The sequence below is a fragment of the Paenibacillus sp. EB106-06-01-XG199 genome, assembly GCF_058791575.1.
Genome location: NZ_JBYTDQ010000003.1, coordinates 403,453 through 461,123 on the forward strand (window position 1 = coordinate 403,453; position 57,671 = coordinate 461,123).

The following is a 57,671-nucleotide window of genomic DNA, read 5'->3' on the forward strand; positions in this document are numbered from 1 at the left end:
ATGGTCAACCTCTTTTCTGGTTATAGGCGAGAGAGGGCTATTCCTTCACGGCCCCGATCATAACCCCTTGATTAAAGTACTTCTGCACAAACGGATACACACACATAATTGGAACCGTGGCCACGATGATCACGGAATAGCGCATCATATTAGCCAAACGCAGTGCGATTTGGGCAGCTTCGCCAGTTCCCATGCCCGACTGCATCTGATTGGTGATCAGAATGTTGCGGAGAATCAGCTGCAGCGGATGCAGGTTCGGATTTTTCAAATAAATCAGCGCATTAAAATATGAATTCCAGTAGCCGACAGCAATCCATAATCCCAGTACCGCAATGATAGCTTTGGAGAGCGGCAGAACCACTTGGGCAAAATAACGCAGGTTCCCGCAGCCGTCGATCTGCGCTGCTTCCCACAAATCTCCGGGAATGCTGGTCTGGAAAAAGGTACGGGCAACAATAATGTTATAAACGCCCACTGAAAAAGGCAGCACCATGACCAGGAAGGTATCGTACATATGAAAATCGCGGATTGTCAGGAAGGTCGGAATCAGACCGCCGTTAAAAAACATCGTAAAGATGAAGAAGAGCGACAGAAACTTTCGTCCGGCAAGATCCTTCCGGGACAGTGCATAGGCTGCCGAGATATTGACCAACAGCCCAATGACTGTTCCCACCACCGTGTAGAGGATTGTATTCCGGTACCCGATCCAAATGTTTTCATGCCGCAGCAGCTCTTTGTAGCCGTCAAAGGTGAACCCTTTGGGGAACAGCCACACCTGTCCGCCCGCCACTGCAGAAGGATCACTGAACGAAGCGATAATGATAAAATACAGCGGGTACATCAGGATGATCAGAAAGACCGCCGCAATGGCATACATTACATATTCCATAACCGTGTCCGAGGAACGGTTGTTTTTTATTTTCCCCATGTTCTCCTTCACTACAGGTTCCAAGACTCCCATGTCTAAGTTCCTCCTTTCTACCACAAGCTGTTTTCGCTGAGTTTTTTGGAAATCTGATTGACGATAATGAGCAAGATAAAGTTAATGACCGTGTTGAACAGGTTGACCGCCGAGGAAAAGCTGTATTGGCTGCTGAGCAGACCAATTTTGTAGACATACGTTGAAAGAATTTCGCTTGAAGTGGCATTCAGATCGTTCTGCATGAGATAGACCTTTTCAAAGCCAACCCCCAACAGCCCTCCGACGCGCAGAATCAGCAGTGTAACCGCTGTTGGCATCAGCATCGGAATATCAATATAACGGACTTTATGCCAGCGGCTTGCTCCGTCCACGGTAGCCGCCTCGTACAGGCTGGGATCCACAGCAGACAGAGCAGCGATAAAGATAATACTGTCCCAGCCCACATGCTGCCACACATCTGACCAGACATAAACACTGCTGAACAGGCTGGAGGAGCCCATCAGATCTGGGGCTTCTTTGCCAAACAAACTATACAGATTACCGACAAGTCCGGTGCTTGGGGACAGCAAAATCATCATCAGCCCAACCATAACCACAGTTGAAATAAAATGCGGCATATAGGACACAGTCTGGAAAAAACGTCTAAACCGGTTTGGCCGCATCTGATTGACCATCAGTGCCAGCAGAATCGGGATTGGAAACGTAAGCAGGCTGTATAAGCTGATGATCACTGTATTCTTAATCGTCGATGAAAATTGATAGGAATTAAAAAACTTCTCGAAATACTTGAATCCCGCCCATGGACTGTCACTTATACCCATCGCCGGACTATAATCCTTAAAAGCAATGAGCACCCCATACATCGGTTTGTAGGCGAATAATAATGTAAGCACCACAGCGGGAAGCAGTAACAGGTACAGTCCCCAATTTCGTTTCATTTGTCCGAATGCCCGTGCCGGACTGGCTTGACCGGATTTCATGAAATCCCCCCTAAAATTTTGGGCTCGCTTCTGCCGGTGAATATCCTCCAGCGCTTGTTTGCTGAGCCATGAATACAATGCGCCCCGCGCTAGTGAGCTGCGCAGGGCGGATTCGTGGAGTCAGAAGAGTTATTTTACGCTCATATAACGTTCGTAAGCTTCAGTACGGATCTTGATCAGCTTCTCAAGTCCCATGTCGTTCAGCTTCTTCACATATGCATCCCAGCCATCATCAATTCCGCCCTTGCTAATAAATTGGGCCCGCATGGTGTTCACGTAGGTATCGATATCAGTGGTCAAGGTAGGCAGCTCCTGGAATTCTTCCGCAGTGTACATTACGTTAGGGAAAGGCGTTGTTACATATTCGCTGCCCAGCTTATCAAGCTGCAGCTTCAAGCCGTCGCCGCTTTCGGAGCTCAGCACGATATCCTTTTCAAAAGACGGGCTTACATATTTCGGCCCGAAATCACGCAGCGACTGATCCCAGTACCAGGCATCCGCGCTGGTTCCGGCTGGCGGGTCCATGAGTGTATAGGTGCCATCATCGTTCTTCTGGATCACAGTGCCGATAGCTCCCCAGAAATTCTGAATGCTTGCTTCATTGGTGTAGAACTGGTCTGCCCAACGGGCAGCGATTTCCGGTGTTTTGCAGGAAGTGGTGATCAGCAGCTCATTGCGGGCCAAATTCATCCCGATTGGATTACCAATTGTGTAGCGTTTGCCCTCCGGTCCGGCAATCGGCGGAATGGTTTCATACTGATCTCCCCATTTGCCAAATACGGCATCGGGAGTCCATTGGTACGAGAAGCCTACAACCGGAGCATCCGGGTTCTGGAATTTGGCCGATCTCATGGTGTCGTCTTGTGTAAACAGCTCTTTATCCAGCAAGCCTTCGTTATAGAGTTTATTTTCCCACTTGAGGCCTTCCTTGTACTCTTCTGAAATAGGATAGTATTCTGCCTTACCGTCCTTGACCAGCATGTTGTTGTTATTCAAATCGGCGATTCCGAAAGGACTGATGAGATCATTGCTCACTTCAATATAAGGAATTTCATCCGCCTTGCCATTTCCATTCGGATCCTGCTCCTTGAACGCTTTCATCACATTGTACAAATCATCAAGGGTATCCGGCACTTCGAGGCCCAGTTTGTCGAGCCAGGTTTTGTTGATTATAGGCTGGCGCGAGCTTTTTGGACGCGAGGGCAGTCTTGTGGCCAGAGAGTAGATTTTCCCGTCTGGGAAGGTGCTGATTTTCTTCATCTCCGGCGTTTCTTCCATTGCCGCTTTCAGGTTAGGCATATACTGATCAATATAATCATCCAGCGGACGGAAGTAGCTTAAGTTGTTGACGATGTCGGAATCGGAGAAGGTCTGATCCCCCAGTACCACATCCGGAAGTGTGCCGCTTGCCAGCATAATGGACTTTTGCTCGGCCCAGTCGTTGGATGACATCACCTGCCAGTCAATCTTTACATTGGTGTTCTTCTCCAAATCCTTAAGCCACTGGTTCTGGGTAAAAGTGTCGCCCATGCTGCCCCAGCGGACGGTCAGAACCTTCAGGGTCACCGGCTCGCTTACAATCGGCAGACCCTCTTTATTGAACCCGCCCGTCTCGGTTGCCGCGCTATTGTTCTCCTTGTTGTTACCGCCGCAGCCGGCAAGTCCCATGACCATTACAGCTGCCAGAAGACCGGTTATCCATTTTTTTGCCGATGATTTCTTGCTCTGTTCACCCATTTCATAACCCCCCATTTCGATATATACATCCTCTTTGCAGTTCTAATCATATCTGCTTGCTGCTCGGCATTCCGGACATTTTGAACCTCTTATTCGGACTTCTGCATCCGCTTACAAAATATTGAAGCTGCAAACTCATCTGCGCCCCTTTTTAATAACAGTTTCCAGACTTTTATTTGCGCTTTCCGGACTTTGCGCCGAAACGGCAGCATGTTCTTATGTTTTTTTCAACTAAAGGTTTTATAATGATTTTGTTACTCATAAAAACGCATTCATAGAAATGGCTGCGCAGGAAAGGATACTGGATTTGGGAACTATGGCCAATACAACTTCAGGTAAGGCAGCAACCAGACTGTACCCTGTTCGTCATTATGTGAAAGTTATGCTTCTGATTTCATTCTCCGTGCTTGTTCTGGATTTGGCAATCAGCATCGCTTCCATTTTTATCGTCAAACAGCAGTCCACAAGGTATTTGCAGGATACTGCTGACCTCTATATCAACCGGATCAATCATGATTTTGACTACATTAATCACTATATGGGCTGGACACTGGCCAATGATGAAACCCTCAATACGATGAACGCTTACCGAATCAACAGCATCGAGTTCTTAAAAGCAAATGAAAACCTGCATAAAAGATTCACCGAGCTGCAGAAAAACTACGGACAGGAGTATAACTTCTTCTACTATTTAAAGAATCAGTCCTACTTTCTGAATTGCGCTCCGATCAGTGTGACCTATACCGACTACCGGGAGCTCAAGAAACAGATCATTTCCTTTATAGATGATAAAGAGTTGTATGAGAAGTTTTATTCCAAATGGACGCCTGTCCTCGTAAACGGCAAATATTATGTGATCAACATTGTCCCTTATTATAACCGCTATCTCATCGGTCTCATCTCGGCGGATCATCTGATCCGTCCGCTGCGCCAGATCAATCTGGGAGCCAACGGTTATGCATCCCTGGTAGATGAGCGCGGCATCAGCCTTACCAGCCCGGTCTCCAACAGCGGCAAAGTGCTTCAGAACAATAATGGCGTTTTCAATCGGCTTCAGCCCCGTACCACGATCAGCAGTGAGTTCACGAGTGCAACGTTCAGCGCCGAGATGGTCATTAAATTCGGAGCCTTTGAGAAAATCATGATCGCCCAGCTGCTCATTATGCTGCTGTTCTTCATAGTCACCTCAACGATATGTGTCGTTATGCTCTTTTTCAAGCGAAGGGTACTTGGCCCGATCCAAAGCTTCTCCGAGAACCTGGCACGCATTAATGAAGACGGGCAGCCGGCAGATTTGAGGAGCAGCAAGCTTATTGAGCTGGAGCAGGCAAATGACCAGTTCAAAGACCTGGTGGAGCAGATCAAAACATTTAAAATTGCCATGTACGAGCAGGAACTGGAGAAACAGCAAATCCAGCTGGACTATATGAAGCAGCAGATTAAACCGCATTTTTTCCTTAACTGCCTGACCAGCATTTACAGCATGGCGCAGATCCAAATGTATCAGGAGATTGAGGATATGGCGATGTCGACCTCCAAGTATTTCCGCTATTTGTTCCAGAACGGCGAGGATTTTGTTCCGCTGGAGAATGAACTTGAGCATGTGCGGATGTACCTGGAAATTCAGCGTCAGCGTTACCGGGATGCCTTCATCTATCATATTGAACTGGCTGAACAGGCTGGCAGCGTGATGCTTCCTCCGCTCGTGCTGCAAACCTTCATTGAGAACTCCATTAAATATGCGATTTCCAGAGATTCGGAAGTGCAGATTAAACTTACCGTCGGACGTTGCGCGGACGAGGAAGACACTGAGCTGACCATTATTCAAATCTCTGACACCGGTCCGGGCTTTCCGCCGGAGGTTCTGGAGAAACTTCATTCCGGATTGCCGCTGGATCAGACGAAAGGCACACATATCGGTATCATGAACACCCTTAAGCGCCTGGAATACCTTTATGCTAAAAAAGCGGCCGTCAGCTTCTCCAATTTGCCGGAAGGCGGCGCTGTTATCACCTTGACCCTGCCGGATCAGCAAGATCTATCATCAGGAATGGAGCGAAGCTTATGAACATATTACTTGTGGATGATGACTATTACGTAATTGCCGCCTTGCAGAAAAAGATAGATTGGAAGATGCTGAATATTGAAACCGTGTATACGGCCAATAACGTGGCGCAAGCGCGTGAAATTCTGGAGAAGCATGCGGTGCAAATTCTGATATCGGACATCGAAATGCCGCAAGGGAGCGGACTGGAGCTTCTGGCGTGGATTCGTGAACAGAATTACAGTATTCAAGCCATCCTGCTTACCAATTATGCTGATTTCAATTATGCGCAGAAGGCCATCGAATTGCAAAGCTTTGAGTATTTTCTCAAGCCGATCGAATTTGACAAGCTGATGCTAATCATTCAAAAAGCTGTCGTGCGGGCAGCGGAGCAGCAAAGTAACGAGCAGGCGATTCGGGGCGGTTACTTCTGGCAAAAGAATCAAGCGAAAAATCTTGAGCATTTCTGGCGCAAGCTGGTCAGCAGCAGTACCTCCTTCCCGCTTAAGCCGGGGGACATTGCCCATGCAATCGAAGAGCAGAACCTGTCCTATCAAATGAAAGATCTGCTGCAGCCCATATTGTTCAACGTATTTCCCCATAATGGAAGCATGGGCAAAGAAGAGAAAGGCCTGTTTGATTTTGCGCTGCTGAATGTGCTGTACGAACTGCTGAACCATCCGGGCTTCTCCATAGAAAGCATCCTGGAAGTTAAAGACTATAACTGGATCGCCATATTAAAATGGAACGAGACGCCGGAGGACGCCGGGGTGCTTAGGGCGTTCAGTGCCTCTTTTATCCAAAAAGCCAATCCCTACTTAAAATGCGATGTCTGCTGCAATATCGGCCTGCCTGGCACACTGAATAAGGCCGGGACAATTCTCAAACAACTGCTGAATATGGATGAAGAACTGACCAAATGCCGCAATCAGACCTTCTCCGTGGAAGAGCACTGCCGGCAAAATAAACCTGTCTACTTTCCGCCGGATCTGGCACATCTGGAGGAGCTGCTCAATCAGAACAAGCTTGCCGATTTTCTTGGGGAAACCGTCTCGCATCTGAACCATATGCTGAGCAACAAAGCTATCGACACCTCTGTCCTGGGCTTGTTCCGGCTGGATATTGTGCAGCTTGTGTATTCCTTTCTGAAGCTGAAGGGGATACAGGCGCATAAATTGTATACCGGCAAAACCAATGATCAGCTGCTGATGTATTCGCTGAGCTCCATTGAGGATATGGAGGAATATCTGAAGTATTTAGTCAATACCGCTATGGAATACCGTGACTTTGCCGCACAGCCCACTTCCATTGCCGAAGAGATCAAGGAGCATATCCATAAGCATTACGGGGATGATCTGACGCGCAATGACTTGGCGGAAATCGTCTATCTCAATCCGGATTATCTGGCCCGGCTGTTCAAGAGAGAGACTGGTGTCTCCCTCGGCAGCTATGTCATTCAAGTCCGGATCGCAGCCGCCAAGCATCTGCTGGAAACGACCCATATGTCCGTCTATACCATTGCCAATAAAACAGGCTATAACAACTACTCCTATTTCTCCAAGCTGTTCAAACAAGAGGTCGGCCTCTCACCCAACGAGTATAAAAAGGAACAGCAGGCCAGCACTACATAATTACAAAGCATAAAAGGCGAAGAGGGGATGTCTCCAAAAGCCATGAAATGGCTGCTTGGAGCGCCCCCTTTTTTAAAAGATAAGAATTTATATGCTTCACGCTATAATTTATCCTTCTATTTCTCGCTGAAACGGATACCGTCCTTTTGAGGACGGCGAAGCCGTTTCCACTTGTCACTCACAATTATTTGCTGCTAAAGGCAAACATGATCTCCGCCTGACAGACCAGTTCTCCGTCGACGGTGGCGGTTCCGTTGCCTTTGACAATCTGTCCCTTCACCCGGGTAACTTCGAATTCGAGCCGTAATTGGTCTCCCGGCTTTACTTGACGTTTGAAACGGCATTTGTCGATGCCCGTCAACAGTCCAATTCTATTGCTGTCTTCCTCAGAACTGGACATGGCAATGCCACTGGTCTGTGCCAAGGCCTCAACGATGAGCACCCCCGGCATAACCGGGTACTCGGGAAAATGTCCCGCGAAGAACGGCTCATTAACCGTCACATTTTTAATCGCTACCGCTCGTTTCCCCTCTTCAAGCTCGATGACTCTATCGACCAACAGAAATGGATATCGGTGCGGGATTAGCTCCTTGATTTTATTTATATTTAACATAGAACGACTCCTTCCGGTTCAAATCATTACCATTTTACCACATAATAAATGACCGATCCCGCATTAGCCAATATCATCGCCAGTGCAGCTCCCGCAACATGCCAATTCAGAACCATAATAACAGCGGATCAAAGATCAAGCTTAGAGCCGTACTGATGAATACTCCGTGAATCCCGTTTGTTGAAATAAAAAAGAGGAAGCAGCGAGTTAAACTCTCACTGTTTCCCATTTTTATAAAAGTTATAGGCTGAAGCCCAGTTCTACCAGATGAAAATATCTTTATCCAGCAATCTCAACACAGCTTCAATGAAGAAATAGTCTCCGTAAATAATCGGAATTTCTTTGATTTCACTGTGATATGCTCCCGTACCACCGCTGACAATCGAATCCTCCTCAGGATTCCAATTGCAGTATTTACGCTCGGTCGCCTGCAGGATCTTGATAGCGGAGCGGATATACAGCGGTTTCTCATATTCACTGACATGCCCGGCAATCTCAAGCAGACCGCAAGCCGCACATACCCCGGCAGTAGTGTCGTAACATACCGGTTCCGCCGGAGCGCGGAAATCCACGAGCGGGATGTAGCCGGTCTCTGCAACATTTGCGATAAAATAATGGGCTACCTGCTTTGCTGCATCGAGATATTCCGTTTTTCCAGTGTGTTTATAGCTGAGAGCCATCCCGTAGACCGCCCATGCCTGGCCTCTGCTCCACGAAGAACCGCTGTCAAAGCCCTGTCCTCCGGGATTATCAATAAACTCCCCGTTCTCGGGGTCCAACATGACAATATGATTCGAAGAACCGTCGCCACGGATTGTTGTCTTCAGCACAGTGTCCGCATGATGGACGGCAACCGCTTTAAATCTGGGATCATTAACTTCCTTGGAGGCCCAATAGAGCAGCGGAATATTCATCATGCAGTCAATAATAATCCAGCCTGTACACTCATTCCCGGAATGAGAATTCCAGGCACGGATAAATTGTCCCAGCGGATTGTAACGGCCAGCCAGCAGCGACGCGGCGTGCAATCCGCGGATTTTCGACTTTTCATTCCCGGTGATCCGGTAGTTCGCCACGGCGGAATGAAGCCACATGAAACCTACATCATGATGCAATCCCTCGAAGCCTTCCAGCGCCTCGTCCAGCCGGGCCTCTACGCCTTCCGCAGTGGTCCGGTAAAGCTCTTCTCCGGTGGCATGATACATTTGCCATAACATTCCCGGCCAGAAGCCGTTGGTCCACCAGTAAATGTTCTGCTTGCCCATATCTGTATATTTGCCGTTCTCGGCTTCGAATGGAATGTCTGTGCCGATTCTTTCACATTCCACAGCCATTTTCTTGCGGATATTTCCCCATATTTCCTCCAGCCATTGCCGGTCATCGGTTGTCAAATGATATTCCATCTTCTGATCCTCTCCCTATTCCAACTCAAAGCGCAGTGACAGCTTCATGTTCTGCTCCGTGCGGATGACCGCAAAATCAAGGGCATAAAAGGTTAGCAGGCGTCCACGATGAGCTTTATGCTGCAATTCCTGGATTTCCGGGGCCAGCAGCTTATTGTCAAAGACAATCCTTAACGCAGCTTGATCCGAAGAGAGGATGACTGCGTCTTCTTCAATCCGCGGCTTCAGCGGGGTAATAAATCTTTCCGTAACAGATTCCGGCAGAGAGGCAAACTGATAGCTGTCCTCCAGCATAAGTACAGGCTGACTTGTTTTGGTCCATGTGAACCGGCGTTTCAGCTGCAGCAAACTGTTATCAGCATAGACCTGGGCCAGGTCAAGCGAGAAGGTTTCCGTCTGCTCCCCGCTCTCCAGCTGAACATCGGCTGCCCGGTGCAACGCGCCCGGTGACTGAGCCATTCCGTTGATGATAGGAACAGAGTGGCCGAAACTTGCATTACACAGAATATTGTAGCGTTCCGGGCCGAAATATCCGCTGGTATATTGTCCAGACCCCATATCTGCTAACAATGTCGTCCCCTCGGCAAAAAGGATGAAATTGCCGACATCGTTATGATTATGCGGCTCATCGTTGTGCCCGCCCTTGGCGGCAAATACAAACCGCCGTCCCTGCGATTCATGCCGGGAAATTAGCCACTGCGCTTCCGGCAGGTAGTAGGAAGCCGGTCTCCAGGGCTGTCCCTCCGTTTCCCCATGCTGCCAGATCAGATTGCGCAACGACGAAGCCCAGCGGTAGCAATGATCCTCCATGTAAGCGGCCTCATAACTGCGCGAGGGTATATCAACCTCTTCAAACCGGGCGTGCAGATAATGGGACAAGCCCATAAACACGCCTGCTACTGTCCGGGTATCGGAGAAGCTCACGGTATGGCACCCATCTAGAAATGCTTTTTGCTGAAACATGGCAATTTGCCGGATTTTAGGTTCTGCCAGCAAATCGAGTGCTCCACCGGTCCGGGTCTTTAGCAGATCCGCAAAATAAACATAAAATCCGAATCCGTATTGCCAATAACCATACCCCTCCGTGCACGCGCCGTCCTCAGGGTAGCCTGACAGAAAGCTGTCCATCGCGGGAAGTACACGGGCCAGCACGACCGCCGTATCCTCGGCATTGTCCAGCATATACAAGGCTGCGGCTCCGACAGAACCTGCGCAGACGGCCGCCCAATTATGCTTGGATTCTTCCCAAAAGTAGCTGCGCTCGGTGAACGGAATCAGCACACGCTGAAGCACCTCAGAGATGACCCGTTTACGTACTAACTGCGGCAGATTATCCCCGTGCAGATGCAGTAATTCCGCGAGTGCAAAAGCGGTTTCAGCCGAGAATAGGTCTATAGCGGCTGCCGGAACTTCTTTGCCCGCTGCAACCGAACCTTCGGGAAGCACGGGATCACTCTCCGCCTCACTGCCAAGATGTGCCGGAACGCACCAGGTATACTCATCGCAGACTGCCCATAAGGTATCGCACAGCGCATCACGGAGCACAAGGTTATCCGGCTCCAGCCATGCCAGCAGCCCAAAGGTTCTCAGCCGGTTTCTCCTGTTGAAATAGGCCGTCTCATACTCCATCCGGGTGCCTCTTTCGAAATAAATTCGAAATAAAGTATAGGATAGCTCTGGAATCGCTGTCGCCAGCAGCGCTTCCCCCTCCGCCCGGATCTCTGCCAGCATGGGCTGCAATGCCGGCGAGCCGAGCACCTTTTGCCTCAACATCTCCGGATAATCAGCCAGATACAGCTTGGACGATTCCGTACGCAGCAGCATTTGTCTTATTTCCTTGGTTTCGAGCATTATTAACCCTCCTGATCAGTCCATCCCTCATATCACCCAATCGAATACTTCTGTCGTATTGAGTTATTTCCCCTCCTAGTTTACCTTTATAGTAATGCAAGTTCTTTGCGATTAATGTTTGATTTCTTGCGAATATTGCTGTATATGGAGGCCGTTAACATTATGAAACATTCCCAATATTATGAGAAAATTGCCGCGCCCTTGTTGGCGGGAATCGGAAATTCACCCTTATCGCCTACAAAAGATTTTCACATTCATGACCATTATGAAATTTTCCTCTTTCTGAACGGAACAGTGAACGGCTTCGTGGACCAGTATTGCTATCCGCTGCAAAGAGGCTCTGTGCTGGTATTCAATAATCAAGAAATCCATAAAATCATCAATTTGTCACCGGGACCCTATGAGCGGGTAACCATCCATTTCAAAGCAGAGCTGGTGTACCCCTTCTGTACCGCGGAGACGAATCTCCTGGCCTGCTTCCAGAACCATCAACCGGGCAAGCAGAACATTTCCCAGATGGACGAACCCCAATTGAATGAATATATGCGGCTGGCTTCCCGGCTGATTGATGCGTTAAACCACCCGCAGTATGGCAGCGATGTGCTCGCCCTGACCTATCTTGCGCAGTTGCTGGTATTCATCAATGGTCTCTACAACAAGTCACATTCCCCGGTTCCCAGCATTATTTCCGCCTTGATTGAATCGGCAATCCATTATATCGACAACCATCTGCACACCAGCCTTTCGCTGGAGCAGGTTTCCAGTGAGCTGGCCGTTGATAAATACTATTTAAGCCACCTGTTCAAACAACAAACCGGGGGCACCCTTTACCGCTATGTACTGCTAAAAAAAATAGCTTTGGCCAAGCAGCTGCTGGCTGGAGGGAAATCAGTATCCGAGACCTGCTACCTGGCCGGTTTTAACGATTATGCCAATTTCATCCGCACCTTTAAGAATATCGCCGGAGTTTCTCCCGGAAAATATAGCAGAAGCACCTGAGAAATCGGCCTGTCTAGCTGAAGTCTGTTAAAATACAAATCTATTAACATTCCCATATAAACCTTTTGAGGAGGAACTATGATTGAAATGCGGAAAATTATTTTCGTTCCGCAGCATTAGACTAATGACTCTGGCTTGCGTCCTCATCCTCTCCCCTCTCACTCCCTCAGAAGCAGGCAGCAGCGGCAGGCACCTCAGTCAAAGGTTTTTATGTAAGCGGTTCTAAATTGTACAATGCGACCACTAGCCGTTACCCCGCACAAGAACGGCATCCTCATATCCGTGCATTCGGCCTTAAAATGTGACTTTCTATCCCCATTACTGAAGTAATCCTATAGCGGTGGCCCATTCGGCCTTTGCCTGTAAGACGGGCAGGGTCCGAAGGACTGCCGCTTTTCTATTGTAGTTCGACTGTAGGCTTGTAAAGACTTATTATTCCTGCCGAATTTCATCAGCGGCTGATTTCAAATAGGCTATTAGATCAGCCACCTTATTCGCGACAGCTAATTCCGCCTGCGAAAGTCCAATTATATTAATCGTGCATGCTTCTGTTAGAGATTCACATGTATTATCGATCACGGTAAGCACATTTTGCCGCAGCTCGGAGCCTGCCGACTTCACGATCGGCTCTTGAACCAATTGATAGCCGCCCCGAACCGGATTGGCATAATGCCCCCCGCTATTACGCACAAGATCGCGTATTGCCCCTGTATACATGCCAGTAGTAAAATTCGCACTATTGGAAGAATGCCGTTCAACATAACTTCGCATTTCTTCAATGCCATGTATCGCACCATCTTGAAGCAATTGTTTAATATAATATCTGATTTCCTCAGCGTTTGAGCTAAATTGTCCTCCACTCATTCTAATCAACTCCTACTTTTATAAATTGCACAGTCCTATATTCGCTTTAAGTATACAAGTAAAAAAGTATGCATACAATCAAAAACTTCTGAACTTTAGAAGTTTTAATAAAAAAGACTAAACTACGTTCTCTACAAGTGGAAACGGCTTTGCCGTCCTCAAAAGGACGGTATCCGTTTCAGCGAGAAATAGAAGGATAATTTATAGCGTGAAACATATAAATTCTTATCTTTTAAAAAATAAACCTTGATTTCTCAAGGTTTTCACACGTAGGCCGGGGATAAAGTGATTATAATTCTTAAAGCTTGTAGCGTTCGTAGTAGTCTTCTGCTTGAATCTCAAGTGTTGCATAATCGGTAATCCCATTTTTCTTAAAGAAGTTGTCATATGCTAACTCGTCTGTAAATCTGTTTTTTGTTTTGAATTTAAAATAGCTGAAAATTTCCTCACATGATCCAGTAAGTTCTTCCCCATACTTGCGGTTCCTATTGTAGCTTTTGAGGCCTTCTATTATCTGTGTAGCCTCATTCCGGTTAAACGGCTTTCCTGTGAGATACATCTGAATCTTGGACACCGCTGTTGTGCCAGCCTGACTTCCATCGTATTTCATAATGAACAGCACCTCTCCTACCTTCGTATATTTTGCTTTCCTTCTAGCATTCAGAAGCTTCTTATCCTCATACTAACCCACAAAGAACTAACTGTCAAGAAGTTCAGAAGTTCTAACGTTTAAGTCTCAAACATTAATAGAATGATCATCCGAAGTACAAATACCCCAATCTATGGAGCTTTATGTAAATAAATATCCTCATTACACCGAAAAGGGCCACGACGAATGCTGTGGAAATTGATATATTTAAAGTTGGTAACGATGTAACAAGTGGTTAGCCAACAGGCAAGATAAAGCGTCTCACCTATCAGGTTTTTAATTCAAATATAAATGGAGGCCTCTAATATGTACAAAGAACTAGATAACCTTTTATCCGCTGATACATCAGTAGATTCGTGGTACGATGTTGGCTGTGTCATTGCAAGCGAGATGCTTTCGGAGTTTAATTCAAGTGATTGGGTTGAATTATCTAATCAAGTGCAAAATAAACCTATAGAGTGGCAGAGAAAATTAGCGTATTGTTTGGATAATGAATGCAATGTAAATGAATTCAACATTTTATTATCATTACTCAGTAAGAATGATGAGGAATTATTCGAAATATGTATTGACACACTAAGAAGTTTTACAAATCAAGAAATTAAGAAAATGATATTAGATAACCCAAGTATACTCCAACGAATAAATGACTCATTACACACTGCTAGCTTACCAGTAAAGAAAATGCTCCAAGATTTCCTTTCGAAAATCCATTTGTGATTTTGTGGATTAGATGTTAATTACGTAGTAGGCCTTGAGATAGCCACGTCCTAGGGGATTAGAACAAATGCGGTTGGCGAAATAAAACTGTATACCTGTTTTAGATGGTGAGCTGCCTGAAGGTTTTATATCAATCGCTAGTGATCCAGGAGGAAATGAGATTTGTATTGGAATTAGTGAGAACTACTTTGGAAAAATATATTTTTGGATGCATGATATGGAGTCAGATGAAGAAATGGAAAACATGATTTTTTTAAAAAACAGTTTCAACGATTTTTTTGATAACCTATATTAGGGATTGGTTCTAACCAACAAAGCCATAATGCGAGATAGCCGCCCGTACTATGGTGTTTTATCGCTTAGCCCAAGCAGACTTAACTCAAATAATATCAGTATAAGAAATCTTCCATTTTACTTGCAAGCATAATTACACTAGCAACTTCTCCCCCTATCTGAGAACTGCATGGAAATCGAAATGGCCCTTGTCCCTCTCGTAAGCTGAACCTGCCTGATCCCAAAACATATGATCCTGACGCCCATGTCCCCTCTTCCCCGAAACACATTTAACCCATGTAGTAATCAGGGAGAGTACTTGGGCTAGGCTTAAGAGACGAGCAAAAAGACTGGTGTTAGTTGAAAAAACATACATGAGCACATGGGCGGACGGTCCATTGTAAACGGAACAGGAGGAGATTGGTTTGGAAATGCAAAGCAATCAAGAAGTTTTAACAGAAGCTAGACTTCAAGTTTTTGAGCGAATCATTGGAGTGCAACTTCCTAACCATTATCGAGATTTTTTATTGAGATACAATGGGGGCTATCCTAAACCATACTACTTCATCATTTCTGAGGGGCAAGGTAAGGGTATGGTAAATATTTTCTATGGCATTGGAGGAATGTATGATAATTTAGACAAAAAAATAGATATTTTTGACGATATACTTAATGCAGGATTTTTACCAATTGCAGATGATTCTGGTGGAAATCAAATCTGCATAGGTCTTACTGAGAAGTGTTTCGGAAATATTTATTTTTGGACTCATGACGAAGACACTGAAGATATGGGCAACATGTATTTTATTTCTGAGAATTTCAAGGTTTTTTTAGAAAATTTATATGACTGATTTAGCCCGAAAACCTACAAATACCGAGAAATAGAACTGGTATCCTTAAGGAGTGGCAAAATGGAAGAAAACATTATAAATCAGTTTGTACTACATAAAAAGTGGGTTGAGTCCATAGGTAAAGAAGGCGAAGTGTTAAAATTAGATGAAGTGGATTTAAGAGATTTTGACTTAACCGATAAATTTGTTGATCAAGCATATTTAACTGAGTGCATTTTTGATGGTCTAAAATTGGAAAATATCGATTTTCATGCATCGCTGTTATGCTCATCAACTTTTAAAAATGCGTATTTGGATAAATGCGATTTTTATAAATCAGATCTTGGGTATACAGATTTCTCTAATTGCGTCATTAAAAACAGCAGATTTAGTAAAGGGGATTGTTGGGAAGCAATATTTAGAAATGCATATGTAGTGAATTGTAATTTGATTAATGTATTTTTCTACTTAACTGATTTTAGTAATGCAAGACTAGAAAATGTAGATATAAGTGTAGCCTCATTTGAAGAAACATTATTAAACGGAGTGACACTGAAAAATATTAAAGGTATAGAAGAAGCTCATTTTAGAAGCATTAATATTGGTACATTGGAGAACCCTATATTGTTGAAATCAGAACAAGCAAAGGAATGGGTGCTAGAAAAATGCGAAATAAGTGAATAAGTAAGTGCCGCTGTCAATGAACTTGTACGTTAGAAATTATTGATTCGTCTACTGATCTGCCTGATGGATCAAAACCTTAGAGGAGGCTAACATGGAAAAAGAAGGAGCCGTATCTCTGTGGGTAGGCAATGTTCAATCTTCCGAGGAATTGGATAGGCTGCTTACTGTGTCTTATACGGATGAAGGAGACTTTATTCCATCGATCTTTGCTAAACATTTTGGGATTCGTAGATATGATGATGCTGTAAGAGAAGCAGAATATTATGAAGAAGCTAGTAATAATCTGAATCAATTACTTGAAGGATTCTCTTATGATGATGAGATTGTTTTGAGATTTACTGCCTTAGTGCAGGAAGGTTTGACGGATAATTTTAATGCAGTAGTTTTACTATATAATTTTAAGTATACTGAGGAACTTCTTGAAGCAACCATTCAATCGAATTATCTCAGATTCTTGGGTGCGGTAGAGTATCAATAGTGGGGGCTACCCGGTGACGAATGAATTCATCCTCCCCCCGTTCCGCATGATGCCGCTCACCCCCGACGTAGTTCAATCAGCTTATTCACAAACATTGGCCCTCTGCAAATTAATAATGTCATTAATATGGAAATCATCAAACTTCTCCAACAACAGAGTAAAATTATTATTCCTCAGAAAGTTCATTTCCTCCAAAAAAATAGGAAAAGCAACTAGAAACTGAATTTCTTTATCGGGCGTTTTTAGTGTGAAAAAATCAGGGTTCTCGTTTATAGGTGGTAACAGCATAAATCCGACATATGGGTTTTTGTTGCTTAATAACTGTGGAGGATCACCATTTGGAATGCTGTCACCGTAACAAAACCAATTTTGATGATCAAATGTGAACTTCCCAAGTTTCCGTAACCAGCCGAAAGGCCAATACCATTCAAAATCTTGAATGTCAGTTTTTCGTACAGGCCAATCTGAGGGTAAATACATTATTAATTCTGTGTATTGCCACTCTTCATATCCTACCTCAACATTGGAAGAATAGTTGCTCATTCCAGAAGTAACTATGGTGTGATAGTTTCTATTGGTGTTTGCCTCAAATACTATTAAATCAATATTTATGCTTTGCATGAAACCTTCCATGTTTACAAAACTAGGTTCTCCAATATTCTCACGTAAATGATTTATTAGCTCACCCGATGCAAAGTCATCCTTTTTAACCATATGTACCTCCGGAGGTTTGAACCTAATATTAAAAAATTAAAACATTTCCTTCTGGCCACTTTCCTTTCCAGCCACATGGAAGATGACCTGCTTCATATACATCAAACATTTTGAAATAAAAACCAGGAGCAACGAGATCGCTGTAGGCATATTCCATCAACACGCAAAGAAGATCCCATTCCACACTCTCATATACACTATAATTGATGTTATTAGCAGAAACATAAGATTTGAGTTCGTTAAGTACACCTTTTTGGAGTACAGCTTTCGCTTCTAAAGTAATCGTATTCCATTCTCTATATTCATTTCTCCAACGTTCATGTAAGGTACCCGTTAGATTATTTCTTATTTCTAGTTTCAGATTGTCCCATTTCCCGTTTATCCCTTTCTGAGCTTTTGTCCAACTATCAACAATTATGATATTACCTTCAAAATAAGGCTCCCTTATCTCTTCACCACAATTCTCGAACCAGCGAACTTTTGCAACTCTTTCATCATAAAAATCTTTTATTGATTTCACAATTCCGCCTCTTTCTCTTTCCCCAGTTTGTCTCACATTTTTTTTCGTATGTTATAAAACCTTCAGTCGAAAACCTTTTTTCAAGGACCCTGCTAGCCTCGTATTTACTGCAATCCTTTTCCATATAAATTTCATCTTGTAAAAATAATATGAATATAGAACTGGATGCATCATTATTCGCCAAATAGAAACCCAATAATTCGTTGTATTGAGTGCTAAAATATTTTGAGTTTAATTTTTTTCTTACATTCTCGATTGCACTGTTCGATTTGAATTCAGACCATGGGTCGCTCGATAGGCACAATGCAATATAGATTAGGTTTAAAATAGAGTCAATCTTAAATAGAGGCCCACTAAAGTAATAAACAATGTAGGAATCGTCAATATAATTCCGGTCTTAAAATACGTGCCCCAGGAGATTCTCACACCTTTGGCCGAGAGCACATGCAGCCACAGCAGCGTGGCCAGTGATCCGATCGGTGTAATCTTCGGCCCTAGATCTGAACCGATGACATTGGCATATATCAAAGCTTCCTTAATGATTCCGGAGGTATGAGTGGCGTCGATAGCCAGTGCGTCAATCATGACCGTAGGCAGGTTATTCATCACCGATGAAATGACCGCCGCTATAAAGCCCATCCCCATTGTGGCAGCGAATACCCCCTGATCCGCAACAACCTGAATCAAATCCGCTAGTATATCCATTAACCCGGCATTCCGCAATCCATACACAACTACATACATCCCGACAGAAAAGAACACGATCGCCCACGGTGCGCCCTTAACTACTTCCATCGTTGAAATAGCAGAGCTTCTTCTGGCCATGAGCAGGAAAAAGATCGCAATAATCCCGGCCACCACAGAAACCGGAATGTTCAAGAATTCACTGACGAAGTATCCAACGAGCAGAATCGCAAGCACAAGCCAGGACAGTTTGAACATTTTTGGGTCTTTGATCGCCTCTTGCGGATGTTTAAGCTCTGAGCTGTCGAAGTTACGCGGGATGCTTTTACGGAAGAAGAGGTACAGCACCAGGGTACTTGCTGCCAAAGAAAACAGTGTAGGTATCAGCATATGCCCTGCATAGTCCATGAAGCTGATTCCGAAGTAGTCTGCCGATACGATATTGACCAGATTGCTTACCACCAGCGGCAATGAGGTCGTATCCGCAATAAAGCCGCTGGCGATGATGAATGGAAAGACCTTTTTCTCATCAAAATTCAGCGCACGGACCATGGCCAGGACAATAGGCGTCAGAATAAGCGCCGTTCCGTCATTGGCAAAAAACGCGGCGACCACCGCACCCAGAAGAGTGACATAGATGAACATCCGGGTTCCGTTTCCCCGTGCAGCTCTCGCCATATGCAGGGCGGCCCATTCAAAGATCCCAACCTTATCAAGGATTAAGGAAATCAGAATAATCGCAACAAACGCCAGTGTAGCATTCCACACGATTAAAGTGACATCGAGAACATCGTTAAAGCTGACTACACCTGCCAGCAAAGCGAGAATCGCACCGCCGCAAGCCGACCAGCCGATCGACAGGTTCCTGGGCTGCCAAATAACAAAAACCAATGTAAGCAAAAATATAAGAATTGCAAGTATTACCAAGTCTGACCCTCCCGTTTATGTATGATCTCTATTTAGTCACAGCAGACAGCACCAGATACCTTGTTGAGTCCTGCCAGAATTTCTTTGGAATCCGGAGTATACTCAAGAATAGCCTGAATATGCGGCTTGTCATTGATATTCAGGGAATAATGAACCCATTGCCCTCTTTTCTGTTCCTTGACCAGCCCTTTGCTTTTCAGTTTGCGCAAGTGCTGACTGATCGCCGGCTGTGAAATATCAAAGAGTTCAACGAATTCACAGACACACCACTCCCGGTCTTTCAATAACGAAAGCATAGAGAGACGTGTTTTGTCACCCAGCAGCTTCAGATCATCCACTAGTTCATTTAGAACATCCATGCAGGTTTCTCCTTTCTAATATATAAGTCATTACTTATATTCTAAAACGCTATTTAGAATTAAGCAACCTCAGTCCGGACAGGACATCACAAATACTCCTCCGTAGCGCTTGAGGCTGCACAAGCGCTGCTGAGGAGTAAGATCATCTATTTGCAATTTAAGTTGATATACAGGTTATTACGCGACGGCACATGGAAGTTCGAATACAAAGCAGCTTCCCTGTCCACACGAATCCTTAAGCCATACTCTCCCGTTCATCAATTCGGCAACCGCCTACGAATTGAGTCTTTATTCCCAGTTTCTGTTGTCATTGATTTCCTTCTTCCGATTGAAGGCGTCCTCCAGATTAATGTCCAGTTTGTTAGCTAAATCAAAGATGTTCCACACCACATCATACATCTCATAACCAAGATTCTCTTTCTTCTCGGCATCGGGATGAAAGGATACGGACAGTACCTCTTGCGACAACTCACCAACCTCAGTCATCAAGTACAACATCCGCTGCTCAATGGTACTCCTGTCAAAACCTTTCATTTCACTGAATTCTCTCACATACTGTTGGAACTCCGCTGTGTTCATTCCCCTGCTCCTCACCTTTGTTCAAATAATAACCTTCAATTATTCCTCAAATATAATATATACCATTTATCCCGCAGAACAAAAGTTTGCAACAAGCAACAAGGACATGACAATGCTAGCGGCTGATAGGTGATTTTTGGCATTAGACAACCTAAAATAAGCATATTTAGTTACATAAACCCTGAAGAGACGGTGATCAATCCATGACCCATAACCAAGAATTCAAAGTCTATATCATAACCTCCGGCGATATCCTGCGCTTCTTTGTCATCGAAATTATCCTCGGGACTGTAACCTATTCTATAGCGTTGAAGCTTTTCCACAATGTACTCTTGGCAAGTGCCGGAGGATGGGCTGGTACGGAAGGAATCAAGCGGCTGAACACTTTACGGAAGTTCCTGTACCGCTAAGAGCAAGCTGAAACAATATCATGCAAAAAACCTAAAACAGCAGAAAATATCAAAATCAATTATTTCCTTTCTTGTAAAGTAAAACAGGAAAGGTAAGGTGACTATTTTGAAAAAAACCACAGCGTATTATAAAACCTTTGAAGGAGACAGTTATCAAATTGGCGTATGGCTTGGTAAATGGGCGTTGTCCAAACCGGAAATGCTCAAAGCTATGTTGCTCCCTCCAAAAGTGTACCCTCAAAAGAAATTACAGGAAATCACTGAACTACTGGATCAATATTGCAGCGGTATTAATGAAGAAATACAAGGATTCGCAGATACCGTTGGTATTGAACGCGGCCAAGCATTGTTTTATGCGATGACCTATTTAGAACGCGGATGCAGCTTGTTTGCGGCAATGCCTGCCAAAACTCAGGACGGACATACTATCCTTGCGAGAAATTATGAGTTCTCCGATGTGATGGAGGAGCTTTGCTTTGCCTATACTCAACCAGCTGGTAAATACAAGCATCTCGGCTCTATGATTAACCTGTTTGGCCGCGGTGATGGGATGAATGAATGTGGCCTTGCCGTTGCCCAAGCCTCCTGCGGAATGCCTGTAGGTAATTTTGAGGGCGGAAAGAAGGCGGAAGTAAGCGGACTGCAGTTCTGGGCTGTCATTCGCGGAATTTTGGAAAATTGCCAAAACGTTAAGGAAGCAATTAATTATTGCATGGAGGTTCCCATCGGGTATAATATGAATTTGATGCTTGCCGATAAAAGTGGTGAAATCGCCTTGTTTGAATGCATTGATGGACACAAAGCGAATAAGTTGCTGGATGGCCAAACACAGGAAACTTTTTTAAGTGCTACCAATCACGCAGTACTCACTGAGCTAAAGTCCTTTGAGAAAGTGATCCTAGAAAATTCCATGATTAGAAACGACCTTATTGTCGACTTTAGCCACGCAAGGGAAAAATTCACGAAAACAGATATAAAACAATTGCTATCTTCGCCCTATCCAAATGGGTTATGCTGCCACTACTACGGAGACTTTTTCGGCACACTGCGTTCTATGATTTTTGATGTAACAGCAGGACAGGTGGAAATGACCTTTGGTTCCCCACAGCAGAATGATTGGCAGTTGTTTACTTTCGCTTTACAGAAGGATATGGAATTTTCCGTACAGCTTCCTTACGAACAGACACCAAAAAGCTTTTATAATATTTTATAATATGAGAAAGAGAGGCTGCTATGGACTATAGGGTGCAACTGGAAAAAGCATTGATATTTATTGAAAACAATCTAAATAACACTATCTCCGTTACCGACGTTGCTAAAGCAGCCTCCTATTCGTATTATCATTTCCATCGTTTTTTTCAAGCAATGATGGGAGAAACCGTAGGAAGTTATATACGCTCCAGAAGACTGACACAGGCCGCTAAGGAATTGCTGTATACTAATAAAAGAATTTTAGATATTGCGGTTTCTTTGCAGTTTGAATCCCATGAAGCTTTCAGCCGGGCCTTTAAATCCCAGTATCATTTGACACCGAATCAATACCGCAAAAACCGTGTAGAGACCATCCTTGGCAGCCGCAGGGAAATCACTAAACCTGAAATACAGCATCGGTGTAATTCTATTACGCTGCGGCCGCAAATTGTCGATGTTGAACCCAAACAGCTCGTTGGCATACGATTTCAAACTAGTGTTGCAAACAATCAAAGCGTTAGTAAGTGGGAATATTTCCAGTCCCGGGTTCATGAAATCCCTCATGCGCTTCCTGATTCCTGCCGTTATGGCATCTTTGAGTCTGCACAGGGCTGTACATTTACTTCGTTCAGTGAGCAGAGCCAAACAAGCGAATTTATCGGAATAGAAGTAAATGATACAAGCCTTGCTCCAGATAAAATGTGTTATAAAAAATTTCCCGGAGGAAAATACGCTCGATTCACACACACTGGAAAGACACACTCATTATTTCAAAGCTATCAGTATATCTGGGGAACTTGGCTGTCTGCAAGTGATGTAGAACTGGCTGCCAGGGATGATTTCGAATGCTATTCTGAACGGTTTCTAGGCACGGATAACCCCGAATCTCAGATTGATATTTATTTTCCGATTAAATAATGAATCAGTGTCCATCTATCCCGGGGATTCATCATGAATTCTGATGCGATGGCTACGACCAGATCTTTTTCTGGAATACAGCAAATGACATTGCCGCCATCTCCCATAGCTAAGTATGCGGAAACTCCATCCTCTTGGCGTAACCACCAAAGGTAGCCGTACTTATTAGGGTTCATTGCTGTGGATTCGCGGGTCCATGCACCCGAAACAACCTCATGTTCGTCCCAAATGCCACCGTTCAGATATAGGAGACCAAAACGTGCCATATCACGGGGATTTAGCGTAAGTCCCCATCCTCCTGTGGAGTTGCCGTTCGGATCTGTAACCCACCCCTTCACATTTTCCCCGAATAGATCCTCAAAGCCGAACGATTTCATTTCATAATCCGGAATTTCTTTCATCCCGACGGGTTTAAATAAACGTTCATTGGCAAACTCACGGGCACTTTTCCCTGTGCTGCGGGTGAGGATGGCGGAAAGCAGATGCGCTCCTGCGGTGGAATACTTAAAGGTTCCAATACTACCTTGTTGGCCGAGCAGATCCAAAGTGTATTTTACCCAGTCAGACTGCATGCACAGCTTGTCGAGCGGTTCTTGCCAGTCCTCAAATGAATAGGGAGCCGTCATCGTGAGAAGATGGCGTATGCTGACTTCTTGTTTCTGCTTATCAGCACCTTGAGCATATTCAGGGAAAAAATCGAGCACCTTCTGGTCTACATTGCGAATATATCCTGCATCTATGGCAATACCAACGAGGGCAGATATGACACTTTTCGTTACAGAGGCAACATGGTGCGTATCCTCCGGGCCATAGCCATTATAATAGCTTTCATAAGCCATGTATCCGTTTCTCACAACAACAATACCGTTTATATTGCTGTACTCCGATTTAATGATTGGATCAAGCGCTGTAAGCTTCTCAGAATCCTTCCTCAAGGTTGCCGGGTCTGGGGCTTGCAGCCATTCTGAAGTGGGCCAGTAGTTTCTTTGCATGATAGACACCTCTCTACAAGACGTTTTTAAATTTTCTTTACAGGAAAATATATCTCGGTAACGTGATCCTCAGGACCAGTGCCTTGATAAGGGTCGGTTACATAAATTTCATAGGGTGATTTCACCATTACATAGCCCTCATTCTCTATCCATTCCCTCAGCTTGGCATAGACCGAAGTCAATTCTGAATACGCTCCCTTTAAAACAGACTTTGCACAAAGGCCTCCAGGCAGATTACGCGTTCCGTTTACCGTTTCTTTTACCGGGATGGCAAACTCGATATCATTACCGGCCGGATTGTATTCAGCGCTGTGATAAATTGTCATGGGTGTACCCAGCGAGGTAAGTTTTTCAATCGCAAGCTTCTCATATAACCTGCTAAAATACTTTCCGTATCCAAAAGCATAGTCATCCCTGCTCATCATCTGACGCATATAAAGCATATTCATTGGCCGGGTTTCAACAAGCTGCACTTCGATATCGTCCATATAGGACATAATCGGCAGGCCCTTCTCTACATTTAGAAGATCATTGCTAATTTGTTGCAGGGTTTGTTCAAAAGCTTTCAGCTTGTCCTGTATTTCTCGTTTCTTACGATCCAGGGCAGAACGAAGCTTCTCATCGGATTGATCTTCTTCCCAGTCCAGAAGAGCTTTGATTTCTTCCAGAGAAAAATGATAGGATTTCAAACGGTTGATAAAGAGCATCTTTTTAAGCTGCCTGATAGAGTAATACCTATAGCCATTTTCCGGATTAATCCCATCAGGTTTAATTAATCCCATTTCATCATAATATCGGAGCGTTTTTGTAGATACTTCGCATATCTTCGAGAAGTCTCCAATCGACAGCAAGCCGTTCCCTCCATTCCTTGTATTTGTATCCACTATGCACCTTCCCCTAAGGGCAAAGTCAACTACAAAAATAGTAAAGGTGCAGAGACCGGAATTAACGGCTTCTGCACCTTGTCAGTTTGAAATATTGCTTGTACCAGAGGTACATGCCGGGGCTGTCTCCCTGAATCCGCAGGAATTTGCACATCATGTGAAATGCAACCTTTTGGCTACTGGGAAATTGTCTCCCTTCCCAGTCCTACCGTGAGTCCAGCCGCTGAAAGTCCTTCGACAGTAAAATTATTATCCTGTTCAGCTTAATTGAAAATAGCGGTTGGCATTATGGTAGCAAATATCCTGAACGATGCCTCCAAGGAATGCAAGATCCCGCGGGGCCTCCCCGCTGGTCACCCAGCCGCCGATATGGTTGCACAGAATCCGGCGGAAATACTCATGACGTGTATAGGACAGGAAAGACCTCGAGTCTGTCAACATCCCTACAAAGCAGCTGAGCAGCCCCAGATTGGATAAGGAAGTGATTTGCTTGATCATTCCGTCCTTCTGGTCGTTGTACCACCAGCCGGAGCCGAATTGAATCTTCCCTTTGACTCCTTCGCCTTGGAAAGACCCCGCCATCGCAGCCAGCACATCATTCTGCACTGCATTCAAATTGTAGAGAATGGTCCGGGGAAGCTCGCCGGTCCGGTCCAGCCCGTCGAGCAGCTTGTATAAGTTGTCCGCGTAGCTGCCGTCACCGATGATGTCGAAGCCCGTGTCCGGACCAAGCTCCCGGAACATGCGTGTATTCGGATTGCGGATCGCACCGATATGCAGCTGCATCGCCCAGTCGTGGGCGGCATATTTGCGGCCCATGGCTAAGAACAACGCTGTTGCGTACTGATCGCATTCCAGTCTGCTCAAGGTCTCGCCGCTCAGCCGCTTGCTGAAGATCGTCTCCAGTACAGATGGCGGCGCCTCAGCAAAAGGAAGGTTTGAGAAGCCATGGTCAGAGATCATACAGCCCTGCTGGTCAAAGTATTCAATTCGCTCCAGCAGCGCGCATTCCATCAGTTCATAGGAAGTGATGGCATACCCTACGGTCTGCTCCAGGTTTGCTACATAACCCGGAAAGGACTCCGCTTCAATCAGCAGTGCCTTATCCGGTCGGAAGGTCGGCGTCACCCCGGTCTTGAACTCTTTGTCTCCGGCAATCTGCTTATGATACCGCAGATCATCCACCGGATCATCCGTCGTGCAGATCCATTTCACCCTGGAACGGGTAATCAGCCCCCGGGCCGTGAAGCCGTCCTGGGCAATCAAGGTGTTGCAGTGGTCATAGATCTTCCGCCAGTTGTCCTGACTCAGCTGCTCCTCTACGCCAAAGTAAGCCTTCAGCTCCAGCGCCGACCAATGGTACAGCGGGTTGCCGACAGTATAGGGAAGCACCTCGCTCCACTTGGCAAACTTTTCTTCATCAGAGGCATTGCCGGTAATATATCTCTCTTCGATCCCGAATGTTCTCAATGCACGCCATTTATAGTGGTCTCCACCCAGCCAGACCTCGGCAATATTCTTGAAGCGTTTATTGCCGGCAATGGCTTTCGGGTCCAGATGGCAATGATAGTCGATAATAGGCAGAGCTTCCGCATACTCATGATAGAGTATCCGGGCCTCCTCTGACTGCAACAGAAAATCCTCATGAATAAAAGGCTTCATCCTTATGCTCCTTAACCCTTATTTCAGGTATTTCTCCATTGTGCTCCGCACAGCTCCCGGGCCGGCCAGCATTTCAAGGAACATACCCTCAATCTTCTCCCCAAGGCCGATGTCATACAGCCGGACACCAAAGAGCTGCTCGTCTTCAAGAATTGGCCGCACATTTGCCGCTTTGGCTCCGAGTAAAATTCCCTGCAAATGTCCTTGCAGCGTCTCGAGCAGCGGGTCCGGACTCAATGTGAAAGGTTTGCCTTCATCATCTACTCCAAGCAGATAGCGGCACCAGACGGCAATCGCCAGCGGGATGGCTGTCAGCTGCGCCGGATCAAGATCCTCCCGGCGGATATATGATTTAATGGTTTCTCCAAACCGTATGCCTACCTTCTGCGAGGTGTCGGTCGCGATCCGCTGCGGGGTATCAGGGATAAACGGATTGGCGAAACGTTCAGTCAATACTTCGTCCAGGAACTGCTTTGGACTGAGAATCCCCGGATCTACTACGACCGGCAATCCCTCTTTGTAGCCGATGATTTCCACGAATTTACGCAGCGTATCGTCCTTCATCTCATCGGCGATCAGGGTGTAGCCAAGCAGACAGCCGGATACGGCAAGCGCAGTATGCAGCGGGTTGAGGCAGGTTGTTACCTTCATCGTCTCCACGTTGTTGACTGTATCGCGGTCGGTAAAGATAATCCCTGCTTCCTCCAGCGCCGGACGGCCATTCGTGAACTTGTCTTCAATCACCAGATATTCGCTGATCTCCGCGTTTACGAATGGGGCTGTATAGGTATTCTTGGAAGTGACGATGACCTCCATATCGCCGATTCCCTGTTCCAGCAGCGCCGCCTGGACCGTTTCGGACGGGCGCGGCGTAATTTTGTCGATCATGGACAGCGGGAAGGCGATTAACCGCTCGTCCTCCAGATAAGTCACAAATCCTTCTTCGACAAGTCCCTTGCCGGCCCACTCTTTGGCAATGGTCACGACACCGTTCTTCAGCTTATCGCCATTGTGGGAGCAGTTGTCCATGCTGACAAAGGTCATCGGATATTGGCCCTTCAGGTAGCGGCGGTAGGCCAGGGAAGCCACAATGCTCATCGCATGCACCGGCTGGTCCGGCCCGCCTGCGATATCCTTTTCCACGATGCCGAGATACTGTCCGTTCGGGCCTGTCAGTGAGTATCCCTTCTCCGTAATGGTGAAGCTGGCCATCTGCAGGCTGGGATTCTCGAATACCTCAGTCAGACGGCGGTAATCCGCTTCACGGTTCTTGTCGGCTGCGATTCCCTCAACAATGCTGCTGACGATCTTTTTCTGGAAATCACCGTGTGCGTTCATCAGCACGAGCAGTGTCAGATTGTCGTACGGCTTGTAGACCTTATCGATCATCTCAAAATCGAACGTTTCCGCCGCGATGATCCCGGTGTCCGCCTTGCCGCTGTCCAGCAGCTTCTGGTGGGCGTTCGCCACGAATCCGCGGAAGATGTTGCCTGCACCGAAATGAATCCATTCCGGTTTCACCTGTGTATTCTTCGCCACTTGATCAAAGTCAAAGCGCGGAAGCTCTACACCCGCAGCCTTCCAGGCTGCTTCATCAGAGATACTGCTTCGGTTTAAACGCAGCATTTAGTTCGCCCCCTTGGCATTGTCAAGACTGTCCCATACGCCAAGGAGATACATGATGCCCATGGCTCTGTCATATAGGCCGTAACCCGGACGGCAGTTTTTCTCTTCGCCCCATAGATGCCGCCCATGGTCCGGACGCACATAACCGGTATATCCATTCTCGTGATAGGCTTTGACGACTTCAGCCACATCCACACTGCCATCACGCCCGCGGTGCGACACCTCTATAAAGTCACCGTTCTCAAACACCTTCACGTTGCGGATATGGGCAAAATGAATACGGTCATGGAACTCGCGGATCATCGCCGGCAGGTCGTTCGCCGGATTCGTACCCAGTGATCCTGTGCAGAAGGTGAGACCGTTGTATGGACTGTCCACCAAATCCAGGAACCTGCGGATCATTTCCCGGTTGCGGATAATGCGCGGCAGGCCAAAGATCGGCCAGGCCGGATCGTCGGGATGGATCGCCATCTTGATGTCCACTTCCTCGCATACCGGAATAATGCGTTCCAGGAAGTATTTGAGGTTCTCGAACAGTTTATCTTCCGTCACATCTGCATAGGCTGCGAACAGCTCATCAAGTTTTGCCAGCCGCTCCGGCTCCCAGCCCGGCATTGTGAATTGTCCAGCGCCTTTCAGAATCCGGTCCACCATCTCACGCGGATTATCGGTAATGGCAGCCTTTTCATAAAAGAGGGCATTGGAGCCGTCCGGCAATTCCTTGTACAGCTCCGTACGGGTCCAGTCGAATACAGGCATGAAATTATAGCAGATGACTTTTACGCCCACTTTGGACAATTTACGGATCGTGTCGATATAAATATCGATATATTTATCACGGGACGGCAGGCCGATTTTGATATCATCATGAACGTTGACACTCTCCACCACAGCAGTGCTGAAGCCCTTGGCGGTGATTTGATCCGCCACTTCCTGGATCCGTTCCATTTCCCACACTTCACCGGCTACTTTATCGTGCAAAGACCAGACGATACCCATAACCCCCGGAATCTGCCGGATATGGTCAAGCGTAATGTTGTCATTGCCTTCACCATACCATCTCCACGTCATGTTCATTGATAGAACCTCCTATAATTGTCATCGTCGTATGTCAATCTTGTATACAAGATTTTCTTGATCATAGAACAAGAACACCCCGTTGTCAATACAATAAACTGCATAGTTTTCACAAGCGTAAACGCTAAATTCGCCTCTTCATTTTGATAAACATTTTTATTACTGTCAAACATCATGTATACTAGTCATATTCGTCAATACATATGGAAAGCAGGAAGATAAATGTCGATCAAAGTTGAAATTATGAATACACTGAAGCACGAAATCCTCACCTTGGCCTTGAAGCCAGGCACGATTCTGAGCGAAACCGCACTTTCCGAACGCTTTCAGATTTCGCGGACACCGCTGCGTGATGTGCTGAAACAGCTGGCCCTGGAATCCTATACCGATATCTATCCGAAAAAAGGGAATATCGTATCCTATATTGATCTTGAATCTGTTGAACAAATCACGTATCTGCGCAGCACACTGGAAAAAGAGATCCTTAAGGATCTGTCTTCACAGCTTTTGCTGACCGGCGTGCACGAGCTTAAGGGAATCCTGGAGACACAGAAGGAGGCCATCGGGCACAGCGACATCGATTCCTTCCTCAACCTGGATGACGCGTTTCACCGGGCCTTGTACCGGCTTGCGGGGCGTGAGTTTTTGTGGAATCTGATTCAGCAGTCCAATGTGCACTACCTCCGGTACCGTAGGCTGCACATGCTGAAGACCGAAAAGCTGGAGGGAATCTGGAAAGAGCATCAATCTCTGCTGGAGCTTATGGTGCATAAGGAAACCGGAAAGATCGGTCCGCTGATCCACCACCATCTTCGTGAAGACATTCATTCGCTGGATTTTCAGGAGAATTTCTCGGACTATCTCAAAAAATAGGCGGCCAAGCGGAGGGGGGCATATCACTCTCCTCCATCCGTTGAGCGGTTCGCTGTGTGCCTTCCCCCCTCTATCACTGCTTGCTGTGCATAGAATCGTGCTTTGCCGCTGGATAACAAAAAATACAGGGCTACTGGCGAAAGGTTCTTTCCTTTCCAGCAGTAGCCCTGCAAACAATATTCATTCCAAATTAAACATTTTTCGTGAGCTTGGGCATCGGAGCCTCCGCCAGATCAGCCGTCTTCGCGCTTACAGCTGCAGTATTTTACGCGCTCTTTCCTTTACACTAGCCAGCTCGGATTCGGACATTTCGCAATATTTGCTGTTTGCTTCCGTTGTATTGGCATGCTGTACATACGCAAGCTTGGTGTCTTTTTGGACAATCGTATAGAACCAGGTGTCTTTCGAAACATTGTAGACCTTACCTATTTCCATCTCGATCAGATCAATATCGAACTGGTCCTCCTTCCGGTCCGCCACCAGGAGTATGGCTTTTCCGTTCACCAGAATGAACTGTTCGTCCGTCTCGAGGTGGACCTCCAGACGGTGAATGCCGTCGATGTCGTTATCCGGTTTCCAGTTCTTGATGCACACAAGCCATTCATCGTTTTTATAGACACATTGGATACCTGTCCCGTCATAAGCATAAATGTCAGCTTTCATCTTGCATCCCTCTTTCGCAGCTATTGCAGCTGATTATAGTTTCATTTCTTTCGTTCATCCCAAGCGTTTCTCAAACCAAGCCAGCGAATCCCGCATCGCTTTCTCCGGGTCCAGCACATATCTCCGATCCAGCAGCTCAAGACCAAGATATCCCTTGTAGCCGCTTTCGTTTAGCGCCTGCAGCGCTTCTTCCAGCGGCAGATTACCTTCGCCGGGAACCAGATGCCCCCCGGGGCTGCCGTCTACAAAATGCACGTACGTCAGGTTATCCCCAAGTTCTCTGATAAAATCATGAATCGAATCTTTTCCTGTAACCGCCATGACATCCGTGTCCGCCAGCCCTTTTAAATTCGGACTTCCCACCTCATTAATCATTCTGGAGATGTGCTCGGCGCTGTTAAACACATGGGTAGAGTAAGAGGTAAACGCTTCCACGGGTAAGTAAACTCCCTCTTTTTCCGCCGTCCTGCAAATCTCGCCAAAAGATTCCCTGCACCATTTCCACGTTTCCGTCTCATCCACATCCAGATAGGCCAGTCCCGTAGTCACCAGCATCTGGCTACACTCCAGAAAAGAAGCCATTTCAATGTGCCGGCAGAAGAATTCCACGCTTTTCTTGCGGTACTCCGGGTCGGGGTGACTGATACTGATCGGATAGACGCTCTGTTCCGGAGTAAGGCAAATGACCTTTAACCCTCGTTCTTTCATTTTCCGCTTCAGGTTCTGTACATCCTGTGGAGAGTAATAATCCAGGTGAAAGTGGGGGCCCGACGCCCACAGTTCAATGTGTTCGATACCGATCCGGGTAACCGAATCCAGAAAATAATCCAAGGAATATCGTTTGTAATGAAAGTTAGCTGCAGCGACTTGCTTGAGCTGTATCATAGGAACCCGATTCCTCCTTTGTTATACCTGGCAGAATCCATACTTGTACATCTATGATTCTTAACACACCTAGATTAGAGTGTTTCCCAGTAATGTGGCGGTAACTACAGATACGACAATGTTGATCATCCCTGGCAGCATGAAGCTATGATTCAGCACGTATTTGCCGATTTTGGTGGTTCCCGCTGTATCAAACGATATGGCCGCGAGGCATTGGGCGGACACCGGCAAAAAGAAGTTGGCATTCACAGCCATCCACGCACCAACGATGATGTGGGCCGGCAGATCAAGGGCAATGGCAATCGGGATCATGATTAACGTTGTAGCACCCTGACTCGTTGTTAAAGCGGCAACGATAAACATGATCACAGCAAGCATCCATGGTTGACTGTTTACAATCGTAGCCACATGCTCTTGGATAAACGCCGTTTGCCCCCCGATAAAGGTACTGCTCATCCAGGCTAATCCGAAAGCGCAAACCATGGCAAGCGCCCCTGCCCGGAAGATGGTACCGTTAAGAATCGATTCAATCGCCGGACGGCAGATGATAATAATCAGCGAAGCACAGACCAGCATAATAATTTCAATGGTGTGGGCCATCGATAACACAGTCGTCACGCCGTCTACGGTCCATGATGGCCGTAACTCGGTGAACAGCCCCAGAATGACAATGGACAGAACGGCGAGCAGGAAGATCACCACCGAAGCTTTCGCACCCTTCGGTGACACCTTTTTCTCCGTTTGTTCTTCCGGGTCGCTTTCAACCAAACCCTCGGCGAGTCTGCGCAGATACTCCGGATCTTCTGCGAGTTCTTTCCCTTTACGCAACGTGAGCAGCGCACTAGTAATGACCCCCAGCAGGGTAGCTGGAATCGCGATGGACAAAATTGTACCCAGACTTACGCCAAGCGGAGCCATAAGTCCAAGCATAGCTGCGGTCGCCGCCGACACCGGCGAACAGGTAATCGCTTGCTGGGAAGCAATGATGCTGTTTGAAATAGGCCGCTCCGGCCGGATTCCGCTGTCGATGGATAGCTTGTTGATAATAGGCAGCAGACTGTACACAACATGCCCCGTTCCCGACAGGAAGGTGAAGAGCCAGCAAATAACCGGAGCGACAATCGTTACATTCTTCGGAGATTTATGCAGCATTTTTTCCGCGACCTTGACGAGAAAATTCAATCCGCTCGAAGACTGGAGGGCGGAGGCAGCCAGGACAACTGCCAGAATGATTAGCATAACATCAACGGGAGGTGACGCAGGCTGGACGTGAAAAATGAATACGAATATCGCAACGCCGACTCCGCCAAGCAGGCCCATGAATACGTCGCCGACCCTGGCGCCAAAGAAAATGAGTAAAAAGATGATCAAGAGTTCAAACCAAAACATAAAAAGTCCCCTTTTTTGTTTATACTGGCTTCACCGATCCACTGGACCTTCGTTAAGGCTCATCCGACTTTTCTGAATACGCTTACATTATTGATAGTAAAGAGAGGAGGCCCCTCCCCTCATATACTGTTAAACCAATGGGGTGCCGAATCCGAAAGCACCGTTGATCCGGCATATTTGAGCTGCGAACTCCGCTCCCTTACCCATACTGGTCTTGATTTTACGGAGCATTTCACTCTCCTGGTCAAATTCGATCCTGCCCTCTGAACTCCGGATCATCTCCACGAGAAAAGCAGTGATATAAGAATCTCCCGCTCCCATCGTGTCCACCGCTTCCGTTGAATCCGCCGGTTGATAAATCCATTGATCCCCGAAAAGGGTGTACGATCCGTTTTCACCTACTGTCCCAACCACAATTTTCGATCCGAGCCGCTGTGCCTTCCGCATCTCTCTCTCCCGCTCTTCTGCCGTCAAATGGCTGCATGAAAGAAAGGATATATCCACATACCGGCAGACCTGTTCCAGATAGTCGTCGTTCCAGCGAACCGAGAAGTCATACGAAATAGGAATGCCGGTTTCCCGAAGAACTGTCAGATCCTGTTCAATATAACTGTTCAAGCTCGTATGGATCACGGCAAATTGTTTGATGTAATTCAGATCAGTTTCGGTAAATTTCCATGCGTTTTCCTTGGCGATCCCGCCCTTATTCGATCCCAGAAACAGGCGTTCACCGTCTTCAAGGGTAACGCGCGCATAGCCGTTCTCACCCTCATATTCGCGGCAATGGCTGCGGTCAATGGTCAGCTCGTCCAACACCTGCCCGATATACCGGGCGACTTCATCGCTGCCGAATTTGCCTAAATAAGCGGACTCCATTTTGCACATGGTAGCGTATACACTGAAGTTCAAGGCGTTTCCACCAGGGTACATGATGCCCTGGTGGATGTACTTATCTACTACATTGTCGCCAATTCCGATTACTTTATATTGTTTCATATGAATATCCCCTCTGAAGGCTGCTGAAATGAGTACGGATTAATATTCAACCTTCCACATGTATCTGCGTGTGGTAAGCGGATGTTTTCTTTCCACCGCCAAAGCTTGATTATAGATGGGGTACACGTTGTTAAACAAGGAGTGATTGAAATAGTCAACGACCGAGCTATCGATGGTGGACAGTCCAAGATCCTTCGCGTCCAGCACTTCCACCCGCTTAGCGTACCGGTTAAGGAAATCCAGCGCTCTCTCGTCAAGTGCCCGGGTACTACCTTCCGATACCTGAAGGACGAACGGAATTTCGGCGTCCGTAATCTCAAACGGTCCATGGAAGTATTCACCGGAATGGATGCTCGCGGAGTTGATCCACTGCATTTCCATAAAGATACAGATGCTTTCCATATATGCCGCACCATACCCCGCTCCACTGGCCATCGTATAGATGACGGAATCGTCTTTGTGGTTTTTGGCAAACGTCAGGGCTCGATTCTTTACATGCTTGGTTGCCTGTTTTACAATCCGGTCGATTCTTGAAACGCCATCGAGGAATTTCTCGTAATTCGGGTACCCTTCCGTCTGTTTCAGAATTTCCACTGCGGTCATAAGCGCTTGGATCGTTTTTTCACCAGCGATATCTTTATTCTCTCCAAAGCTATACTTGACCACGTAATCCGCAAATTCCGTAATAGGAGAATCTTCGATCCAGGTGAGTGCGATAACCGGCACGCCCGCTTTTTTACCCAGTTCCGCAGCTTTTACCGTTTCCGGCGTGTTGCCTTTATGGGAGGCTACGACCAGGACCGCATTTGCACCGAATGCCTTAGGCGTGTTATGCACGAACTCATTACTGTTGTATAGGCCTACTTTAATGTCCTTAGCTTCCTTCTCAAGAAATGTCTTTGCTGGGTAGAACGCTCCGTAAGAACCGCCGCAAGCGACATAATAGACCTGCTTGATGCCGCCGCCCTCTTTTTTATCCGCTATAATCTGCTCGATAATTTGTTTCATATCCATTCTCCCTCTCCCTTGTATGATACATATTATGATTTTCCATTCCACGCCGGCTTTTGTATGGGAATGTTATGGACAAATAATAACACAAAGCAATACATGATACAAGAGAGGGCTTTCATTTTTTATAAAATTTCTTATTTGAGCTCATTACAATCGTTTGCAGTAATATTAGGAGAGCAGAGTAATGTAAACTGTTAACAAATTGTCTATATTGTTATACTATAGAAGTATGTGGTCAATACAATGCAATACATTTCGTTGGACAGATGTCCGATAATCCGGACGTAATATGGATAGACCTCATCTATTCCTTGCCACAGAGCCCGTTTTATAATCGATTTTTGAACCTGGAGGTATAACAAATGCTTGACCCTTCCGAATCATCTCCACTGTACAAACAGCTGCAGGAGAATATATTGGATTCTATCCAAAACGGCACACTGAAACCGGGGGACAAACTCCCTACAGAGCTGGAATTAAGCGAAACGAATCAGGTAAGCCGTGTCACAGTACGGGCCGCTCTGGATTCACTCACCTCGGGTGGTTATCTGGTGCGGATTCCGGGTAAAGGCACGTTCATTACTAAAGACAAGATTCAAAAAAATGTCGCCGAAACGATCGGGTTCAGCGATACGTGCAAGCTGCAGAACAAAACACCCGGCGCGAAAGTCATCAAGTGCGTAATTGAAGAAGCCACCTTATCGGATCAAGAGCATCTGGGGCTGAACCCGGGGGACAAAGTCATCAACATTGAACGCATCCGTTATGCCGACAACGTTCCAATCTCCGTGGAGTATTCGCGGTTCCCCTCCTCCTATTCTTTTTTGCTGCAGGAAGATTTGAACGATAAATCGCTTTATGAAATTTTGAAGAGCAAATACAAAGTCTCCTTCGGGCATTCAAGAAAATATATCGTAATGGAGTACGCCTCCTTTGATGTGGCTACCTATTTGAATATTGAGGAAGGTTATCCGCTGCTTAGTATCACAAGCACAGTCTCCAGTCCGGACGGACAAAAAATCCATCGCTCCAAGCAGCTCATATTGGGGGACAAATTTGAGTTGATTGTCTGACTTGCCGGGATGATATCCATCCGCTGGATGTTCAGGGGAATTTCCGGAGGATCTGAAAAAGTAGTCCGCGTAACAGAGAAGGGCTGCCTCTCTCGCAAAACCTTTGCGATTGAGACAACCCTTCATTCGTTTCCTGTATGAAATAAAAACATAGAACAATTCTATGTAAAGTTGACTTGCCTAATCCGTAATTCCAAAATCATGAAGCAGCTGCTGCTTGTCGAGCGCAGGCAGACCCAGCGGTTCGCGAAATTTCTGCAGCTTCACCAGCAGATCCTCTTCTTTGGCATAGACATAAGGGCTCTTCCAGACCGAATCCAGTGTAATGAGCTCACTGGATGAAGGCTTCATGGATTTATAATTCAGAATCCAGTCACGGAGCTGAACTTTGTCGATATCGGTGCGGATATTCTCCCCCAGGATGTCGATGATATCCCCCAGCTGAGCAATCCCGTTCACGGAATCCAGCTTACCCAGAATCAGGTTCAGGACCTCCTGCTGCCGCTCGTTGCGGGATATATCTGAGGATTCTGCCGTTCCCCGGTTCGATTTGCGGTAACGGACGAAATCCAGCACTTCCTTGCCGCTTAAATGCTGCATCCCTTTAGTCAGATTAATGTTTGTTCCGTCCGCATTATCTACATAACGCATATTCATCGGCACATTGATATCCAGTCCGCCAAGCTCATCCACTATGCTGCTGAACGCCTCAAAATTAACCAGAATCATATGGTCAATGTCGATCTGCAGAATATTGCTGTAGAACTCCTTGGTCTTGCTTAAGTCCTCACCTTTGTTATGGGAGTAATAATAAGCGTAATAATAATTAGCCTTATGCGCGCCGATCTCACTGCTCGTGATCTTCATGTCACGGGGGATGGACAGGATGGACAGCTTTTTGCTCACAGGCTCATAGACCACCGGCATCAGCACATCCGTATTCAGCGTCCCTCCGCTGCCGCTCCGGTTGTCCACACCGGCGAGCAAGAACGTGAGCGGTTTATTCTCATCCACGGCATCCGCAGCATCAGCCTCGGCCGAAGCTCCAGGCATAGGCGATGTTGGACTTGCCGTTTCACTCGGAGTCGTTCCCGATGCCGAAATCCGGTCAAGTGCCCGTTCAGCCTTATAATACAAAGTTCCTGCATAAACAGCTCCAGCGATCAGACACGTACCCAGCACAACGGTCACGCTAAGCAGCGTTTTCCGGTTACGTGATTTGCTGCGCTGCGCTTTCCTTCTCTTGCTTCGCTCTTGCATTCCCTTCCTCCTGTTTACTCGCATTAGTATAAGGAATTATAGCATAGACCGGTGTTAATGCTCAAAAAATGGCAGAGAATAAGCTGACCGCTTGAGGCCTTTCACAAAATACTCTTTATAGGCAAGTTGCTGATTAAATAGCCTAGCGGCCAGACAAAAACCGCAGCCAAGCCGGCTGCGGTTTCCATCATTTGTAACCTGAACTATTTGCTTATGTGTGAAAATAATTACAGCTTGACCATTTGCCCCGTCTTCTGGGATTCGAATGCAGCCAAAATAACTTTCAGGGATTTCAGACCTTCTTCCCCAGAGATCGCCGGAGGTGTATCCGTTACGATGGATTTCACGAAATCATCAATGACACCACTCGGCACTTGTTTTTCATTGGTCGCCATAGCGCCCACTTTGTAGGTCTCGACCGTACCATTCGTAAGCTCCACGATCACTTCGTCGCCCGCTACAGTCCCAATCTTCATCACACCATGCTCGCACCATAATACGGTACTGTTGTCTCCGCCTCTGTATTGTGTCCAACTGGCAACCAGTGTTCCAATGGCGCCGCTCTTCATCCGCAGGATGCAGGCTGCGTTATCATCGACTTCCGTGCCTTCTTTATGCAGAGTGCCGATAAAACTGGCTATTTCGGATACTTCGTCGTTCAGCAAATAACGGATAAAATCGGATTTGTGTACGCCCAGGTCGCCCATCGCACCCATGATTGCTTCTTCTTTGCGGAAAAACCAGCTGTTTGCACCGTCTACACTCCAGCCCTCCGGTCCCGGGTGCCCAAAGGACGTGCGGAATGTAAGCACTCTGCCCAGTTTGCCGGAGTCGAGAATTTCTTTAGCCTTCACATGAGGCGGCATCAGCCGCTGATTATGTCCAACCATCAGGTACACTCCGTTTTTACGGGCAGCTTCGATCATCTGCTCACCTTCTTCAGCGGAACATGCCATGGGTTTTTCCACCAGAACATGTTTGCCGGCATTGGCCGCCGCAATAGCCATTGAAGCATGCAGATAGTTCGGCGTACATACGCTGACCGCATCCACTTCTTCATTAGCCAGTAATTCCTTGTAGCTGGCATAACCTTTGCCGCCATAGGTTTCGGCCATCTTCTCAGCGCGCTCCATGATAGGATCTGCAAAAGCAACCAGCTCGACGTGTTCACTCGCTGCATACTCTGGGATATGTCTGCGCCCGGCGATGGCGCCGCAGCCGAATACAGCAACTTTAATTTTTTTCATGTTAAATAGCTCCTTTAAGCAATGGATTATTATTGGTTTAAATAGTTTTGTTTAAGCCAGTTATAGCTGTTCGATATACTTTCAAGCGGCGGGTTCTGACAGACATCCTGCTCCACGATCAGCCATTGCACCCCCGCTTTCGCTGAGGCCTCAATAACCGCAGGCAGATTAACGGAACCCTGTCCCAATTCAAGCGTTATCATCTGACCCTGCTCGTCTTTACTGAAATCCTTCAGATGGAGAAGCGGCAGACGTCCGGCATATTTGTGGATATACTCGATCGGATGCTGTCCAGCGAATTGAACCCAGCACACATCCATTTCCACTTGAACCGCAGCCGGTGTGGTTTGCATAAACATGCCATCAAATGCGTTATGTTCTCCGGCCTGTCCTATAAATTCAAAATCATGGTTGTGATAACCAAAAATCAATCCCTGCTTACTGACTTCAGTTCCTATTTCCTGCAGCTCGGAGAACAGTTTGCTCCACTCCTCACTGCTTTGAGGACGATCCTCGGGCATTAGAAAAGGACAGATCATATAAGCTGCACCGATAGTTTTGAGGTAGTCAATCTCTTTTTGCAGATCCTTACGCATGGCTTCCAGCGAAACATGACTGCTGAATCCTTGGAGACCCAGCTCATCAAGCAGCGACTTCATTTGTTCAGCGGGAATATCTCCATACCCGGCAAATTCAACACCTTGATAACCAAGCTCCGCTACCTTACGGAGTGTTCCTTCGAAATCCAAAGCGGTTAGATCACGGAGCGTGTATAGCTGCAACCCGATATTGATCTTGTTCATGACAATAAGCACCTCTGTCTACTTAAAATTTTATTGTTCTCTCTGGTATCATTCTAGTGGAATACAGACTAAAATGAACATATACAATATCGACAGAACATGAACTATTTGCTCTGAATTCGTTGGGAGGGTCATATTCGTGGACACGTCTCTGCTCATCTGCGATCACTCATATCACTATAAGCCGTTTAACCACAATCTGAAGGGCGGATTACAGAATTACCTGTTCCGGCTGCAAACCGAAGGCTCCTGTGAAGTGACCTCACACGGCAAAGAGTACACTCTGAGCGGCGGTGATCTGCTGCTGCTCCGGCCAGGCGACGATTACCAGCTGACGGTGAAGGAACCGGATCATAAGGGACGCCTGTCCAGCGGAGATTATTATCTGTTCTGCGAAGGCCCCTGGATTGACGCCTGGTGGAAACGGAGGAACCGTCCGGTGGCTAACCGGATTGGCCTGGATGACAAGCTGATTGGCTTATGGCGCAACCTTCTGCTGGAGAAACGGCGCGGTTCGCTTGAAGAGGATGCCGAGCTGAAGGATGTGCTGCTGCGCAGCCTCTGCCTGTATATCGACAGAGCGATTACCGAAAATGTACAGGCGGACCGGAAGGGTACGGCAACTTTGAAGCTCAAGCGGTTTATTGAAGAGCATGCCACGGTCACCTTTAAGCTTGAGGAAGCTGCCGGCTATGCCGGTCTTAGCCTGTCGCGGGCAGTAAGGCTGTTTAAGGAGCATTACGGCAAAACCATGATTCAATATGCGATTGAGATCCGGCTCAAAGCTGCTGTAGAGCAGATCAAATACAGTGAATTGACGCTGGAGCATATTGCCGAAACTTGCGGTTTCGCCAGCTACTCTTATTTTCACCGCGTGTTCCGGGCTCACTTCGGCGTCTCTCCGTTAGAATACCGCTTGAAATGACACCAAAGAGGCTCAGTTGTCACTGAGCCTCTGCTAACGACAGCGATACTCCTCATGCGAAAGCTTTATTTCCCCATATAAAAACGCCGGTATCTCATTACTTTTTTATACATGGATTTATCCTTAAGCTGATTAAAGATATAGGGATCGGGATTCATGTTCACTTCAATAATCCATGGCGTCAGCGACCGGTCCAAACCGACATCTACGCCAATTTGCCGAATCCGGGGGTAGGTTTTCTGCATATGAGCCGCCATGCGGGTACCCAGTCTATTTAATTCCTCTGTCAGTTGCGCAAGCCTGCGCTCCGAAAGATGGGTCGAGAGCAATTTCTCAATCGCCATGGGTTTGCCGCCGCTGTGGTAATTCGTCACTATTTTGCCCGGATGCCCGAGCCGTCCGATAATCCCGGTAGCTTCCCATACGCCCTTGGGGCTTAACTGTACCATCACCCGGATATCAAAGCGCCGCCGGTTATGCTTCAGCAGGTGAATCCCTTTTTGAATCAAATAACTCCTGCCGCCAGTCTTCTTCGCCAGACTTTTGTGAAAGGCCGCAAAGCTGTCGAAATGACGGACGGTTTCTTCATACTGGTAAGTAAAGCCCTGCCGTTCCCCCCGCTCCGCGCGAATGACCCCGTTGCCATAGGTTCCCCGTTCCGGCTTGACATAGATCATTCCATAGCTGTGGATCATCTGCTCCAGATTACGTTTGCTGAACTTCCGGGTGTCCGGAATAAAGGGCCTGATCGAAGCGTTGCGCAGCAGCAATTTGGTCTTGAGCCATTTGCTCTGCGGTAAGTTAGCATGTTTTGCCTTCACTCATGCACTCTCCTGTCTGAGAAGGGATGAATCCCCTCCCTGATTTACATAGTCACTGCATCCTATGCAGAAGAGGCCCCCGCTGAATTAAGCATCTATCCCGTATAGGTTAGATTATCTTTACGGTGATCTATGCCCGGTCATGAAGTGAATTCTCGGCATACATTAGTGCAGACGCTCATGTCAATTTGTGCACGGAGATGAACCTATGTCAGCAACCTCAGCAGGCTTAAGTGTTAGCGGTCCCGCGATAGATGTCCTTATTCCGGCGATTGAAAAGGACCTGGCGACCCTCCCTCATGTGATCGACAGTCTTCGCCGTTATGTCAGCCACCCCATCAGCAATATCTATATTGTCTCACCGGACAGCAGCAAGATCAGAAATCTGTGCTCACGCAAAAACTGTATCTTTGTCAATGAAACCACCGTTCTGCCGTTTACTAAAAAAGACATCCGTTATTCCTCCTCCCGCTGGAACCGTTCCGGCTGGCTGTATCAGCAGCTGCTTAAAATGAACGGTGATCATATCTGCCGGGAAAGTCATTTTCTGGTCATTGATGCCGATACGGTGCTGATTCGTTCCCACCGGTTCCGTACCGGAGGAAAGAGTATCTTTTATTGCCGCAACTGGAGCCAGCCGGAATATTTCCGCACCTACCGGAAGCTGCTGGGAACTGCCGCCCCTTCACCCAAATCCTTTGTCACCCATTACATGCTGTTTGAGAAAGCAAAACTGGCCGGACTAAAAAGAAAAATCGAAGCCCGGCACGGGATGTCATGGCATGCCGCCATTATCCGAAGTATCGACAAGAAGAAACAGTTCGGCTTTTCCGAATTCGAGACCTATGCCAATTATGTCTACAGCGGAAACAGCGCCGCTGTGATATTGAAAAATGCCAACAATAAGTCGCTGAAGACCTCAGCCGCTTCTCTGGGAAAAGCGCAGATTCGGAAGTATGCCCGTACGTACCGTTCGCTTTCCTTCCATCAGCGTAAAGGATATTCCACTCCCCCCAAGCATTAAGGAGGCAGACAGCCGTGCATACCATTCTTTTATGCGGCGGTTCCGGACAGCGGCTGTGGCCGCTGTCCGGACGGATCCGTTCCAAAATGTTTCTAGAGCTGCTTCCTGCACCGGGCGGAGGCACAGAGTCCATGCTTGGACGGGTATGCCGCCAGCTCAATCAATGTGGACTGGGTGAATCGGCGTTGTTCGTGACGCATAAGGATCAAAAGGCTCTGACCCGGCGGTATACCGGAAACGGATACCCGGTAATTGGGGAGCCTTATAAGCGCGGTACTTTCACTGCCGCCGCGCTTGGGGCACTCTACTTGCACTCCACCGGAAAAGCTAAACCCGAAGATACCCTCTGCGTGGCTCCGGCAGATATGTTTGCGGATGACGCGTTCTTCCGTTTATTTCATCAGTTCACGGATACATTGGCTGCCTCACAGGCAGACCTTGTTCTGCTTGGGACAAGGCCCACCCATCCCTCGGACCAGTACGGCTACATTGTCCCGGGAAAGGGGACGATTTCAGCCTATTCGCCCGTCCTTTCTTTTGAAGAAAAGCCGGTCATCTCCAGAGCCCGGGAGCTGGTACGGGAACATGCGTTATGGAACTGTGGAGTTTTTGCTTTTTCTCTGCGCTTTATGCTGTCGCATCTGGAACAAATGGGGCTGCCTATTGACCTCGCCGCATTTACAGACTTGTACCCCGGATTTCCAGTCCGCAGCTTTGACAAGGAAGTAGCTGAGCGCAGCAGCAAAGCCGTCGTGCTGCCGCATGAAGGCGAGTGGCGTGATCTGGGAAGCTGGGAAACACTGACTGCCCAGCTGAATCATCCCGTGATTGGTGCAGGGGGAATTTGGGGAGAGTCGGGTCATACCCACATTGTCAATGAATTGAACATTCCGCTGCATGTGATCGGCGTACCCGGCATAGTTGCCGTAGGAAGTCCCGAGGGCATTCTGATTGCCGGCAAAGCAGAAGCAAATGCCATTAAAGAAATCCTCCAAGACGTTTCCGCTGCACCGAGGTATGGGGAAACTGAATGGGGGAGCTTTACCGTGCTGGACGAGGCAACCAGCGGTTCGGGGCTTGTGCTTACAATTAAATTGTCCCTGCTGCCGGATCATGCCCTGCCTGAAATGCCCTGTCTTCATTCCAGCAAGAGCTGGATGATAGTGTCCGGTCATGGAGAAGTCGTTCTGAACGGATCGGTTGCTGCGGCCCGCACAGGTGAGATATTTACAATGGTTCGGGGAGATCGGCATGGAATCAGGGCTTTCACCGCCATGAAACTGATTGAGATACGGACTCTCGAAGAAGAGAATGATGATGACGATAGAATCTACGACTCGTAATCAGGGATGAAAGGGTTAGAAAGCGCTGACGCATTTTGAGGAGATCATCCGTTTCGATGAAATCATCCAATGAATTCTTTTCAAAGTATGCTATCGTTGCCTCGGGCAGTTTGATATAGCACATTGAAACTGCCCAGGCGACGGCCATTTTCACATAATACCCGCCATGCTTGTATAACCGGATTACATATCAGCTTGACAGAGTCCAATAGTCATTATACAATATTCAACGTTGAGTAATGGAGGTGGAAAGCGGTTGACACGATTACTTGTACTTGGAATGCTGAATGTTCAGCCTATGTCTGGTTATGATGTGCAGCAGGGGCTGCAGATGACAGATGCGGAACGCTGGGGTGGGGTGCTGATCGGTTCTATTTATCATGCACTGAAAAAAATGGAGCTGGAGGGTTATGTTGCGGTCACAAGCATTGAACAGACCGGGCATCGCCAAAAGGCGATTTACACCATTACTGAATCCGGAAAACAGTATCTGCAGGAGCTGATCAGCGATGCGCTAAAAGCTTCTTCTGTGCTATACCCTTCGAAGATGTATTCCGGTTTATCCTTTTATGAAAAACTGCCGCCGGAGGAATGCCGAAGAGCATTAGAACAGCAGCGCAGCACTCTACAGGATGAATACGACGCTGTGAAGCAAGGTTTTGAAGCCAAAGATGCAGCCATGCAGCATAACATCCCTCCAATGGTCATGTTGATCATGGATAATATGTTCGCTATTATCCGGCAGCAGCAGGATTTTGTTGAAAAGGCGCTGGCGCTTTTGGATACACAGGAATAAACACTCTCCCTCATAACTGAGGGAGAAAAAAATGCCCCTATACTCAACGATGAATAAACAATGTGAAGTAAAGGAGAGTGGAAAGGATGAACCTCATTGAAGCCAAAGGTATCCATAAGCAATTCCATAACCGTGAGGTAGTAAAGGGAATTGACCTGGAAATCAGGCAAGGAGAAGTTCTTGCTCTGATTGGCACAAACGGAGCCGGAAAATCAACCACCTTGGCGATGCTGTTGGGGATTTTGCAGCCGGATTCCGGCGAAATCACACGCTGGAGGGACGATTACCGTGCGCATATAGGTGTGCAGCTCCAATCGACTCCATTTTTTGAAGGATACACAGCTGAAGAGAATCTTGCACTTTTTGCGGCACTTTATCATGTGAAGCTAAGCAAGGCACAAATACGAAACAAGCTGGAGGAATGCAACTTAGCAGATGCAGGAAAAACACCAGCCGCCCGTTTGTCCGGCGGACAGCAAAAGCGGCTTGCCATTGCAGTCACTGCGATACACAATCCCGATTTAATTGTTCTTGATGAACCAGCGGCAGGGCTTGATCCCCGGGCACGTCAAGAGATTAGAAGAATGATTGAGCGGCTTGCCGGGAACAAAGTGACTGTGCTGTTCTCCTCTCATGATATGGAGGAAGTATCCCGTATCGCTGACCGCTTGATTTTGATGGATAACGGACAAATTGTTGCTGAGGGACAACCGGAAGACTTGTTGCAGCAATATCATGCTGAAAAACTGGAAGATCTATATCTTCAGTTGACCGATCATGCTTAGATTAGGAGGCAAATACAATGAATACAATATTCAGACTTACGCTTAAATCTGCAACCCGTGATCCATTTTTATTATTTTGGTCGATTGTGTTACCGATAGGCGGAACCATTGGCTTAGGAATGTTTATAAAATCTCCGGATTACCCTGAACGCATACTAACCGGCATGATGGCCGTCAGCATTTTGTTCTATTCATTTATGACCACATCCTTCGCGGTCCTGACACAGCGCCGAAGAGGTGTATACAACCTGCTGCGTGTAACCCCTATGTCTCTCTGGAAATATATATGCAGTATTTCAGGGGCATGGACACTGACTTCTCTTGTGTGTGCAATCCTCGTATTGATATCAGGTATTTTTGTTTTTGAGCTTAATATTGCAGTACGTTCGATTGTTGCATTGATTCCGGTAATAATCATCGCCACGATTAGCTATGTTTTTCTTAGCTTTTTTGCTGCCAGCCTGAGCCGGACGGAGAACAATGTGAGTATCCTGACGAATATGATTACCATTCCGCTATTGCTTTGCAGCAGCGCATTCTATTCCTTAGATGGTGCCCCAGGGTGGGTTCAGACGCTTAACCGGATTAACCCTTTTCAATGGTTTATCAACGGATTGCGCAATTCTCTGGCCATGGAGTGGTCCGGTTACTTTATAAGTGTGGGCCTGTTGGCATTGATGGGGGTTGCCACCTTTTTATTGGCATTAAGAACATTCAGATATGCTGATATATAAGTATCCCGCAGATTGAAACAGCGGCAGTCCTGGACACGAAAAACACGCCCAAAATGCCGCTGTTTTATTGCTTTTCGTTTGCGTCTTTTACCAAGAAACCCAGAAGACCTTTGGCATAAGGTTCTGGTTGACCTAATACTTCTACTGGGGTACGGTCAATTACGGTTGTCATTTTAATAAATGACCCTATCTGCTCATCCATAAAATCAATGTCCAGCTTGTCTAAATATCCGTTGGGTCCTGTTGCACATAAATAGTCAGGCGCTGGAACAAGTGAGATATTCGGTATCCCGGCGTCAAATAACGGTTGCCCTTCGCCGAAATGTATATTGTTTATCGGTTTCAACGTTATACTTCTCACTTTCGTTCTTCCCTTAAGCGAATCCAAATAAATTGTATTCATCATCTCATTTGCTGTATACACAAGTTCAGTTTCAAGATTTCCGGTGTCGCTGTATCGGCTATTCTCCTGATTATCTTTCCATTCCCTGCATCCCAACTGCTCCAGTGTAAGACCTGCCACCGCCTTCTGATGGCCTCCTTCTCCGTCCCAAAGTTCAGGATGATCATGCAGCCAGCGTGTAGTGGCTTGACCCTGTATACCGAATTGCGGAATTTGAAAGTGGCCTGTAACGAACACAAACACTAAATCCCTTTGACGCTGTTCCAATGGAAGCTTTGAGAAATACTCTGCCATCGCCAGCAGGCCAACCCCTCCGTTTTCCTCACAGGCATTCGGTCCGTCTGTATGGGTATTGATCAGGATATTTTCGCTTCTATTCGTTCCCGGAAGAATGGCATAAAGCGTATCGCTATCTGCATTTTCCTTGATTTCAGCATGCAGTACTAAACGTGCTTTAGCATGCCGGAGGGCTAGCTGCTTCAATTGATCTCCCGTGTTCCCGTCTACCCATAGAGCCGGACAAGCTTTAAGTGCAGTTGTGAATGGAAGGTATTGCCCCCTAACGTTTTCTGCGGATATCTTTTTCCAGACACATACCAAGCCTAACACTCCAGCTTGTTGTGCCTCTACTAAATCCGGACCTTTCATTAACGAACTAACAACAGAATTTCTTAGTCCGAAAGGAAGCTTTGCGCTTTTAGGAAACGAGGTTCTTTTTCTAAGTGCTACCGAAGAGGGAAGTTTAGAAACGGTTACTTCCACAATCGCGATTTTTCCAGCCGCCTGTTTGAAATTTCCGGGTCCTGAACCACAATAGATCAGTTCACCCACAACGCCATCCTCTGTGGTTGTTCCTGAATAGGGATAGTAGGACGCAACGGGATATTCCTCTATGCCGCCTTGTTCCACCTGCACAAACAGATTCCATTGCTTCGCTTCCCATTTTGTGAATAAATGCTTGTCCCGGTTGACTTTCAGTCCCATGTCCGTTAATTCCTGTTCGAAAAAATCAATCAGCTTTCTATGTGCCTTATTTCCAGTAAATCGCGGGCCCCCTCTATTCAGCTCTTCTTGCCAATACCATAGCTTATCTTTGTCAGGAAGGATGTTGCTATTCATAGTACATAGCTCCTTTTTGCTGTAGCTCAACTTAATACTTTTCTTCATCACTGATTCCAGTATAAAGGTTGAAGTATACTGCAAGGTCAAGCTCCTCCTAAAATTAAAGACCCGCAGAGGGAGGTCATCCATCCCTTCTGCGGGTCTTTTTTGTATTTAAGCATCGCTTTTACATTAGAACAAATTTTTAAAAAGCAATCCCATCAGCACAGCAGATTCTTGATTTAACAGTGAATCCTTCGGCCGATAATGTACTGTTCCATTTGTTACTGTAACATCAGGACCATAGAGATGAAGGCCCACTACGAATTGCACACCTTCAGATGCCCATGGGCTGACATCCTCGCTTAGCTCAGCCTTTACAGGTTCAACCATTAAATTTTGCTTCACCAGCCTCCATACTATAGTACCTGCCTGCTCCCGGGTCACAGGCTCATCCGGGCGGAAGCTTCCATCCGAAAATCCCGATACGGCTCCGCTTTCAACTGCAGTCTGAATAACTGCCTCATACCGATGGCCCTTAGTATCGCTAAATTGACTAGGCCTTGTAGAAAGCGGGAAATCTGTAAACTTGAACAACTGGGCAATAAATTTGCCCCTTGTCATGGGTTCTTCCGGCTTAAATGTATCCTGGTCCTGCTGAATCACACCCAATTGAACGAGCGAATAAATATATTTTGCGTAAGGATGGTTCTCTGGAACATCAGAATATTTCGCAGGCTCAGGAAGCTTCTCAGACCAACTCCCCGCTTTGTTGTAGGAGAAATATTCCATGTTCCCGTCTTTATCCGCATGGAAGCCGGCAGGTAATCCCTCCTCATCATAGAACAGCAGATCCTTAGACTGGCGTAAGACATGCTCTCCCAAAGGATCTGACACCAGCAGAGTTCCGTCACCAGCCTTAATATCGTAGGTCCAGCCAGGCATACTCAAATCCCGATATAACCCTTCGAATGGATGCAGTTGCTCTTTCGTAGGCTTCGGCGTTTTAATCACAGGACTTATCCCTTTATCAGGGAAATAGCGGTTCATAAACTGCTCAAAGAAGGGGGCCCGAAGGTTGCCTTTATCAGTGTTAAAAGCAATGAATATTCCCGTATTCTCTTCAGGCAGCAACCATAAATTGCTATGAAATCCGGGTAAATCGCCCCCCTTCTCGACGACAGTGTATCCATTGTAAGACGACGGATAAATAGTCTCCAGGCCATAACCGCTCCCCGGAATATCAGGATGAATAGTCACACTCTTCTTCTCCATCTCCAAGACTGAATCTTTCAATAAGATGTGTTTAGAACCCTGTTGTCCATAGTTAAGCATTGCCTGAAGGAATTTCGCCATGTCACTGCCTGTTGAGAACATGCCTCCTTCCGGACCGCTGTCAGGGATATTGGGGATCTGTGCTTGAGGTTTCAGTGTAATGTCATAAGGGGTAGCTATGGCCTTCTTTACCTCACTGTTGAACAGCACATTACTGTTATCCATACCTAAGGGTTCGAACAAGCCCTTTTTCATATATTCTTCAAAGGTTGAGCCACTCGTCTGTTCGATAATGTAGCCCAGCAGAGAAAATCCATAATTGTTATATCTGTAGGCTTCACCAGGTTTACGGGTAACAGTAGGCACTGTTGCTTTTACATAATCCTCCAAGCTGTAGGCTTTACCAGGCTCAGGGGAGCCCCCTAAATCAAAACCCGAAGTATGAGTCATCAAATGCTTAAGAGTAAGCGGGGACCCTGTTTTATTAGGAATTTGCAAATGAGGCAAATAGCCCTGAATATCCTTATTCAAATCAACCTTGCCTGCCTCAGCCAACTGCATGATCCCCACAGAGGTAAGCAGCTTGGAGACGGAAGCCAGACGAAATACGGTCTTATCTGCATCGAAAGGTTTCTTGGCGGCAACATCAGCGTAACCGTAACCTTGGTTAAGCAATACCTTGCCATCTTTAACCACAACAACTGCAGCTCCTACAAGCTGTTCTTGAATTTCTTTCTGTTTAAAAAACTGATTGGTGAATTCCTTTACATCTGCCTGTTCCAGCTTTACATCTGAGCGCTGAACGGGTTCAGCTTTCGCCAGTGCTGTTGAAGGCAGTATAAGCAAGGTGGCAAGGGCCAGCCCGAGGATTTTTTTCATCATAAATCTCCTAATCATAGAATTGGTTAGCATGCCATAAATAAAAGGGTCTGTATAGTTTGTCCGTAGGTTTCAACTATGATGTCATCTGGTAACTCCCTCCTTTGTCTGCATCGGTATCCTATACCCTTTCTAGTTTACGCAATCAATTCTTAACAATCTTTATTTGATTCTTAACTGTTTCTTAAAAACTCAGCCCAAATCATTTTGTGGTAGTATTTAGGATGTAGGAGGGGGTGCTCCAGTTGTGATCCTCCTAAAATTAAAGACCCGCAGAGGGAGGGGGTATCCATCCCTCTGCGGGTCTAACTTGTATTTCGGCCTGCTTGTATATTACAACAGATTCTGAATAAGCAATCCCAACAACACAGCCGATTCTTGATTTAACAGCATATCCTTCGGCCGATAATGTACTGTTCCATTTGTTACTGTAACATCAGGGCCATAGAGATGAAGGCCCACTACGAATTGTACCCCTTCAGATGCCCATGGGCTGACATCTTCACTTAACTCAGCCTTTACAGGTTCAACAATTATACTTAACTTCACCAGCCTCAATATCATAGCTGCTGACTGCTCCCGGGTCACAGGCTCATCCGGGCGGAAGCTTCCATCCGAAAATCCCGATACAACTCCGCCTTCAGCTGCAGTCTGAATGAAGGCCTCATACGGATGACCCTTAGTATCGCTAAACTGGCTAGGTGTTGAAGAAAGCGGGAAATCTGTAAACTTGAATAACTGGGCAATAAATTTGCCCCTTGTCATGGGTTCTTCAGGCTTAAATGTATCCTGGTCCTGCTGAATCACACCCAATTGAACGAGCTTATAAATGTATTTTGCGTAAGGATGATCCTCTGGAACATCAGAATATTTCGCAGGCTCAGGAAGCTTCTGAGACCAACTTCCCACCTTGTTGTAGGAGAAGTATTCCATGTTCCCGTCTTTATCCGCTTGGAAGCCAGCAGGCACTCCCTCCTCATCATAGAACAGCAGATCCTTCGACTGGCGTAAGACATGCTCTCCCCGAGGATCAGACACCAGCAGAGTTCCGTCACCAGCCTTAATATCGTAGGTCCAGCCAGGCATACGCAAATCCTGATACACCCCTTCGAATGGATGCAGTTGCTCTTGCGTAGGCTTCGGCGTTTTGATCACAGGACTTATCCCTTTATCAGGGAAATAGCGGTTCATAAACTGCTCAAAAAATGGGGCTCGAAGGTTGCCTTTATCACTGTTAAACACAACGAATATTCCCGTATTCTCTTCAGGCAGCAACCATAAATTGCTATGAAATCCGGGTAAATCGCCACCCTTCTCAACGACAGTGTATCCATTGTAAGACGACGGATAAATAGTCTCCAGGCCATAACCGCTCCCCGGAATATCAGGATGAATAGTCACACTGTTCTTCTCCATCTCCAAGACTGAGTCTTTCGTTAAGATGCGCTTAGAACCCTGTTGTCCATAGTTAACCATCGCCTGAAGGAATTTCGCCATGTCACTGCCTGTTGAGAACATGAGTCCTTCCGGACCGCTGTCAGGGATATTGGGGAGCTGTGCTTGAGGCTTCAGTGTAACATCATAGGGGGTAGCAATGGCCTTCTTTACCTCACTGTTGAACAGCACATTACTATTATCCATACCTAAGGGTTCGAACAAGCCCTTTTTCATATAACTTTCAAAGGATGAGCCGCTTACCTGTTCGATAATGTAGCCCAGCAGAGAAAATCCATAATTGTTATATCTGTAGGCTTCACCAGGTGTATGGGTAACAGTGGGCACTGTTGCTTTTACATAGTCCTCCAAGCTGTAGGCTTTACCAGGCTCAGGGGAGCCCCCTAAATCAAAACCCGAAGTATTGGTCATCAAATGCTTAAGGGTAAGCGGGGACCCAGTTGGATTCGGAATTTGCAGATGAGGCAAATAGCCCTGGATATCCTTATTCAAATCAACCTTACCCGCCTCAGCTAACTGCATGATCCCCACAGAGGTAAGCAGCTTGGAGACGGAAGCCAGACGAAATACGGTCTTATCTGCATCGAAAGGTTTCTTGGCGGCAACATCAGCGTAACCGTAGCCTTGGTTAAGCAATACCTTGCCATCTTTAACCACAACAACTGCAGATCCAACAAGCAGTTCTTGAACTTCTTTTTGTTTAAAAAATTGATTGGTGAATTCCTTTACATCTGCCTGGTCCAATTTTACACCTTGGCGCTGAACGGGATCCGTTTTCGCCAGTGCTGTTGAGGGCAGTATAAGCAAGGTGGCAAGGGCCAGCCCGAGGATTTTTTTCATCATAAATCTCCTAATCATAGAATTGGTTAGCACTCCATAAGCAAAAGGGTCTAAATAGTTTGTCCGTAGGTTTCAACTATGATGTCATCTGGTAACTCCCTCCTTTGTCTGCATCGGTATCCTATACCCTTTTTAGTTTACGCAATCAATTCTTAACAATCTTTATCTGATTCTTAACTGTTTCTTAAAAACTCAGCTCAAAGCATTTTATGGTAGTATTTAGGGTATAGGAGGGGGGATGGATTATATTCTTTAAAAAATTCAGTTTCTGGTTGCCGCTGCTTTCTTTGATCTGTTGCTTCATTAATTTATCTGGAAATGATGATAAAAACTTGCTACTGGCTTTTACCAGTCCGTTACTTTTATGGTTTGAACCTCAGTTGACGGATTTGCATCACTCTATGGAAAACGAGCTGCTTTGGCAGTATGTTCTGTATGCTATTCATTTTTTCTCATGGGCATTTATAGCGCTTCTTATAGATTGGGGAACCTCACGATACAGAGCGGCTAAAAATAACAATTAACCGAAGGTTTTTGGAGTTCGTGATGCGATATTTGGAATGTAAAAAAACCGCCGGGCACTTTGGTAAGTACCTGGCGGGTTATGTTGTCTATTCCAGAGGGATCATGGATCGAGCCGAGGCTTCATACTCTTGGGGGATGAATGGTTTGCTGGTTACTTCAGGTAGGTACCCGTGACTCCAATTCCACCGCTGCCGTTTAACACATACACTCTCGCATTTCCTTTACCGGAGCATGTCAGTGTAATTGTGCCGTTAGTAACGGTTTTGGAATCTCCGGTCACCGCATCCACGTAAGCTCCGTTCGGAATTCCGGTAAAAGTGGCATTTCCCGAAATCGTAACCAATGCAAAGCTGTCAATGCCTTTGGCGTTGTCGGTATATCTTCGCTTAAACGCCAGGTTGCCCGTTACATTCTCTGTAGAATACTGACCTTTCTGCAAAGCAGGAACCGCTCTTCTGATTAGATTGAGCTGTCTGATATGTTTGGCCAGAGGATAGTTGAGCGAGTCCGCAAGTGTGCCGGTAGCATTGGTATATCTGCCGTAATCTTGTACCGTAACACTGCCTTCAATGTGGTCGCCGTAGTAAGCGCGGCCTGTTGTGCTGAGCGGTGCGTTTGGACCTACATCGATAACAGACCCCTTTTTAAATTCGATTTCAGAGCCATAGAAAATGGCGGGGATTCCCCGGAAAGTGAACATCAGAGCGAGATTCTCAGCCCAAGTGTCCTGTGTACCGGCAAAGCGCTGATTTTCCGGAGCCTGGTCAGGAGCATAGTCATGAGAGTCGATGTAGGTTACATTCCAGGTTGCATCGTTATAGAATTGGTCGCCGCTTTTCATGCTGAATGCTTCCTGTGCTGACTTGAAGGCCCAATGCATAGGAAAATCAATTACATCCATACCCGATTTCTTCGAATAGTCAGGCGCATGATAGGTATTGCCGATCAGGAAAGCATTGTTCGAGGTAGGCTGTCCTGCTGTAGTCGAGTTGTCTGCCCACTCCTGTTCAACCGACGCTTTATTGGAAGCGTAGTCATTTGTGTTATCGCCCGGATACGATTTCGAAGATTTCCAGGTATAAAATGGTGTCGAAATTGCCGGAATCCCGCTGTTCCATACATCTCTGTAGCGGGTGGCCACTTCACCAAAGATAAAGAAGTCCGAGCCGCCTCTTGTCTTCCAGGCAGGAATAAAGTATTTATTAAAAATATAGCGGCTCACATGCTTCACTGTATCGAGACGGAAAGCATCTACACCCATATCAATATATTGGTTATAGGAGTCTATCAAATACTGGTCAACTACAGGATTTTCCGTGTTGAGGTCGACGCAGTCTCCGGCAATCTGCCCTGTCTGTACGGTATAAGATTCCCAGGAAAGACTTTTCTCCGTATGGTAAATGTTATTGTTCGTCCCCTCTGTCTTCATTAAGGCAAGTCTTGCCTGATATTGCTGATCGGGTGTCATGGAATCATAGTTTGCCGGCAGCTTATCCGTTATTTTGAGCATGTTGTTAACAGTGTCCGGCTTGGTCTCATCTTTCTTGAACATGGGAAACAGATTTTCTTCACCAAAGTTACCGGTATGATTAACGACGATATCCTGAATAACCTTCAACCCCTTGGCATGGGCCGCATGGATCAGCTCCTGATAGGAAGCGCCTGCCGATTCATACCTTGGGTCTACTTTGGCAAAATTGATCGGGTGATAACCATGATAATCATAACCGCTCGCATTCTCTACAACAGGTGTAATCCAGATGGCACTGAATCCGAGAGCTTTGATGTAATCGAGCTTTTGAATCAGCCCCTTGAAATCGCCTCTCCAAGCCGGGTCCGAATCCGGATTATTCGCCTTGGCATCATCCCATGCGTGCACGTTGTTGCTCGGATCGCCATCATAGAACCGCGAAGTGATCACGAAATAGATGCTGTCTTCCCGGAAATCCCCCGACTTTCCGATGTTGTAGACAAAGCTTTGTGTGGTTTGATTGCCGGCGCCGTCTATCACAAGAAACTTCAAAGTAGTGGTTTTGGAGATAAGTATGGAAGGGCCAGTCAAGCCGGTCAGTGCATTTCCTGAAATATAGGCTTTAGAACTTGCGGATGGTTCCGTACCATCGTCTGTGTAGTATGCCCTCGACGTTGCTGCCTTGTTATCTTTTATCATGAAGGATACAGTGACCTGGGACTCAGAATGCCCAACAGGCAAATTCGCTGTGATTGCCGGGGCTTGAAAGTCGGCATTTAAGTCAATCACATAAGCGAAAGAGACTACATTTCCTGCTTGACCCAATGAGTTCACAGCAAAAGCCTTGATGGTCAAAGAGGAAGCCACCTGAATTGGCGAGGTATACAAGGCCGATGCTGTCGTAGGTGTTGAGCCGTCTGTTGTATAGTAAATTTTATCGCCGCTATTGGTACTGGAAAGTTTCACTGTCTGGGCAGAATCATATGTTTTCGGCGCAGGAGAGACTGAAACCACTGGAATTTTGGGGATTTCCGGGTTGGCTTCATACCACACGTTATCCGTGTAATACCAGGACTCCTTCACACTGCGGGACAAATCGCCCGTCTGTTTGCCGCTGCCGTCATTAAAAATCAGACTCGCGCCCGCAGCATCAGCAATCGTATAGCTGTACCAGTCGTTCCCATCCGGCTTCATCAGAATTCCCGGCCATGCCCCGCTTGTTGGAACGGTTGCCGGGCTCAGATTCCAATAATGGATTCGCATCGCTGAATTCCAGCTTGAAGGTTTCTTAATGTGAACCGTTACCCCGGCTGCGGTAGCTGTGGGTGTCGGTGTTACGGTTGCCGTCGGTGTTGCTGTCGGTGTCGCAGTTGCTGTCGGTGTCGCAGTTGCTGTAGGTGTTGCTGTTGCTGTCGGTGTCGCAGTTGCTGTCGGTGTTACGGTAGCTGTCGGTGTTGCTGTCGGTGTTGCTGTTGCTGTCGGTGTTACGGTAGCCGAAGGAGTAGCTCCAGGCGAGACAGTCACATAGTCGATATTAATGTTTCCAGTGTCAGTGGAGTCGTATTTGTAAGCAACGGTATTATTTCCGGCCTGCAAGGAGAGCGTTTCTGTCTGGTCGCCCCATGTATCCCAATTGGCCAAGCTTGGTAACGTTGTCTGTTTTACTTTTATTCCATTGACATAAATGGAGAGGTTTTTGGCGCTGCCCGTTGCATTCGCATAGCGGAGAGTGGTATTATAGGCGGCCTGACTGGAAGTCTGGACGCTGAAAGTTGCAACTGCTCCGGGGGCGGTGTATCCATCCACAAACCCGGTCCCGGAATATCCGGCGTGGTTTGTATTTACTTTTGCACCTCCTGATATGCCTGCGTTCTCTGCTTCGTATTTCCCGGTAACCGGAATGGTGACCGTCCAGTTTTTCCCGCCATTGCTATCCCAGTAATCTGTCGGGGCCGTAATATGATAACAATAAATTAGTGTGGCACCCTCCGGCACATTGATGTTCGCCGTAAATGTGGTCCCATTCCTGGCCATAGCCGTGTCCACAGTATTCGTCCAGTTATTGGTAGTCCAGTGCAATGTCACAGCTGTCGCTGTAGAGCTTGTATAGGTGACCGTATAATCGGTATCGCTGGCCGAAGCCCCTCCTGATAAGCCGAATAAGCTGAAGCAAAGCGAAAAAATAACCAACCATGAAACTAATTTCCGAGCTGTTTTCCGTGCCAAATAAACAACCTCCTGATTAATTTTAATGGGATAGGGCGCGCAAACGTTTGCATCAAAGAGAAAAAAAAGAATAGCTTTTAATTTGACAACATTGGTCCATTGATCTCCTCCTCCGCGTGTACTTTTGGAAAGATCCATCATGTGTATACGCTTACAATTAGAGTCTTCAAGAAGTATCCGCTACGCTGTTACACAGAGTTTCATATCTCCAATGAATTTTCCTGTTATGATTATAGTCTCCATACATTTCCAGGTCAATGAATCTCTTTGCCTATTAAGCTGTAGCTATAGCTACAGAATTTTCCGATATATTCGTCCTGATTGTCGATTATTAAGCTACACTGTCAACAATTGTTGGGTCAGCAGTCCCCCCTTTCCACATGCGCAAATAAAAAAACGCAAGACCACCGCCTTTGCGGGTATCTTGCGTTTTAGAGCTAGCATTACCCTCCTAATCAGCAGACGGCCGGAACTGAAACCACTGGAAGTCAAACCGGCTGCCTGGCAGGAACAAGAAGGTTACAGTCCGGCTGCCGCTTACAGGCTCAAGGATAAATTCCCGCTCTGTGTAGCCGTCTGAACCGGCAAACTCCACAAGCTGCTTGGATTCAACCCCGGGACCGCTGAACAGCAGATGAAGCGTATTGTTCTCAAGTGCAGATCGCCCGCAGATTGCAATCCGTGTACATGCCTGCTCTCCAAAGTCCATCCCGTCAAACACGAGAGAAACATTGTTCCCGATGCCTTCGATAGCTGTCTCCGTGACGTTGAAGGTATCTCCGTAAATCCGGCTGTTATCAAGAGCGGCGAGCCGTTCATAGGCTTTGTGCTTGTGGACAAACCGGAACCCCTTCAGATGTATCTTCCGCCGCAGGACAAAGGAGAGGGAAGTGATGCCCGTCAAACGTTTGGGCAGCTTGTAGGTTTCCTCCTGATATACATTCCATTGTGACGGCTTCTGGTAGGTTACGATAGACAGCAGCCCGGCCCCCGGCTCTCCGGGAATGCCTTCCCAAATTTCAATCGGGAACTCTTCGCCGTCCAGGGAGAAAATAGGAAGAATGATTTCATCCGCCCCATAGTCGCCGAAATCAATCCGTTCGAAACAGATCCGGCTCTCCCCTTCCCGCGCCGTTGCAACGCCGCGATCATTGCCGTTGGTCAGGTTAAGGCTGGCCCCGCTGTGATAGCCGGCGGAAATAAATTCATAGGGGTCCAGATAAGCTTGGCCTAGCCCGGTGAGCTTGAATTCCATATGCGAATAGAGCCGAATCCCATCAGCACCGTTGGCAGTGCCGCAGCGAATGTACACATCCCCATCTCCAAGACCGGTAATGACCGCTGCATGACCATCCGCCTTAATAGCCGCTATATTGGCATCTATCCCTCCGGCATTGGTAATGCGCCACTCTACATCCTGAAAGGTAGCATTCTCCGGATGGAGCTTCACACGAACCGGAAGCGCGGGATGCTCCGCAGTAAGGACATTGCCCTCAGGACAGATCAGTTCCAGCTTGCGCACAGGAATTTCCGCAGCCGCCCTGCTCTGAATTTCTCCCGGTTCTTCCCTTGCCTCCAAAGGACAGTCCGCATAGAGGTATAACCCGTCTTCCGCAGCAGTTCCGGGCTCCGGTGCTGCGGACT

Annotated in this window: 52 protein-coding genes (2 of these 52 only partly in view); 19 read left to right on the forward strand and 33 right to left on the reverse strand. The window is 46.8% G+C overall.

Going from position 1 to position 57,671, the window contains the following annotated elements; genetic code table 11:
- From AC3WT9_RS12650 to AC3WT9_RS12665, 4 genes are all read right to left on the reverse strand, one after another.
- On the reverse strand, nucleotides 1–2 hold a 2-nt sliver of the coding sequence (locus tag AC3WT9_RS12650; protein WP_341379261.1) for a glycoside hydrolase family 31 protein. Its footprint begins 2,413 nt before the window's first position; only 2 of the gene's 2,415 nt are visible here; the start codon is cut by the window's left edge — 2 of its three bases fall inside, at nucleotides 1–2; its stop codon lies off the left edge, out of view.
- A gap of 35 nt (nucleotides 3–37) precedes the next feature.
- Nucleotides 38–961: a carbohydrate ABC transporter permease gene (locus AC3WT9_RS12655; protein WP_341094944.1), complete on the reverse strand. Its 924-nt coding sequence runs from the start codon at nucleotides 959–961 to the stop codon at nucleotides 38–40.
- Between the two features lie 17 nt (nucleotides 962–978).
- Nucleotides 979–1,902, reverse strand: coding sequence for an ABC transporter permease (locus tag AC3WT9_RS12660; protein WP_341094945.1), 924 nt, complete (start codon nucleotides 1,900–1,902; stop codon nucleotides 979–981).
- Between the two features lie 129 nt (nucleotides 1,903–2,031).
- Nucleotides 2,032–3,639: an extracellular solute-binding protein gene (locus AC3WT9_RS12665; RefSeq protein ID WP_341379263.1), complete on the reverse strand. Its 1,608-nt coding sequence runs from the start codon at nucleotides 3,637–3,639 to the stop codon at nucleotides 2,032–2,034.
- Between the two features lie 316 nt (nucleotides 3,640–3,955).
- On the opposite strand from AC3WT9_RS12665, the gene AC3WT9_RS12670 reads away from it, so the two are divergent.
- Both AC3WT9_RS12670 and AC3WT9_RS12675 read left to right on the forward strand, forming a co-directional pair.
- Nucleotides 3,956–5,707: a sensor histidine kinase gene (locus AC3WT9_RS12670; protein WP_341094947.1), complete on the forward strand. Its 1,752-nt coding sequence runs from the start codon at nucleotides 3,956–3,958 to the stop codon at nucleotides 5,705–5,707.
- Nucleotides 5,704–7,314, forward strand: coding sequence for a response regulator transcription factor (locus tag AC3WT9_RS12675; protein ID WP_341094948.1), 1,611 nt, complete (start codon nucleotides 5,704–5,706; stop codon nucleotides 7,312–7,314). Before AC3WT9_RS12670 ends, AC3WT9_RS12675 begins: the two co-directional genes overlap by 4 nt.
- A 184-nt stretch (nucleotides 7,315–7,498) precedes the next feature.
- Here the strand turns inward: AC3WT9_RS12675 and fabZ are convergent, their stop codons facing one another.
- From fabZ to AC3WT9_RS12690, 3 genes are all read right to left on the reverse strand, one after another.
- On the reverse strand, nucleotides 7,499–7,927 hold the full coding sequence (fabZ, locus tag AC3WT9_RS12680; RefSeq protein ID WP_341094949.1) for a 3-hydroxyacyl-ACP dehydratase FabZ: 429 nt from the start codon (nucleotides 7,925–7,927) through the stop codon (nucleotides 7,499–7,501).
- Between the two features lie 260 nt (nucleotides 7,928–8,187).
- Nucleotides 8,188–9,330, reverse strand: coding sequence for a glycoside hydrolase family 88 protein (locus AC3WT9_RS12685; RefSeq protein WP_341379265.1), 1,143 nt, complete (start codon nucleotides 9,328–9,330; stop codon nucleotides 8,188–8,190).
- Between the two features lie 15 nt (nucleotides 9,331–9,345).
- The gene (locus AC3WT9_RS12690) at nucleotides 9,346–11,181 is read right to left on the reverse strand and encodes a heparinase II/III family protein (RefSeq protein WP_341094952.1); all 1,836 of its coding nucleotides are present in this window, start codon (nucleotides 11,179–11,181) and stop codon (nucleotides 9,346–9,348) included.
- Nucleotides 11,182–11,343: 162 nt separating this feature from the next.
- Between AC3WT9_RS12690 and AC3WT9_RS12695 the strand changes: the two genes are divergently transcribed.
- A complete protein-coding gene (locus AC3WT9_RS12695; protein ID WP_341379266.1) occupies nucleotides 11,344–12,180 on the forward strand; it encodes an AraC family transcriptional regulator in 837 nt (278 codons plus the stop codon).
- 432 nt (nucleotides 12,181–12,612) lie between these two features.
- Here the strand turns inward: AC3WT9_RS12695 and AC3WT9_RS12700 are convergent, their stop codons facing one another.
- On the reverse strand, nucleotides 12,613–13,044 hold the full coding sequence (locus tag AC3WT9_RS12700; protein ID WP_341379267.1) for a hypothetical protein: 432 nt from the start codon (nucleotides 13,042–13,044) through the stop codon (nucleotides 12,613–12,615).
- A 298-nt stretch (nucleotides 13,045–13,342) separates the two neighbouring features.
- The gene (locus AC3WT9_RS12705) at nucleotides 13,343–13,654 is read right to left on the reverse strand and encodes a hypothetical protein (protein ID WP_038595125.1); all 312 of its coding nucleotides are present in this window, start codon (nucleotides 13,652–13,654) and stop codon (nucleotides 13,343–13,345) included.
- Between the two features lie 345 nt (nucleotides 13,655–13,999).
- On the opposite strand from AC3WT9_RS12705, the gene AC3WT9_RS12710 reads away from it, so the two are divergent.
- The 5 genes from AC3WT9_RS12710 (at nucleotide 14,000) to AC3WT9_RS12730 (ending at nucleotide 16,678) form a co-directional block, all read left to right on the forward strand.
- Nucleotides 14,000–14,413 (forward strand): hypothetical protein, encoded by a 414-nt coding sequence (locus AC3WT9_RS12710; RefSeq protein WP_341094960.1) that lies wholly within the window; start codon nucleotides 14,000–14,002, stop codon nucleotides 14,411–14,413.
- 112 nt (nucleotides 14,414–14,525) lie between these two features.
- The gene (locus tag AC3WT9_RS12715; RefSeq protein WP_341380397.1) at nucleotides 14,526–14,708 is read left to right on the forward strand and encodes an SMI1/KNR4 family protein; all 183 of its coding nucleotides are present in this window, start codon (nucleotides 14,526–14,528) and stop codon (nucleotides 14,706–14,708) included.
- Between the two features lie 409 nt (nucleotides 14,709–15,117).
- Entirely contained in the window at nucleotides 15,118–15,537 is a 420-nt protein-coding gene (locus AC3WT9_RS12720; RefSeq protein WP_341380398.1) for an SMI1/KNR4 family protein, read from the forward strand.
- 60 nt (nucleotides 15,538–15,597) lie between these two features.
- Entirely contained in the window at nucleotides 15,598–16,200 is a 603-nt protein-coding gene (locus tag AC3WT9_RS12725) for a pentapeptide repeat-containing protein (protein WP_341379268.1), read from the forward strand.
- Nucleotides 16,201–16,291: 91 nt separating this feature from the next.
- A complete protein-coding gene (locus AC3WT9_RS12730; protein ID WP_342480301.1) occupies nucleotides 16,292–16,678 on the forward strand; it encodes an immunity 22 family protein in 387 nt (128 codons plus the stop codon).
- 81 nt (nucleotides 16,679–16,759) lie between these two features.
- Here the strand turns inward: AC3WT9_RS12730 and AC3WT9_RS12735 are convergent, their stop codons facing one another.
- The 5 genes from AC3WT9_RS12735 to AC3WT9_RS12755 all read right to left on the reverse strand — a co-directional run bounded on the left by AC3WT9_RS12735 (nucleotide 16,760) and on the right by AC3WT9_RS12755 (nucleotide 20,461).
- Nucleotides 16,760–17,392, reverse strand: a complete 633-nt coding sequence (locus AC3WT9_RS12735; RefSeq protein WP_342480302.1) for a suppressor of fused domain protein — start codon at nucleotides 17,390–17,392, stop codon at nucleotides 16,760–16,762.
- 28 nt (nucleotides 17,393–17,420) lie between these two features.
- Entirely contained in the window at nucleotides 17,421–17,912 is a 492-nt protein-coding gene (locus AC3WT9_RS12740; protein ID WP_342480303.1) for a hypothetical protein, read from the reverse strand.
- Nucleotides 17,913–18,233: 321 nt separating this feature from the next.
- Nucleotides 18,234–19,523: an arsenic transporter gene (locus tag AC3WT9_RS12745; RefSeq protein WP_492407614.1), complete on the reverse strand. Its 1,290-nt coding sequence runs from the start codon at nucleotides 19,521–19,523 to the stop codon at nucleotides 18,234–18,236.
- A gap of 32 nt (nucleotides 19,524–19,555) precedes the next feature.
- Nucleotides 19,556–19,882: an ArsR/SmtB family transcription factor gene (locus AC3WT9_RS12750; protein WP_341379273.1), complete on the reverse strand. Its 327-nt coding sequence runs from the start codon at nucleotides 19,880–19,882 to the stop codon at nucleotides 19,556–19,558.
- A 288-nt stretch (nucleotides 19,883–20,170) separates the two neighbouring features.
- Nucleotides 20,171–20,461 carry a MazG nucleotide pyrophosphohydrolase domain-containing protein gene (locus AC3WT9_RS12755; RefSeq protein WP_341379274.1) on the reverse strand — a complete coding sequence of 97 codons (291 nt, stop codon included), beginning with the start codon at nucleotides 20,459–20,461 and terminating at the stop codon, nucleotides 20,171–20,173.
- Nucleotides 20,462–20,664: 203 nt separating this feature from the next.
- On the opposite strand from AC3WT9_RS12755, the gene AC3WT9_RS12760 reads away from it, so the two are divergent.
- The 3 genes from AC3WT9_RS12760 to AC3WT9_RS12770 all read left to right on the forward strand — a co-directional run bounded on the left by AC3WT9_RS12760 (nucleotide 20,665) and on the right by AC3WT9_RS12770 (nucleotide 22,980).
- Entirely contained in the window at nucleotides 20,665–20,871 is a 207-nt protein-coding gene (locus AC3WT9_RS12760; protein WP_341094973.1) for a hypothetical protein, read from the forward strand.
- Between the two features lie 97 nt (nucleotides 20,872–20,968).
- Entirely contained in the window at nucleotides 20,969–22,084 is a 1,116-nt protein-coding gene (locus tag AC3WT9_RS12765) for a C45 family autoproteolytic acyltransferase/hydrolase (RefSeq protein WP_492407615.1), read from the forward strand.
- 20 nt (nucleotides 22,085–22,104) lie between these two features.
- Nucleotides 22,105–22,980, forward strand: coding sequence for an effector binding domain-containing protein (locus tag AC3WT9_RS12770; protein WP_341379277.1), 876 nt, complete (start codon nucleotides 22,105–22,107; stop codon nucleotides 22,978–22,980).
- Here AC3WT9_RS12770 and AC3WT9_RS12775 read toward each other — a convergent pair.
- From AC3WT9_RS12775 to uxuA, 5 genes are all read right to left on the reverse strand, one after another.
- Nucleotides 22,962–23,972 (reverse strand): serine hydrolase domain-containing protein, encoded by a 1,011-nt coding sequence (locus AC3WT9_RS12775; protein ID WP_341094978.1) that lies wholly within the window; start codon nucleotides 23,970–23,972, stop codon nucleotides 22,962–22,964. The genes AC3WT9_RS12770 and AC3WT9_RS12775 overlap by 19 nt on opposite strands.
- 26 nt (nucleotides 23,973–23,998) lie before the next feature.
- On the reverse strand, nucleotides 23,999–24,823 hold the full coding sequence (locus AC3WT9_RS12780; RefSeq protein ID WP_341097741.1) for a MerR family transcriptional regulator: 825 nt from the start codon (nucleotides 24,821–24,823) through the stop codon (nucleotides 23,999–24,001).
- Between the two features lie 291 nt (nucleotides 24,824–25,114).
- Nucleotides 25,115–26,518, reverse strand: a complete 1,404-nt coding sequence (uxaC, locus tag AC3WT9_RS12785; protein ID WP_341094980.1) for a glucuronate isomerase — start codon at nucleotides 26,516–26,518, stop codon at nucleotides 25,115–25,117.
- 18 nt (nucleotides 26,519–26,536) lie between these two features.
- Nucleotides 26,537–28,144: a mannitol dehydrogenase family protein gene (locus AC3WT9_RS12790; RefSeq protein ID WP_492407616.1), complete on the reverse strand. Its 1,608-nt coding sequence runs from the start codon at nucleotides 28,142–28,144 to the stop codon at nucleotides 26,537–26,539.
- A complete protein-coding gene (uxuA, locus tag AC3WT9_RS12795) occupies nucleotides 28,145–29,221 on the reverse strand; it encodes a mannonate dehydratase (RefSeq protein WP_492407617.1) in 1,077 nt (358 codons plus the stop codon).
- Nucleotides 29,222–29,443: 222 nt separating this feature from the next.
- On the opposite strand from uxuA, the gene AC3WT9_RS12800 reads away from it, so the two are divergent.
- Nucleotides 29,444–30,094: a GntR family transcriptional regulator gene (locus AC3WT9_RS12800; RefSeq protein WP_341094985.1), complete on the forward strand. Its 651-nt coding sequence runs from the start codon at nucleotides 29,444–29,446 to the stop codon at nucleotides 30,092–30,094.
- Between the two features lie 249 nt (nucleotides 30,095–30,343).
- Here the strand turns inward: AC3WT9_RS12800 and AC3WT9_RS12805 are convergent, their stop codons facing one another.
- The 5 genes from AC3WT9_RS12805 to AC3WT9_RS12825 all read right to left on the reverse strand — a co-directional run bounded on the left by AC3WT9_RS12805 (nucleotide 30,344) and on the right by AC3WT9_RS12825 (nucleotide 35,041).
- Nucleotides 30,344–30,757 (reverse strand): hypothetical protein, encoded by a 414-nt coding sequence (locus AC3WT9_RS12805; protein ID WP_341094986.1) that lies wholly within the window; start codon nucleotides 30,755–30,757, stop codon nucleotides 30,344–30,346.
- A gap of 54 nt (nucleotides 30,758–30,811) precedes the next feature.
- Entirely contained in the window at nucleotides 30,812–31,642 is an 831-nt protein-coding gene (locus AC3WT9_RS12810; protein WP_492407618.1) for a sugar phosphate isomerase/epimerase family protein, read from the reverse strand.
- 69 nt (nucleotides 31,643–31,711) lie between these two features.
- Nucleotides 31,712–33,031, reverse strand: a complete 1,320-nt coding sequence (locus tag AC3WT9_RS12815; RefSeq protein WP_341094988.1) for an anaerobic C4-dicarboxylate transporter family protein — start codon at nucleotides 33,029–33,031, stop codon at nucleotides 31,712–31,714.
- 129 nt (nucleotides 33,032–33,160) lie between these two features.
- A complete protein-coding gene (locus AC3WT9_RS12820) occupies nucleotides 33,161–34,027 on the reverse strand; it encodes a fructoselysine 6-kinase (RefSeq protein ID WP_341379282.1) in 867 nt (288 codons plus the stop codon).
- A gap of 39 nt (nucleotides 34,028–34,066) precedes the next feature.
- Nucleotides 34,067–35,041 carry an SIS domain-containing protein gene (locus tag AC3WT9_RS12825; protein WP_342480305.1) on the reverse strand — a complete coding sequence of 325 codons (975 nt, stop codon included), beginning with the start codon at nucleotides 35,039–35,041 and terminating at the stop codon, nucleotides 34,067–34,069.
- Between the two features lie 362 nt (nucleotides 35,042–35,403).
- On the opposite strand from AC3WT9_RS12825, the gene AC3WT9_RS12830 reads away from it, so the two are divergent.
- Nucleotides 35,404–36,114, forward strand: coding sequence for a GntR family transcriptional regulator (locus AC3WT9_RS12830; protein ID WP_341094993.1), 711 nt, complete (start codon nucleotides 35,404–35,406; stop codon nucleotides 36,112–36,114).
- A gap of 180 nt (nucleotides 36,115–36,294) precedes the next feature.
- On the opposite strand, the gene AC3WT9_RS12835 is transcribed toward AC3WT9_RS12830, so the two are convergent.
- The 3 genes from AC3WT9_RS12835 to AC3WT9_RS12845 all read right to left on the reverse strand — a co-directional run bounded on the left by AC3WT9_RS12835 (nucleotide 36,295) and on the right by AC3WT9_RS12845 (nucleotide 39,424).
- Nucleotides 36,295–37,374, reverse strand: a complete 1,080-nt coding sequence (locus AC3WT9_RS12835) for an LCP family protein (protein WP_492407619.1) — start codon at nucleotides 37,372–37,374, stop codon at nucleotides 36,295–36,297.
- A 227-nt stretch (nucleotides 37,375–37,601) separates the two neighbouring features.
- The gene (locus tag AC3WT9_RS12840; RefSeq protein ID WP_341379286.1) at nucleotides 37,602–38,621 is read right to left on the reverse strand and encodes a Gfo/Idh/MocA family protein; all 1,020 of its coding nucleotides are present in this window, start codon (nucleotides 38,619–38,621) and stop codon (nucleotides 37,602–37,604) included.
- Between the two features lie 29 nt (nucleotides 38,622–38,650).
- Nucleotides 38,651–39,424, reverse strand: a complete 774-nt coding sequence (locus AC3WT9_RS12845) for a sugar phosphate isomerase/epimerase family protein (protein WP_492407620.1) — start codon at nucleotides 39,422–39,424, stop codon at nucleotides 38,651–38,653.
- Nucleotides 39,425–39,563: 139 nt separating this feature from the next.
- On the opposite strand from AC3WT9_RS12845, the gene AC3WT9_RS12850 reads away from it, so the two are divergent.
- The gene (locus AC3WT9_RS12850; protein WP_492407622.1) at nucleotides 39,564–40,349 is read left to right on the forward strand and encodes a helix-turn-helix transcriptional regulator; all 786 of its coding nucleotides are present in this window, start codon (nucleotides 39,564–39,566) and stop codon (nucleotides 40,347–40,349) included.
- A gap of 65 nt (nucleotides 40,350–40,414) precedes the next feature.
- Here the strand turns inward: AC3WT9_RS12850 and AC3WT9_RS12855 are convergent, their stop codons facing one another.
- Nucleotides 40,415–41,170, reverse strand: a complete 756-nt coding sequence (locus AC3WT9_RS12855; RefSeq protein WP_341095000.1) for a YheC/YheD family protein — start codon at nucleotides 41,168–41,170, stop codon at nucleotides 40,415–40,417.
- A 208-nt stretch (nucleotides 41,171–41,378) separates the two neighbouring features.
- On the opposite strand from AC3WT9_RS12855, the gene AC3WT9_RS12860 reads away from it, so the two are divergent.
- The 5 genes from AC3WT9_RS12860 (at nucleotide 41,379) to AC3WT9_RS12880 (ending at nucleotide 45,852) form a co-directional block, all read left to right on the forward strand.
- On the forward strand, nucleotides 41,379–42,194 hold the full coding sequence (locus AC3WT9_RS12860; RefSeq protein ID WP_341095002.1) for a DUF6492 family protein: 816 nt from the start codon (nucleotides 41,379–41,381) through the stop codon (nucleotides 42,192–42,194).
- A gap of 14 nt (nucleotides 42,195–42,208) precedes the next feature.
- Nucleotides 42,209–43,537 carry a sugar phosphate nucleotidyltransferase gene (locus AC3WT9_RS12865; protein ID WP_341095004.1) on the forward strand — a complete coding sequence of 443 codons (1,329 nt, stop codon included), beginning with the start codon at nucleotides 42,209–42,211 and terminating at the stop codon, nucleotides 43,535–43,537.
- Nucleotides 43,538–43,793: 256 nt separating this feature from the next.
- Nucleotides 43,794–44,333 carry a PadR family transcriptional regulator gene (locus AC3WT9_RS12870; protein WP_340897144.1) on the forward strand — a complete coding sequence of 180 codons (540 nt, stop codon included), beginning with the start codon at nucleotides 43,794–43,796 and terminating at the stop codon, nucleotides 44,331–44,333.
- A gap of 86 nt (nucleotides 44,334–44,419) precedes the next feature.
- The gene (locus AC3WT9_RS12875) at nucleotides 44,420–45,118 is read left to right on the forward strand and encodes an ABC transporter ATP-binding protein (protein ID WP_341095006.1); all 699 of its coding nucleotides are present in this window, start codon (nucleotides 44,420–44,422) and stop codon (nucleotides 45,116–45,118) included.
- Between the two features lie 17 nt (nucleotides 45,119–45,135).
- Nucleotides 45,136–45,852 (forward strand): ABC transporter permease, encoded by a 717-nt coding sequence (locus AC3WT9_RS12880; protein ID WP_341095009.1) that lies wholly within the window; start codon nucleotides 45,136–45,138, stop codon nucleotides 45,850–45,852.
- Nucleotides 45,853–45,916: 64 nt separating this feature from the next.
- Here the strand turns inward: AC3WT9_RS12880 and AC3WT9_RS12885 are convergent, their stop codons facing one another.
- From AC3WT9_RS12885 to AC3WT9_RS12905, 5 genes are all read right to left on the reverse strand, one after another.
- Nucleotides 45,917–47,374 carry a hypothetical protein gene (locus AC3WT9_RS12885; protein ID WP_492407623.1) on the reverse strand — a complete coding sequence of 486 codons (1,458 nt, stop codon included), beginning with the start codon at nucleotides 47,372–47,374 and terminating at the stop codon, nucleotides 45,917–45,919.
- A gap of 174 nt (nucleotides 47,375–47,548) precedes the next feature.
- Nucleotides 47,549–49,513, reverse strand: a complete 1,965-nt coding sequence (locus tag AC3WT9_RS12890) for a serine hydrolase domain-containing protein (protein ID WP_492407624.1) — start codon at nucleotides 49,511–49,513, stop codon at nucleotides 47,549–47,551.
- Between the two features lie 330 nt (nucleotides 49,514–49,843).
- Nucleotides 49,844–51,808, reverse strand: a complete 1,965-nt coding sequence (locus AC3WT9_RS12895; protein WP_492407625.1) for a serine hydrolase domain-containing protein — start codon at nucleotides 51,806–51,808, stop codon at nucleotides 49,844–49,846.
- 673 nt (nucleotides 51,809–52,481) lie between these two features.
- Nucleotides 52,482–56,027: an alpha-amylase family glycosyl hydrolase gene (locus tag AC3WT9_RS12900; protein WP_492407626.1), complete on the reverse strand. Its 3,546-nt coding sequence runs from the start codon at nucleotides 56,025–56,027 to the stop codon at nucleotides 52,482–52,484.
- A gap of 451 nt (nucleotides 56,028–56,478) precedes the next feature.
- Nucleotides 56,479–57,671, reverse strand: partial view of a glycoside hydrolase family 2 TIM barrel-domain containing protein gene (locus tag AC3WT9_RS12905; RefSeq protein ID WP_492407627.1) — the end only. The gene runs 2,293 nt beyond the window's last position; 1,193 of the gene's 3,486 nt are visible here — the last part of the coding sequence; the start codon falls outside the window, past its right edge; its stop codon occupies nucleotides 56,479–56,481.

Bases quoted from the DNA above. Each gene is read 5' to 3' on its own strand.
- AC3WT9_RS12655 (WP_341094944.1), bottom strand. From the start codon at position 961: ATGGGAGTCTTGGAACCTGTAGTGAAGGAGAACATGGGGAAAATAAAA.
- AC3WT9_RS12660 (WP_341094945.1), bottom strand. From the start codon at position 1,902: ATGAAATCCGGTCAAGCCAGTCCGGCACGGGCATTCGGACAAATGAAA.
- AC3WT9_RS12665 (WP_341379263.1), bottom strand. From the start codon at position 3,639: ATGGGTGAACAGAGCAAGAAATCATCGGCAAAAAAATGGATAACCGGT.
- AC3WT9_RS12670 (WP_341094947.1), top strand. From the start codon at position 3,956: ATGGCCAATACAACTTCAGGTAAGGCAGCAACCAGACTGTACCCTGTT.
- AC3WT9_RS12675 (WP_341094948.1), top strand. From the start codon at position 5,704: ATGAACATATTACTTGTGGATGATGACTATTACGTAATTGCCGCCTTG.
- fabZ (WP_341094949.1), bottom strand. From the start codon at position 7,927: ATGTTAAATATAAATAAAATCAAGGAGCTAATCCCGCACCGATATCCA.
- AC3WT9_RS12685 (WP_341379265.1), bottom strand. From the start codon at position 9,330: ATGGAATATCATTTGACAACCGATGACCGGCAATGGCTGGAGGAAATA.
- AC3WT9_RS12690 (WP_341094952.1), bottom strand. From the start codon at position 11,181: ATGCTCGAAACCAAGGAAATAAGACAAATGCTGCTGCGTACGGAATCG.
- AC3WT9_RS12695 (WP_341379266.1), top strand. From the start codon at position 11,344: ATGAAACATTCCCAATATTATGAGAAAATTGCCGCGCCCTTGTTGGCG.
- AC3WT9_RS12700 (WP_341379267.1), bottom strand. From the start codon at position 13,044: ATGAGTGGAGGACAATTTAGCTCAAACGCTGAGGAAATCAGATATTAT.
- AC3WT9_RS12705 (WP_038595125.1), bottom strand. From the start codon at position 13,654: ATGAAATACGATGGAAGTCAGGCTGGCACAACAGCGGTGTCCAAGATT.
- AC3WT9_RS12710 (WP_341094960.1), top strand. From the start codon at position 14,000: ATGTACAAAGAACTAGATAACCTTTTATCCGCTGATACATCAGTAGAT.
- AC3WT9_RS12720 (WP_341380398.1), top strand. From the start codon at position 15,118: ATGCAAAGCAATCAAGAAGTTTTAACAGAAGCTAGACTTCAAGTTTTT.
- AC3WT9_RS12725 (WP_341379268.1), top strand. From the start codon at position 15,598: ATGGAAGAAAACATTATAAATCAGTTTGTACTACATAAAAAGTGGGTT.
- AC3WT9_RS12730 (WP_342480301.1), top strand. From the start codon at position 16,292: ATGGAAAAAGAAGGAGCCGTATCTCTGTGGGTAGGCAATGTTCAATCT.
- AC3WT9_RS12735 (WP_342480302.1), bottom strand. From the start codon at position 17,392: ATGGTTAAAAAGGATGACTTTGCATCGGGTGAGCTAATAAATCATTTA.
- AC3WT9_RS12750 (WP_341379273.1), bottom strand. From the start codon at position 19,882: ATGGATGTTCTAAATGAACTAGTGGATGATCTGAAGCTGCTGGGTGAC.
- AC3WT9_RS12755 (WP_341379274.1), bottom strand. From the start codon at position 20,461: ATGAACACAGCGGAGTTCCAACAGTATGTGAGAGAATTCAGTGAAATG.
- AC3WT9_RS12760 (WP_341094973.1), top strand. From the start codon at position 20,665: ATGACCCATAACCAAGAATTCAAAGTCTATATCATAACCTCCGGCGAT.
- AC3WT9_RS12770 (WP_341379277.1), top strand. From the start codon at position 22,105: ATGGACTATAGGGTGCAACTGGAAAAAGCATTGATATTTATTGAAAAC.
- AC3WT9_RS12775 (WP_341094978.1), bottom strand. From the start codon at position 23,972: ATGCAAAGAAACTACTGGCCCACTTCAGAATGGCTGCAAGCCCCAGAC.
- uxaC (WP_341094980.1), bottom strand. From the start codon at position 26,518: ATGAAGCCTTTTATTCATGAGGATTTTCTGTTGCAGTCAGAGGAGGCC.
- AC3WT9_RS12790 (WP_492407616.1), bottom strand. From the start codon at position 28,144: ATGCTGCGTTTAAACCGAAGCAGTATCTCTGATGAAGCAGCCTGGAAG.
- uxuA (WP_492407617.1), bottom strand. From the start codon at position 29,221: ATGAACATGACGTGGAGATGGTATGGTGAAGGCAATGACAACATTACG.
- AC3WT9_RS12800 (WP_341094985.1), top strand. From the start codon at position 29,444: ATGTCGATCAAAGTTGAAATTATGAATACACTGAAGCACGAAATCCTC.
- AC3WT9_RS12805 (WP_341094986.1), bottom strand. From the start codon at position 30,757: ATGAAAGCTGACATTTATGCTTATGACGGGACAGGTATCCAATGTGTC.
- AC3WT9_RS12810 (WP_492407618.1), bottom strand. From the start codon at position 31,642: ATGATACAGCTCAAGCAAGTCGCTGCAGCTAACTTTCATTACAAACGA.
- AC3WT9_RS12815 (WP_341094988.1), bottom strand. From the start codon at position 33,031: ATGTTTTGGTTTGAACTCTTGATCATCTTTTTACTCATTTTCTTTGGC.
- AC3WT9_RS12820 (WP_341379282.1), bottom strand. From the start codon at position 34,027: ATGAAACAATATAAAGTAATCGGAATTGGCGACAATGTAGTAGATAAG.
- AC3WT9_RS12825 (WP_342480305.1), bottom strand. From the start codon at position 35,041: ATGGATATGAAACAAATTATCGAGCAGATTATAGCGGATAAAAAAGAG.
- AC3WT9_RS12830 (WP_341094993.1), top strand. From the start codon at position 35,404: ATGCTTGACCCTTCCGAATCATCTCCACTGTACAAACAGCTGCAGGAG.
- AC3WT9_RS12835 (WP_492407619.1), bottom strand. From the start codon at position 37,374: ATGCAAGAGCGAAGCAAGAGAAGGAAAGCGCAGCGCAGCAAATCACGT.
- AC3WT9_RS12840 (WP_341379286.1), bottom strand. From the start codon at position 38,621: ATGAAAAAAATTAAAGTTGCTGTATTCGGCTGCGGCGCCATCGCCGGG.
- AC3WT9_RS12845 (WP_492407620.1), bottom strand. From the start codon at position 39,424: ATGAACAAGATCAATATCGGGTTGCAGCTATACACGCTCCGTGATCTA.
- AC3WT9_RS12860 (WP_341095002.1), top strand. From the start codon at position 41,379: ATGTCAGCAACCTCAGCAGGCTTAAGTGTTAGCGGTCCCGCGATAGAT.
- AC3WT9_RS12875 (WP_341095006.1), top strand. From the start codon at position 44,420: ATGAACCTCATTGAAGCCAAAGGTATCCATAAGCAATTCCATAACCGT.
- AC3WT9_RS12880 (WP_341095009.1), top strand. From the start codon at position 45,136: ATGAATACAATATTCAGACTTACGCTTAAATCTGCAACCCGTGATCCA.
- AC3WT9_RS12885 (WP_492407623.1), bottom strand. From the start codon at position 47,374: ATGAATAGCAACATCCTTCCTGACAAAGATAAGCTATGGTATTGGCAA.
- AC3WT9_RS12890 (WP_492407624.1), bottom strand. From the start codon at position 49,513: ATGATGAAAAAAATCCTCGGGCTGGCCCTTGCCACCTTGCTTATACTG.
- AC3WT9_RS12895 (WP_492407625.1), bottom strand. From the start codon at position 51,808: ATGATGAAAAAAATCCTCGGGCTGGCCCTTGCCACCTTGCTTATACTG.